This window comes from Zhongshania marina, from assembly GCF_002915595.1.
Classification (GTDB): domain Bacteria; phylum Pseudomonadota; class Gammaproteobacteria; order Pseudomonadales; family Spongiibacteraceae; genus Spongiibacter; species Spongiibacter marinus_B.
Genome location: NZ_PQGG01000020.1, coordinates 1 through 44,335 on the forward strand (window position 1 = coordinate 1; position 44,335 = coordinate 44,335).

The 44,335-nt window shown below is 49.4% G+C and carries 57 protein-coding genes; 8 read left to right on the top strand and 49 right to left on the bottom strand.

What is annotated here, in order from left to right:
* The 4 genes from rfbB to C0068_RS09220 all read right to left on the bottom strand — a co-directional run.
* Positions 1 to 1,029 (bottom strand): dTDP-glucose 4,6-dehydratase (gene rfbB / locus C0068_RS09205; RefSeq protein WP_103684207.1); only part of this gene is annotated, 1,029 nt, incomplete at its 3' end.
* Between the two features lie 168 nt (positions 1,030 to 1,197).
* Positions 1,198 to 1,854, bottom strand: coding sequence for a hypothetical protein (locus tag C0068_RS09210; RefSeq protein ID WP_103684208.1), 657 nt, complete (start codon positions 1,852 to 1,854; stop codon positions 1,198 to 1,200).
* Positions 1,855 to 1,940: 86 nt separating this feature from the next.
* Positions 1,941 to 2,858, bottom strand: a complete 918-nt coding sequence (locus C0068_RS09215; RefSeq protein ID WP_103684209.1) for a glycosyltransferase family 2 protein — start codon at positions 2,856 to 2,858, stop codon at positions 1,941 to 1,943.
* Between the two features lie 62 nt (positions 2,859 to 2,920).
* Positions 2,921 to 3,721, bottom strand: coding sequence for a glycosyltransferase family 25 protein (locus tag C0068_RS09220; RefSeq protein ID WP_103684210.1), 801 nt, complete (start codon positions 3,719 to 3,721; stop codon positions 2,921 to 2,923).
* 191 nt (positions 3,722 to 3,912) lie between these two features.
* Here C0068_RS09220 and C0068_RS09225 point away from each other — a divergent pair, with 191 nt between their 5' ends.
* Positions 3,913 to 5,040 carry a glycosyltransferase family 4 protein gene (locus C0068_RS09225; protein ID WP_103684211.1) on the top strand — a complete coding sequence of 376 codons (1,128 nt, stop codon included), beginning with the start codon at positions 3,913 to 3,915 and terminating at the stop codon, positions 5,038 to 5,040.
* Positions 5,041 to 5,043: 3 nt separating this feature from the next.
* Here the strand turns inward: C0068_RS09225 and C0068_RS09230 are convergent, their stop codons facing one another.
* The 5 genes from C0068_RS09230 to lpxL form a co-directional block, all read right to left on the bottom strand.
* Positions 5,044 to 5,757 carry a YrbL family protein gene (locus C0068_RS09230; protein WP_103684212.1) on the bottom strand — a complete coding sequence of 238 codons (714 nt, stop codon included), beginning with the start codon at positions 5,755 to 5,757 and terminating at the stop codon, positions 5,044 to 5,046.
* Entirely contained in the window at positions 5,754 to 6,794 is a 1,041-nt protein-coding gene (locus tag C0068_RS09235) for a glycosyltransferase family protein (protein WP_103684213.1), read from the bottom strand. Before C0068_RS09235 ends, C0068_RS09230 begins: the two co-directional genes overlap by 4 nt.
* A gap of 96 nt (positions 6,795 to 6,890) precedes the next feature.
* A complete protein-coding gene (locus C0068_RS09240; protein WP_233208783.1) occupies positions 6,891 to 8,030 on the bottom strand; it encodes a glycosyltransferase family 4 protein in 1,140 nt (379 codons plus the stop codon).
* A gap of 33 nt (positions 8,031 to 8,063) precedes the next feature.
* The gene (locus C0068_RS09245; protein WP_103684214.1) at positions 8,064 to 8,963 is read right to left on the bottom strand and encodes a mitochondrial fission ELM1 family protein; all 900 of its coding nucleotides are present in this window, start codon (positions 8,961 to 8,963) and stop codon (positions 8,064 to 8,066) included.
* Positions 8,963 to 9,859: an LpxL/LpxP family Kdo(2)-lipid IV(A) lauroyl/palmitoleoyl acyltransferase gene (gene lpxL / locus C0068_RS09250; RefSeq protein WP_103684215.1), complete on the bottom strand. Its 897-nt coding sequence runs from the start codon at positions 9,857 to 9,859 to the stop codon at positions 8,963 to 8,965. Before lpxL ends, C0068_RS09245 begins: the two co-directional genes overlap by 1 nt.
* Positions 9,860 to 10,045: 186 nt before the next feature.
* Here lpxL and C0068_RS09255 point away from each other — a divergent pair, with 186 nt between their 5' ends.
* Positions 10,046 to 10,420: a diacylglycerol kinase gene (locus C0068_RS09255; protein WP_103684216.1), complete on the top strand. Its 375-nt coding sequence runs from the start codon at positions 10,046 to 10,048 to the stop codon at positions 10,418 to 10,420.
* Positions 10,421 to 10,537: 117 nt separating this feature from the next.
* Positions 10,538 to 10,810 (top strand): 30S ribosomal protein S20, encoded by a 273-nt coding sequence (gene rpsT, locus C0068_RS09260; RefSeq protein WP_103684217.1) that lies wholly within the window; start codon positions 10,538 to 10,540, stop codon positions 10,808 to 10,810.
* 80 nt (positions 10,811 to 10,890) lie between these two features.
* Here the strand turns inward: rpsT and proB are convergent, their stop codons facing one another.
* The 4 genes from proB to rplU all read right to left on the bottom strand — a co-directional run bounded on the left by proB (position 10,891) and on the right by rplU (position 13,919).
* Complete coding sequence (proB, locus tag C0068_RS09265) at positions 10,891 to 12,021, bottom strand: glutamate 5-kinase (RefSeq protein ID WP_103684218.1); 1,131 nt, start codon at positions 12,019 to 12,021, stop codon at positions 10,891 to 10,893.
* Between the two features lie 11 nt (positions 12,022 to 12,032).
* Complete coding sequence (gene cgtA / locus C0068_RS09270) at positions 12,033 to 13,235, bottom strand: Obg family GTPase CgtA (protein WP_103684219.1); 1,203 nt, start codon at positions 13,233 to 13,235, stop codon at positions 12,033 to 12,035.
* A 97-nt stretch (positions 13,236 to 13,332) separates the two neighbouring features.
* Positions 13,333 to 13,590 (bottom strand): 50S ribosomal protein L27, encoded by a 258-nt coding sequence (gene rpmA / locus C0068_RS09275; RefSeq protein ID WP_103684220.1) that lies wholly within the window; start codon positions 13,588 to 13,590, stop codon positions 13,333 to 13,335.
* 17 nt (positions 13,591 to 13,607) lie between these two features.
* Positions 13,608 to 13,919, bottom strand: coding sequence for a 50S ribosomal protein L21 (rplU, locus tag C0068_RS09280; protein ID WP_103684221.1), 312 nt, complete (start codon positions 13,917 to 13,919; stop codon positions 13,608 to 13,610).
* Positions 13,920 to 14,185: 266 nt separating this feature from the next.
* On the opposite strand from rplU, the gene C0068_RS09285 reads away from it, so the two are divergent.
* Together C0068_RS09285 and pgi are read left to right on the top strand one after the other, a co-directional pair.
* The gene (locus C0068_RS09285) at positions 14,186 to 15,145 is read left to right on the top strand and encodes a polyprenyl synthetase family protein (RefSeq protein WP_103684262.1); all 960 of its coding nucleotides are present in this window, start codon (positions 14,186 to 14,188) and stop codon (positions 15,143 to 15,145) included.
* A 107-nt stretch (positions 15,146 to 15,252) separates the two neighbouring features.
* Positions 15,253 to 16,902 carry a glucose-6-phosphate isomerase gene (gene pgi, locus C0068_RS09290; protein ID WP_158249962.1) on the top strand — a complete coding sequence of 550 codons (1,650 nt, stop codon included), beginning with the start codon at positions 15,253 to 15,255 and terminating at the stop codon, positions 16,900 to 16,902.
* A 59-nt stretch (positions 16,903 to 16,961) separates the two neighbouring features.
* On the opposite strand, the gene C0068_RS09295 is transcribed toward pgi, so the two are convergent.
* Entirely contained in the window at positions 16,962 to 18,311 is a 1,350-nt protein-coding gene (locus C0068_RS09295; protein WP_103684223.1) for a phosphohexomutase domain-containing protein, read from the bottom strand.
* Positions 18,308 to 19,144 carry a UTP--glucose-1-phosphate uridylyltransferase GalU gene (gene galU / locus C0068_RS09300; protein ID WP_103684224.1) on the bottom strand — a complete coding sequence of 279 codons (837 nt, stop codon included), beginning with the start codon at positions 19,142 to 19,144 and terminating at the stop codon, positions 18,308 to 18,310. Before galU ends, C0068_RS09295 begins: the two co-directional genes overlap by 4 nt.
* A 229-nt stretch (positions 19,145 to 19,373) precedes the next feature.
* On the opposite strand from galU, the gene fabA reads away from it, so the two are divergent.
* Both fabA and fabB read left to right on the top strand, forming a co-directional pair.
* Entirely contained in the window at positions 19,374 to 19,898 is a 525-nt protein-coding gene (fabA, locus tag C0068_RS09305; RefSeq protein WP_103684225.1) for a bifunctional 3-hydroxydecanoyl-ACP dehydratase/trans-2-decenoyl-ACP isomerase, read from the top strand.
* Between the two features lie 54 nt (positions 19,899 to 19,952).
* Positions 19,953 to 21,176, top strand: coding sequence for a beta-ketoacyl-ACP synthase I (fabB, locus tag C0068_RS09310; protein ID WP_103684226.1), 1,224 nt, complete (start codon positions 19,953 to 19,955; stop codon positions 21,174 to 21,176).
* 47 nt (positions 21,177 to 21,223) lie between these two features.
* On the opposite strand, the gene C0068_RS09315 is transcribed toward fabB, so the two are convergent.
* The 5 genes from C0068_RS09315 to C0068_RS09335 form a co-directional block, all read right to left on the bottom strand.
* Positions 21,224 to 22,423 carry a molybdopterin molybdotransferase MoeA gene (locus tag C0068_RS09315; protein ID WP_103684227.1) on the bottom strand — a complete coding sequence of 400 codons (1,200 nt, stop codon included), beginning with the start codon at positions 22,421 to 22,423 and terminating at the stop codon, positions 21,224 to 21,226.
* Positions 22,424 to 22,425: 2 nt separating this feature from the next.
* Entirely contained in the window at positions 22,426 to 22,953 is a 528-nt protein-coding gene (gene moaB / locus C0068_RS09320; RefSeq protein ID WP_103684228.1) for a molybdenum cofactor biosynthesis protein B, read from the bottom strand.
* The gene (locus C0068_RS09325) at positions 22,950 to 23,807 is read right to left on the bottom strand and encodes a sugar nucleotide-binding protein (protein WP_103684229.1); all 858 of its coding nucleotides are present in this window, start codon (positions 23,805 to 23,807) and stop codon (positions 22,950 to 22,952) included. Before C0068_RS09325 ends, moaB begins: the two co-directional genes overlap by 4 nt.
* 205 nt (positions 23,808 to 24,012) lie before the next feature.
* Positions 24,013 to 24,519 carry a single-stranded DNA-binding protein gene (ssb, locus tag C0068_RS09330; protein WP_103684230.1) on the bottom strand — a complete coding sequence of 169 codons (507 nt, stop codon included), beginning with the start codon at positions 24,517 to 24,519 and terminating at the stop codon, positions 24,013 to 24,015.
* Between the two features lie 75 nt (positions 24,520 to 24,594).
* A complete protein-coding gene (locus tag C0068_RS09335; RefSeq protein ID WP_233208784.1) occupies positions 24,595 to 25,959 on the bottom strand; it encodes an MFS transporter in 1,365 nt (454 codons plus the stop codon).
* Positions 25,960 to 26,106: 147 nt separating this feature from the next.
* On the opposite strand from C0068_RS09335, the gene uvrA reads away from it, so the two are divergent.
* Positions 26,107 to 28,965 (top strand): excinuclease ABC subunit UvrA, encoded by a 2,859-nt coding sequence (gene uvrA, locus C0068_RS09340; protein WP_103684232.1) that lies wholly within the window; start codon positions 26,107 to 26,109, stop codon positions 28,963 to 28,965.
* Between the two features lie 73 nt (positions 28,966 to 29,038).
* Here uvrA and rplQ read toward each other — a convergent pair whose 3' ends face one another.
* From rplQ to tuf, 29 genes are all read right to left on the bottom strand, one after another.
* Positions 29,039 to 29,422 (bottom strand): 50S ribosomal protein L17, encoded by a 384-nt coding sequence (rplQ, locus tag C0068_RS09345; RefSeq protein WP_103684233.1) that lies wholly within the window; start codon positions 29,420 to 29,422, stop codon positions 29,039 to 29,041.
* A gap of 60 nt (positions 29,423 to 29,482) precedes the next feature.
* Positions 29,483 to 30,484, bottom strand: a complete 1,002-nt coding sequence (locus C0068_RS09350) for a DNA-directed RNA polymerase subunit alpha (RefSeq protein WP_103684234.1) — start codon at positions 30,482 to 30,484, stop codon at positions 29,483 to 29,485.
* A gap of 33 nt (positions 30,485 to 30,517) precedes the next feature.
* Positions 30,518 to 31,138, bottom strand: coding sequence for a 30S ribosomal protein S4 (rpsD, locus tag C0068_RS09355; RefSeq protein ID WP_103684235.1), 621 nt, complete (start codon positions 31,136 to 31,138; stop codon positions 30,518 to 30,520).
* Between the two features lie 23 nt (positions 31,139 to 31,161).
* Entirely contained in the window at positions 31,162 to 31,554 is a 393-nt protein-coding gene (gene rpsK, locus C0068_RS09360; protein ID WP_103684236.1) for a 30S ribosomal protein S11, read from the bottom strand.
* A gap of 71 nt (positions 31,555 to 31,625) precedes the next feature.
* Entirely contained in the window at positions 31,626 to 31,982 is a 357-nt protein-coding gene (gene rpsM, locus C0068_RS09365) for a 30S ribosomal protein S13 (RefSeq protein WP_103684237.1), read from the bottom strand.
* 128 nt (positions 31,983 to 32,110) lie between these two features.
* A complete protein-coding gene (rpmJ, locus tag C0068_RS09370) occupies positions 32,111 to 32,227 on the bottom strand; it encodes a 50S ribosomal protein L36 (protein ID WP_103684238.1) in 117 nt (38 codons plus the stop codon).
* Positions 32,228 to 32,263: 36 nt separating this feature from the next.
* On the bottom strand, positions 32,264 to 33,592 hold the full coding sequence (secY, locus tag C0068_RS09375) for a preprotein translocase subunit SecY (RefSeq protein ID WP_103684239.1): 1,329 nt from the start codon (positions 33,590 to 33,592) through the stop codon (positions 32,264 to 32,266).
* A 10-nt stretch (positions 33,593 to 33,602) separates the two neighbouring features.
* On the bottom strand, positions 33,603 to 34,037 hold the full coding sequence (rplO, locus tag C0068_RS09380; protein WP_103684263.1) for a 50S ribosomal protein L15: 435 nt from the start codon (positions 34,035 to 34,037) through the stop codon (positions 33,603 to 33,605).
* Between the two features lie 12 nt (positions 34,038 to 34,049).
* A complete protein-coding gene (gene rpmD, locus C0068_RS09385) occupies positions 34,050 to 34,226 on the bottom strand; it encodes a 50S ribosomal protein L30 (RefSeq protein WP_103684240.1) in 177 nt (58 codons plus the stop codon).
* 19 nt (positions 34,227 to 34,245) lie between these two features.
* Positions 34,246 to 34,758, bottom strand: coding sequence for a 30S ribosomal protein S5 (gene rpsE / locus C0068_RS09390; protein ID WP_103684241.1), 513 nt, complete (start codon positions 34,756 to 34,758; stop codon positions 34,246 to 34,248).
* Positions 34,759 to 34,769: 11 nt separating this feature from the next.
* Positions 34,770 to 35,120, bottom strand: coding sequence for a 50S ribosomal protein L18 (gene rplR / locus C0068_RS09395; protein ID WP_103684242.1), 351 nt, complete (start codon positions 35,118 to 35,120; stop codon positions 34,770 to 34,772).
* A 10-nt stretch (positions 35,121 to 35,130) separates the two neighbouring features.
* Positions 35,131 to 35,664: a 50S ribosomal protein L6 gene (gene rplF / locus C0068_RS09400; protein ID WP_103684243.1), complete on the bottom strand. Its 534-nt coding sequence runs from the start codon at positions 35,662 to 35,664 to the stop codon at positions 35,131 to 35,133.
* Between the two features lie 25 nt (positions 35,665 to 35,689).
* Positions 35,690 to 36,085 (bottom strand): 30S ribosomal protein S8, encoded by a 396-nt coding sequence (gene rpsH, locus C0068_RS09405; protein ID WP_103684244.1) that lies wholly within the window; start codon positions 36,083 to 36,085, stop codon positions 35,690 to 35,692.
* 55 nt (positions 36,086 to 36,140) lie between these two features.
* Positions 36,141 to 36,446: a 30S ribosomal protein S14 gene (rpsN, locus tag C0068_RS09410; RefSeq protein ID WP_103684245.1), complete on the bottom strand. Its 306-nt coding sequence runs from the start codon at positions 36,444 to 36,446 to the stop codon at positions 36,141 to 36,143.
* Between the two features lie 13 nt (positions 36,447 to 36,459).
* Positions 36,460 to 36,999, bottom strand: a complete 540-nt coding sequence (gene rplE / locus C0068_RS09415; protein ID WP_103684246.1) for a 50S ribosomal protein L5 — start codon at positions 36,997 to 36,999, stop codon at positions 36,460 to 36,462.
* A gap of 13 nt (positions 37,000 to 37,012) precedes the next feature.
* Positions 37,013 to 37,330 carry a 50S ribosomal protein L24 gene (gene rplX, locus C0068_RS09420; protein ID WP_103684247.1) on the bottom strand — a complete coding sequence of 106 codons (318 nt, stop codon included), beginning with the start codon at positions 37,328 to 37,330 and terminating at the stop codon, positions 37,013 to 37,015.
* A gap of 34 nt (positions 37,331 to 37,364) precedes the next feature.
* Positions 37,365 to 37,733: a 50S ribosomal protein L14 gene (gene rplN, locus C0068_RS09425; RefSeq protein WP_103684248.1), complete on the bottom strand. Its 369-nt coding sequence runs from the start codon at positions 37,731 to 37,733 to the stop codon at positions 37,365 to 37,367.
* 59 nt (positions 37,734 to 37,792) lie between these two features.
* Entirely contained in the window at positions 37,793 to 38,059 is a 267-nt protein-coding gene (gene rpsQ, locus C0068_RS09430; protein ID WP_103684249.1) for a 30S ribosomal protein S17, read from the bottom strand.
* 1 nt (position 38,060) lies between these two features.
* Entirely contained in the window at positions 38,061 to 38,252 is a 192-nt protein-coding gene (gene rpmC, locus C0068_RS09435) for a 50S ribosomal protein L29 (protein WP_103684250.1), read from the bottom strand.
* Positions 38,252 to 38,665, bottom strand: coding sequence for a 50S ribosomal protein L16 (gene rplP, locus C0068_RS09440; RefSeq protein WP_103684251.1), 414 nt, complete (start codon positions 38,663 to 38,665; stop codon positions 38,252 to 38,254). The genes rpmC and rplP overlap by 1 nt, the downstream gene beginning before the upstream one ends.
* Positions 38,666 to 38,676: 11 nt before the next feature.
* Entirely contained in the window at positions 38,677 to 39,351 is a 675-nt protein-coding gene (gene rpsC / locus C0068_RS09445; protein ID WP_103684252.1) for a 30S ribosomal protein S3, read from the bottom strand.
* Positions 39,352 to 39,365: 14 nt separating this feature from the next.
* Complete coding sequence (rplV, locus tag C0068_RS09450; protein ID WP_103684253.1) at positions 39,366 to 39,704, bottom strand: 50S ribosomal protein L22; 339 nt, start codon at positions 39,702 to 39,704, stop codon at positions 39,366 to 39,368.
* 25 nt (positions 39,705 to 39,729) lie between these two features.
* A complete protein-coding gene (gene rpsS, locus C0068_RS09455) occupies positions 39,730 to 40,005 on the bottom strand; it encodes a 30S ribosomal protein S19 (RefSeq protein ID WP_103684254.1) in 276 nt (91 codons plus the stop codon).
* Positions 40,006 to 40,043: 38 nt separating this feature from the next.
* On the bottom strand, positions 40,044 to 40,868 hold the full coding sequence (gene rplB / locus C0068_RS09460) for a 50S ribosomal protein L2 (protein ID WP_103684255.1): 825 nt from the start codon (positions 40,866 to 40,868) through the stop codon (positions 40,044 to 40,046).
* 17 nt (positions 40,869 to 40,885) lie between these two features.
* Positions 40,886 to 41,182 carry a 50S ribosomal protein L23 gene (rplW, locus tag C0068_RS09465; RefSeq protein ID WP_103684256.1) on the bottom strand — a complete coding sequence of 99 codons (297 nt, stop codon included), beginning with the start codon at positions 41,180 to 41,182 and terminating at the stop codon, positions 40,886 to 40,888.
* Positions 41,179 to 41,799, bottom strand: a complete 621-nt coding sequence (gene rplD / locus C0068_RS09470; RefSeq protein WP_103684257.1) for a 50S ribosomal protein L4 — start codon at positions 41,797 to 41,799, stop codon at positions 41,179 to 41,181. Before rplD ends, rplW begins: the two co-directional genes overlap by 4 nt.
* Before the next feature lie 11 nt (positions 41,800 to 41,810).
* The gene (rplC, locus tag C0068_RS09475) at positions 41,811 to 42,455 is read right to left on the bottom strand and encodes a 50S ribosomal protein L3 (RefSeq protein WP_103684258.1); all 645 of its coding nucleotides are present in this window, start codon (positions 42,453 to 42,455) and stop codon (positions 41,811 to 41,813) included.
* Between the two features lie 121 nt (positions 42,456 to 42,576).
* On the bottom strand, positions 42,577 to 42,888 hold the full coding sequence (rpsJ, locus tag C0068_RS09480) for a 30S ribosomal protein S10 (protein ID WP_103684259.1): 312 nt from the start codon (positions 42,886 to 42,888) through the stop codon (positions 42,577 to 42,579).
* Positions 42,889 to 43,126: 238 nt separating this feature from the next.
* A partial coding sequence (gene tuf / locus C0068_RS09485; RefSeq protein ID WP_233208785.1) for an elongation factor Tu occupies positions 43,127 to 44,335 on the bottom strand: 1,209 nt, incomplete at its 5' end.

Here is a 44,335-nt window from a genome sequence, read left to right on the forward strand (position 1 = left end):
CACCCGCTGCCACCATTGGGGATTATCAAGATACCACTGCACGGTTTTACGAATCCCTGACTCAAAGGTTTCTTGTGGCGTCCAGCCCAGCTCACGCTGAATCTTGCTGGCGTCGATGGCATAGCGCACGTCGTGCCCTGGGCGGTCTTTAACAAAGCTAATCAGGTCTTTAAAACCCTTGCCGTTTGCACGGGAGTTTGCATTCTCTGGCGCTAGCTCCTCGAGTAACTCGCAGATGGTTTCCACCACCTCGATATTGCGCTTCTCGTTGTGACCGCCGATATTGTAGGTCTCGCTCAGCCTACCCTCGCTCACTACCTTGAACAGTGCCCGGGCGTGGTCTTCTACATAGAGCCAATCACGAATCTGGCTGCCATCACCATAGACTGGCAGGGGCTTGCCGTGCAGCGCATTGAGAATAATGTGGGGCACTAGTTTTTCTGGGAAATGATAGGGGCCGTAATTATTGGAACAATTGGTGACGATAATCGGCAGGCCAAAGGTACGCCCCCACGCTCTCACCAAATGATCGGAACTTGCCTTGCTCGCGGAGTAAGGCGAACTGGGTTCGTATGAGGTGGTTTCGGTAAAGAGATCGGTCGTGCCGTGCAGATCGCCATACACTTCATCGGTGGAGATGTGGTGAAAACGAAAAGCCGCTTTTTTATCGCCCTCTAGTACCTGCCAGTAGCAACGTGCGGCCTCAAGCATATTGTAGGTGCCGACAATATTGGTTTGAATAAACGCACCGGGGCCATCAATGGAGCGATCAACATGGCTTTCTGCCGCAAGGTGCATCACAAAATCAGGTTGATGCTGAGCAAACATCGCATTGAGTGCGGCTAAATCGCAAATATCTAGGTGAGCAAAAGTGTAACGCTCGGAGCTTGCAGCATTGGGAAGCGATTCCAAATTACCCGCATACGTCAGCGCGTCGACATTCACTACCGACACATCGGTATCTGCCAGTATGTGACGAACCACAGCGCTACCGATAAAACCGGCGCCGCCGGTGACAATCCCCTTCATAATTAATAGCCTTTGAAGCGGCAACTTAAGCAAGCCGTCGCGCAATAAAATTCATAAAACAAAACTCGATGGCATTCCCAATAATTCTCTATATTTATTGAATAGCAGGGAGATACATCTCAGCACCAACCATCATTGCGTCAAGCATGAAAAACAACGCAATTAATACTAAATACCCAAACAATTCCCATCGCGATACAGTATGGTCGTCCGATGAGCTCGACCACCGGTTGCCTTCAAGCCGCTCATATGTAAAACGCGAAAGCCCTCTGCCTCGGCAAGCTCAATACCTTCCTGATATCGCTCACGCTGGGAATCATCAAGTAAAATCACACCCTGCTCAGATAAGCTCGCAAAGCTTTGCTTTATGCAATTCACTCTATCCCTGCCATCAACCACGACCACATCAAATTTTTGCTGTTGCTTTACAATTACCCTGCAATAGTCGCCATCGATATCTTCCTGCTGAAAGATCAATTTTACATTTTCAGCCACCTGCGGCTTAAGCAATTGATACCAGTGGCTATCATATTCAAGCGAGGTGACACACTTCACTCTATCTGCATAAAAATATGTAGAGTAGCCGCTTCCAAACTCAAACAAGTTTAAATTTTTATTTAAGCGCTGATCTAGCAACTCAACGATATTAAAGTTCATCCAGGGGATGGCATTCTGCGAGTTATCTATCGGCTTACCTTCAGCCAAACTCTGCATCCAAGCCGTTGTATATAAATATGATCGTTTATTTCGAATTAATATTTTATACGCTCGGTAATGCAAAGCCGCTGTTGAGAAAAACTCAGAAAATTTTTTTATGACACTCATATTAATGAGTCCTTATAAAATAACATTTGAACAATGGCTTTGCGCTTCCATCATTCATTGAACTTATATTATGCCGCGTAAAACGCTCAGCTATTATCTATCGTGTGATAGCTATCTACCTCCACACCAAAAACACCACTCACCGTACCCGCTGCGCGGCTAGCCTTCATAACAGCTTTTATCACCACGACTTTTTGAAAAAGTAAGCTTGCAACAAGGGCAATCAAACTATTTACGACGATCTGAGTTAACGACGAAATCACAATGCCTGCGGTACTACGACCACTGCGCCGCTTACGCCACGCCAAGGTAATACCGACGCGATACTTACGTTTCGACAACCAACGCAAACTAACTCTACTCGCCGGTATATCTTCGCTAACAAAGGCCTCAGCACACTTATAAATCGACACGCCGCGACTCACCGCCTCACAAAAAAACAGGGTGTCGGTCCCCCCTGCTAAGGGCCGACTTTCATCAAAGCGAAGGCCCAACTCCTTGGTAACGAATATAGGTATAAGCACATTATTGGTGGCACAGCTACTTAACACCGAACCCGTCTTGCGACCTTTATCACGGAATATTTCCCGCATATATTCCGGTGTATTTTCCGGCAAGGCTGACTTAACGGCGCCAGATATTACTGCCTTCCCCCCCACAGAGAGAGCATAGTCCAGCAATAAGACCAGCCAGTGCCTGTCGACCCATTCATCATCGTCAATAAACACCAAGTAATCCGCGTTTAAAGCATGCGCCTCTGCGATCGCCTTATTTCGCGCCAAGGGAATGCCGCGCTTATTTTCAATCACATACTGCAATGGAAACGGGAATTTATCTTGCCTAGACTCAACGACAGGACGCGCAGACTGATTTTCGTCATTTTCTACAACGGTAACAAATACCTTGGCATTTTCAGGGACAGCCATAGCAGCTAGACTATCTAGACAGTTACCCAACAGGCTTGGCCGCATACATGTACACAACGCGATATTAATACTGATCATTACATTGCCCCAACAGCCTTAGCATATTTCAAACGCCACCTATGAATTAATATAACTGCGACCTAAAGCTTTCTTGTTGTCTTGCTTATCGACGTATCCGGCATTTCCGCGCCAAGAAACGCCTGCCGATGCCGCAAAAGATAAGCATGCCTACACAAGCTAAACCACAATTTAACGGGATGAAACATCAAGCGGTGCCACAAATTCGGCAAATCTGAATATACCGGCGCTTTCTTCGCAACACTTGTTTCGCCCAGCAACTCAAAAGCAAGATGTGGCTCAACCGCAAACACATCCAAGTCAAACAGAAAGAAGTGATCAAAAACCTTATCCACCGGCTCATAAATACCACAGCCATAATCTAAGAATTTTTTCATTCCATTGCGACTAAGCATATAGGCTTGCGTTCCAAGACCGCCGCGCTCCTGACGCACAAGACAGTGTTTACCAAACAAAGGCCCCAACACTTTTCTGCGCCTAAGCTTTAAGGACATCAGGCGAACCATATCCAAATCTCTTTCGAGCAAAGTCTTGAACACCTCACCAAGTAAAGGTTCAATAACGACGTCATCTTCAAGCAGACAAACGTATTCGAAGCCCTCATTGTACGCCTGCCTCACAGCTCTATAGTGGGATAGATAGCAGCCCAATTCACTATTTGTTAAGCGTTTTCCGTGGCGGATCATCGCCAGTGTGTCGCGAAAATATTCACCATCCCCTAGGGGCGGCTCGCCATTGCGGCCGTCTACCGCATCAAATACTTCCGCGCTTATACCTTGAGCCGCCAAATCACTTAACAGCTTTTGCGTATTCTCCGCCGCCCTATTAAGACTAATAACACGACACATGTATTTTTTTTGCATACACCCTCAAACCAAGCCTTGCCTGCCAAAACGCCTAAGCTCTACGGGCGCTATTTAACTAAACATCAATAACAGCTTACAATATACGCATTCAAACACCAGCGGCAGCAGCCAAATTTATGTGATTAATTCCAGCATCCGCTAGCAATACAGACCCACCACATACGATCTGCAGACCGGACAGCGAATCAATGGAAATACACAACATACTAATAAACACCCAAAATTTCCCACCAGAAGCTGGCGGCATACAAAACTATATGTATGAGCTTGCAAGGGCCTTACACAATATCGGCCACCATGTCAGTGTCGTATGCGATGCTCCGGCTGTCGCTGGGCAGCAGGAATTTGACGCAAACCTTCCCTTTGCAATCAAGCGCATAAGCGGTCCCAAGCTAATTCGCCGCTACCGAAAGGCCAAGTGGATTACAAAATACCTAAACAGCCACCAGACGCTACTTATCTCCGATAGCTGGAAAAGTTTGGAGCTGCTAAACCCCGCAAAATTTCGCAATTTATGCAGTGTTTGCATTGCTCACGGCATGGAATTCCCAAGCAAAACTAGCGAGAAAAAGAAAAATCGCATCACTAAAACTCTGGCGCTAGCAGACTTTGTGCTTGCGAATTCGCAGTTCACTGCTCAACGCCTACGACCCTATACTAGCGATACATCACGCACTCACATTCTTCACCCCGGTGTCACGCCGCCACCTACACCAAATGCAGACGAGACAACAAACATAAGCAATTTATGTATGGCGCACTCCCCCATACTGCTTACCGTAGGGCGACTAGAAGCCCGCAAAGGCCAAGATAAAATTATTGAGATTTTACCAAAACTACTCAAAGATCACCCCAATCTACTCTATGTGCTCGCCGGCACCGGCCCCCTGCAGGAAAATTTATTAACTCGCACAAATGAGCTTGGTATAGCAGATAAGGTTAAATTCTGTGGCCGCGTGAGCGACGGCGAGCGATCTGCCCTGCTGCAAAACGCAGACCTATTCGCTATGCCATGCCGCGCTGTTGGCGACTCAGTGGAAGGATTTGGAATTGTCTACATTGAGGCGGCGATGCAGGGAGTCGCAAGCCTTGCCGGCCGAGTAGGCGGTGCCAGTGACGCCGTTCTCGACGGCCGCACCGGAATGTTATGCGATGGCGATGACGAAAATGATATTTACCTCAGCATCAAAAAAATGCTCGCCGATAGCGATGCATTAAAAAGCATGGGGCAGCAGGCCCAACACAGAGCCCAGACAGAATTACAATGGGAACAGATAGCACAAAAATTATTAACGCTCTGCACCGCGAATAATTAAAAATTAGCGCGGCGCCGGAATATCAGGTACGCCATCTTTCATAGGCAGCCCGTTGGGGCCAGGGTATTTACCACTTTTAATACTCTCGAAAAACTCGTCAATCCGCTCATCTAAATTCTTTACTTTGCGACCGACTAAGTAACGACGCGCACGTCTAGGCAAGAATGGAAGTGCTGCAATGCCCGTTGCTCCCAAGCCGTCAATCACCACCAGCCTGTTAATTGATTCCACTCCGCCCTCTAAGCGCTTTTCGACAACAATATTGTGAAGGAGAATTGAGCGCGACGGCACCAAGTGATCCATCCAATGTTTTTTCAATACCTCAACCGCCCTTTTACACTCATCTGTGTAACCGAAGTTCCAAAGATAAAGCATCAGCGACATAGATATCTCACCGCTGTGGTCAAGGATCAGTTCTGAGCAAATACCCAAACCCAGATCCGTTTCAATCATGCCGTAGCCGCGACTGATATGATCAAAAATAGAATCGGAATAATTCTGCTGAAAATCGCGTAACACTCTAAATTCTTCAGCATTGTCGTCAAAAACTGACAGCGGGAGTAAGCTTTTAGGGAAGCCTTTTTTCCTACGGTAATCCTCAAGTGTGAACTCTGGGCGACGTACTTTAATGCATCTATTAGGATGCTCAGGATGCACGAAGCAAAGCCGGTTCCCCCCACGAGAAAATGGACGCTCCGCCGATAACGCTAAGCTCACTGAGCGCCCCCATTACTAGCAATATTTTGCACCCATACGTAGTCGTGGCTGAAGGGCATTTCCAAGCTCGCCTCCACAATAAATTGCGCATAGAGCTTTGAATTAATTTCACGGTGGAAAAAATCGCGAGTTCGTGAGGCCCAATGCTGCCGCATAGCATCATCACCATGAAATTCACGAATTTTCGCTAACAAACTTGCTTCATCATCAAAATATACCGCCGACTCCGGCGGCAAAAGCTCGTCAAATCGCGGCGCACTACTGGTAAACAGTAAAATGCCGTTACCTGCCAACTGGGCCATTCGCGCAGAGGAATACCAATAATCACCCTCTTGGCGATTCAAATTTAGACCCATTTTTGTCTTAGCCAAAGCGCGATCATAATCGCGCCCCCATACAGGAGGCTCGCCAAAACTCCCGTAGGTCATAAAATTCATTTCGTCTTTTACTGCGTCTTTAATATTGCCGACCATCTCGAGCCGTTTGGTAAGATTTGTACTATTGCTACAAAACAGCAAATCAATTTCTAAATCCGTTTTCGTCGAGTTATCCAAGCACTCTACGGAGGCCTCAATTGGATTTGGCATATGATAAATACGCGCACCAAGGCCCTCAAACTGCTTTAATTCCTTTAAGCCAGTTGACACAAATACAGCATCAACAACAGCTGCTCTAGAGCGAATACGCTCTACATTGCTGGGAACAAAAAGGGGATCATTATTGCAGTGGACGATAATCGTTGCGGGACGGCGGCGCTTAATTTCACTCAGAGTTTCATTGCTAATCGTATCGCAATGACCCGCAATCACTAGATCTGGCTCCATGGCATCAGCCATCTCAAGCAGTCGCTTATTCGCTTTGCCTACGCCTAAATCTCGAATACCAAACGGCGCCTCAAATGCCGCTACATCACGATCACTAAAACTTTGCAGGTAGTGGTCGTTTTTTATCAAACCAAAACCTAATTTTTGTGCCCAGCTTACCCGTGTTCGACCATAGCGTCGCAGCTGTTGGGTATCTACGTGAAGTACTCTCATTAAATTTGCAACCGTAAGCCAATAATCTCAACGAGCCAGAGCGCTCAATCTTACACCTGAGGCCCTACTAGCAACAAATACCCAGAGCCACCGCTCTTACTCAGCCAATAGACGACGATAAACCGCTAAGGTGCTCGCCAACTGGCTACTTAAATAATAACTTTCTGGCAGTGATAACACCGCATCGGCATCAATCACGTCAGCCACCCTCGCCGCAAATCCAACGATATCGTCGGGCGCAACCAAACCCTGAGGAAAACCCGCATTAAGCGACTCGCTCGCCCCACCGCGGTCGTAGGCCACCACCGGCGTACCACTCGCAAGAGATTCTGGCACCGTGCGCCCAAAGGGCTCCTCTTTGTTTGACATATGACAGGTCACCGACGCCAAACCGTAAAACTGCGCGATATCGCTGCGGTGCCCCACAAATGTTACCGCCTCATCAAGGCCGAGACTTGAGCGCATAGCGAGCAACTCGTCAAAATAATGTTGTTTGCCTGGCTCAGCATCACCGACAACAACGCCATGGCAGTCCTGACGAAGGCGAATTAGGCGAGACATCATCTCTAAAAAAGCTTCTTGCCCCTTCCAACGGGTTAGCCGCCCCGGCATTAAAATAATGTGCTGATTTTGTAACTGTGGATATTGCCGAAACAACTCTTTTTTCCATTGGGGCGTGCACGCTTCGCGATTAAAAGCTGCAGGATCTAATCCCCGGGGAATTAAGCTAATACGGCGCTCGTCCGCTTTGTAATTAGTAGTAATATAGTTCTTTACGCAATTCGATATCGCAATAAGATGCTCTGCACGCGCCATTACAGCACTGTAAAAATTTACCGAATACATGCCGTGAAACGTGCTCACCAAACGCGGTCGCGTGGCGGGATTCATTCGCCGCCAAGCCAGCCACACTATCCACGCTGGCGCCCGAGAACGCACGTGAACCACATCGGCCGCCAAGGATTCTAGCAAGCGCCGCATAGGCCGAACTTGCAGCAAAGACCATAGCGATTTCCGGTGAACAGGAAAGCTAATATGCTCACTGCCTTCAGCAAGAAGACCGTCGACCATACGGCCACCCGAGGATATAACAACCGACGCATGCCCACCCCGCACCAATTCTCGAGCCAACTCAACGGTGCCACGCTCGACACCCCCGGAGTTCAATGCCGGCAAAACCTGCACTATTTTTAGTGGCCTTGCGGTATTACTACTTTGCATCTCTGCCTCAGGCATACATTGTCCAGAAATAAATTTATAAAGGGCTGCTTATCGCCCAAGCCACCAATCTGCAACACGATCCGCCTCCCACAAAGGATGAGCGGCAGGCGGCAATGCCGTTCCTAACTGAGCATTTTCAAACGCTGTTGCAAGACCGCTACTGACCAATTGCGCCATACTTTTAGTCACGCGGGACTCGCGCAAAGGCTGTAAACTTAATACTCCGGTTGGCGCGCCAGAGCTTACGCTTTCGTAAACCATCGACACACTATCGCAGCTTACCCAAACCTGCCCAACTTCTGCCAAAATACCTGGCAGCCATTCTGATCCAGTATTTTTATATGGCATGGCTTTAATATTTTCCAACCCCAAACTCGCCAGCTCATCCAACAAGCCCGCAGGCGTGCGCGGCGAATCGGACACCAACCATTCGCACCCGGCGTTCGCCGCAGCAATGCGTTTCACTTGCTCAATAATAACGGCATTGTCCCAGTGAAAGTGAGTATTAGTGCCACCCAATAAAATCAATCCCCGCCCCTCGTTCCGCCCCTCGTAGCTTGGAACAATATGGTTAATGACCCCATAAGTAGCTAGCACCGAGTCGCGCTCTGGTGGAGAATCGTGGAACGGCATACATACCGCATCAAAAAAGCAAAGTGGTAGCGATGGGCGCATTAATAAAAACGTTTTTACACCTAACATCCATTTGCACCACAACAGTGGCAAATGCGTTTTACTCCCCGCCGAAAGCACCCAATCAGGTTTACGCTGAGACTGAAACTGGCTCAACAAGCCTTGACCGCGAGTAAAACGAAATGGCTGCACAGAAAGGTCTAGCCAATGTAATTCAATCTGCGTCTTGGCCTGCAAGCGCTCGATTAAGCCGCGCAGCTGGTTCAAATGCCCCAGTCGGCCATCTGTAATTACCCACACGCGGCGAAGGCTCACTAGTAAAACCCAGCCTCGCCCTTTGGCCGAGTCTTAAAGCGACGATGAACCCACATATATTGCTCGGGGACCAGACGAATATTCTCCTCAAGAAGCGCATTAATCGCCCTAGCATCCGCGATCGGATCACCGCTGGGGAAATTGTCCAGCGGTATCATTTCTACTCGATACCGGCGCCCACTATCAAGCCGCTGCTGCTTAGCGTACACCACCCTCGCGCGCCCACCTTTTGCCAAGGTACTTGTCGCAATCGTTGTTGAAGCAGGGATGCCAAAAAAAGGTACAAACTCGGTCGATTTACGCCCGTAATCCTGGTCAGGCAAATAATACAAACGTCGCCCTTCTCGAAGCCGCCGCAAAGCTCGCTTAATATCTCGCCGATGAATGGGCTCGCCGTAACGGCCCCGCGAACGACTGAGAATATACTCAAACACAGGATTTTTATGTTTACGATAAAAAGAATCTGATGGATATTGAAAGCCAATCAAGGTGCCACACACATCTAAGGTAGTGAAATGCGTGCCAATAACAATAACGCCAGGCTCCCCCTCCGCGACTTCAAGATGCTCCCGGCCCAGTAACTCAAGCTCAACACCTAATTTTTCAGGGGCGATAAACCACACCCGCAAGGTTTCCATTAAGCCCACACCTTGATTGCGCATAGTCTTTTTTACTAGCAAGGCGTGTTCGGCATCGCTTAACTCAGGAAAACATAGTTTTAAATTCACTTCACAAATATGACGCCGCGCTTTCGCAAAATAATAAAACAGGCGACCGATACCGGCCCCCAAAGCATAACTTAAACGACGCGGCAAATGCGCAAGTAACCAAAGCAGGCCCAGACCAATCCACGCCGGCCAGTGCTTGGGATAAAGTAGTTGTCTCTCAATTGTCATCTGGTTGCATTACACTATTGCTACATTTCAACGCTGGCACCGCGCGCAATATTGCGCAGCGCAAAGTGCAGTATTATACACTGTTTACAGCCTACAGCTTGCTCGGCATCCTAAGCGCCATTTTTGACCACCCTCGCCACAAACTGTAGCTCTACCCTTGTTCGAGCGGAGGTTTACAAAACTATCATGATGAACAAACCTGGTCGCACCGGCCCAGCTCGCATATTAGACGCGTCAAAATACTCCCTAAAAGGTTTGCGCGCCGCATGGCGACACGAAGAAGCTTTTCGCCAAGAAAGCATGCTCGCACTTATTATGCTTCCCGGCGCACTCTGGCTGGGCACCAACGCCAGCCAGCGCTCCATCTTAATTGCCACCGTGATCATCGTCGTCATCGTCGAACTCATCAATTCAGCGATTGAAGCGGTTGTTGACCGCATCAGTACCGACCACCACCCACTATCCGGCCAAGCAAAAGACATTGGCTCCGCCGCCGTAATGCTTAGTTTGTTACTTTGCATTAGCTGCTGGGGAATGATTGCCGCCGAGCGGTTTTTATAAATTGGCCATTACGCAATAATTAACACAATAGGCCGGCTACGGGCTTGACAATAGCTCGTCAAACATGAATAATTCCCGGCCTAAATTTTCAGCACTAGGTTTCAAGGAGTTACAAGGGTGGCGAATTCTCCACAAGCTAAAAAACGCGCACGTCAGGCGGAAAAAAGTCGTACGCATAACGCCAGCCTGCGCTCAATGGTACGCACGTACCTGAAGAAAGTACTGGCTGCAATTGCTTCTGGCGATCAAGAAGCAGCGAAAACAGCCTATGTATCAGCAGTTTCTGTTATCGACCGTATGGCCGACAAAGGCATTCTTCACAAGAACAAAGCCGCTCGTCATAAGAGCCGCCTAAACAGCAAAATCAAAGCAATGGGCGCAACCGCTTAATCTACGCTTTTATTTTGCTATATAAAAAAACCCGCTTTTAGCGGGTTTTTTTATTGGGCGATATTTTTACATTGCCAACATCAAGCACTCACCACCAAGTTATCGCGGTGAATGAGCTCAGGCTCACCAACAAAACCTAGAAGCTCTGCAATTTTGGAACTGGGCGCACCTTGCAAACGCCGCGCATCATCAGCGCAGTAATTCACCAGCCCCCGCGCAACCTCATTCCCCTGCGCGTCAACACACCTAACAAGGTCGCCACGCGAAAACTGCCCAGTAACTGCAACGACCCCCACAGGTAACAAGCTTCGCCCCTGCTGACGCAATACACGCACTGCGCCATCATCAATCTGTACGGCACCGCGCAATTGCAACTGCCCCGCCAACCATTTTTTACGCGCGGTAATCGGCGGTTCTTTGGGAAGCAGCAGAGTACCCAAATCTTCAGCACCAAAAACCCGATCAAGCACTCGATCTTCGCGACCACCAACAATAACGGTATTTGCACCAGAACGAGACGCCAATCTGGCCGCTCGCAGCTTCGTCAACATCCCCCCACGACCCAGTGAGCCGGCGGCACCGCCAACCATTACGTCAAGTGTACGATCCTCCACAGAGGCTTCGGATATTAATTTGGCATCAGGATTAGAACGCGGATCCTCTTCAAACAAGCCCCGCTGATCAGTCAAAATTACCAAGGTATCGGCATCGATCAAATTGGCCACAAGCGCAGCCAAGGTATCATTATCGCCAAAACGAATTTCGTCGGTTACCACCGTATCGTTTTCATTTACCACCGGCACCACACCCAACTCCAGCAGGGTTAGCAACGTGCCCCGGGCATTGAGATAGCGATCCCGCGCGGAAATATCATCGTGCCCCAATAAAATCTGCGCGGTCTGCAAACCATGAGCGCGAAAACGAGTTTCGTAGGCGTGAACCAGCCCCATCTGCCCGACCGCAGCAGCCGCCTGCAATTTATGCAAATTGTCAGGCCGCTCCCGCCAACCCAAGCGAGTCATACCCTCGGCAACCGCACCCGAAGACACGAGCACAAGCTCTCGACCCGACGCCCTCAGAGCAGCTAGCTGCGACACCCAAGTATCGAGACCCTCGGCGTACAGCCCCCGACCATCATTAGTGAGTAACGCGGAGCCAATTTTTACCACAACGCGCTTACTGGTTTTCAGCGCCTGCCTATTCTCAGACAAGATTACCTACCTCAAGACCGATAGACGACTTCAACATCGTGATCGTCATCCTCATCATCGTCGTAATCATCGGCGCCACCCGCCGCACGACGCTCGGAGCGACGCCGATCCGCCAAGGCCTGGATACGCTCACGCGCCTCAGCCTGCATCGCATCCTGAACTTCACGCTCGCGCTCTGCAGCCTCACCATCCGTTGCCAGCAACTCAGCCTGCTCTTCGACAAACTGCAAAACATCCTGACACAGAGCCTTAGTATTCTCGCCCGTTAAGGCAGACACCCTATACACCGGCCCAGTCCAAGCAAGCGCATCCACCACTTCTTGGCAGCGCGCCTCACGCTCATCATCAGGCAGCATATCTAGCTTATTCAGCACCAACCAACGCTCACGCCCCGCCAGGGTAGGACTAAAGCGCGACAATTCTTTAGAAATTATCGCCACCGACTCCTGCGGCGTCACACCATCATAAGGCGCCATATCAACCAAGTGCAGCAACAAACGCGTTCGCGTCAAATGCTTGAGAAAACGAATCCCCAAACCTGCGCCGTCAGATGCGCCCTCAACCAAACCCGGAATATCTGCCAGCACAAAGCTGCGATGCTGCTGAACTCGCACCACACCTAAATTTGGCACCAGCGTCGTAAACGGATAATTAGCCACCTTGGGCTTGGCGGCAGACACTGCACGGATGAACGTAGACTTACCCGCGTTCGGCATACCCAACAAACCCACGTCAGCCAGCACCTTCAGCTCTAGACGCAGATTTCGTATTTCACCGTCGCTACCGCGAGTAAATTGCCGAGGCGAACGGTTTGTACTCGACTTAAAACGAGTATTGCCCAAGCCGTGAAAACCACCCTGCACAACTTTGAGCGTATCTCCGGCGAACACCAGATCCCCAAGCACTTCCTGAGTATCCTCATCAACAACAGTGGTGCCCACAGGTACATTCAGTATTAAATCTTCAGCACTTTTGCCACGACAGTTCGCGCCGCGACCAGGTTCACCCGGCCGCGCGTTATAAGCCTTAACAAAGCGGAAATCCACCAAGGTATTCATCGACGCCTCGGCCCGCAGAATCACACTGCCGCCATCACCGCCGTCACCACCATCTGGCCCACCCCAGGGTATAAATTTTTCGCGACGAAAGCTCATGCAGCCATTGCCACCTCGCCCCGCCTCAACCCTGATTACCGCCTCATCCACAAACTTCATGACTATGCCAACCTAAAAAAGGAATATGCTTAAAACCTATCTACAGAAACAAAAAAGCCCCGTCAACAGACGAGGCTTTAAACGTCACGAAGAGGGCTTAGGCCGCAACAATACTAATGTATTTGCGACTCTTTGGACCTTTAACTTCAAACTTCACCACACCGTCCGCCTTAGCAAACAAAGTATGGTCGGTGCCACAACCTACGTTTTCACCAGCGTGAAAGCGAGTGCCGCGCTGACGAACAATAATGCTGCCCGCGCTAACAGTTTGACCACCAAAACGTTTTACACCAAGACGCTTACTCTGCGAGTCGCGTCCGTTACGAGTACTACCACCAGCTTTCTTGTGAGCCATGAGTCTCTCCTAATTCCTTAAGCACTGATACCAGTGATTTTCACTTCGGTGAACCACTGACGGTGACCAGCTTGCTTCATGCTGTGCTTCCGACGGCGAAATTTAACAATCTTCACCTTGGCGTGACGACCTTGCGAAATAACTTCCGCAGTCACTTTGCCACCTTCAACATAAGGTGCGCCAATCTTTAGTTCTTCACCAGCTTTAACCATCAACACTTTGTCAAAGGTTACACTTTCGCCAGTGGCAACTTCAATTTTTTCTAGCTTGAGGGTTTCACCCTCAACCACACGGTGCTGCTTACCACCACTTTCAATAACTGCGTACATGGGCATAATCTCCAAGAGCCTGCTTGCAATAATTTGTTTCGGCCGAGCGTGTTGTGCTACTGCACTCCACACCGGGACAAGTCCAGGCACCGTCACCACCACTTAACCATTAAGAGGCCGCACGGTTTTGCTTTCAGGGGCGCGAATTGTACGCAGTTTCACAAAAATAAACAACACCTGAAAATCTCGCTATTGCAGAAACCTTGACAGCTCGCAGCTTCGCTCATACGATGCCAACCGACTCCGCCAGACGTATTAGCGTAACCATGCAACAGATCCGCCAGATCGTTGACAGCGAATTTGCTGCGGTCAACGACTTCATCATAGAACAGCTGCACTCCAACGTGCCCCTCGTAGAAAATATCGGCCACTACATCGTCGATGCGGGAGGCAAACGCCTGCGGCCGTTGCTCACCCTTTTATGCGCTGGCGCTATTGGCGACATTAAGCAGGATCACATCCGCTTAGCATCGGTCATCGAATTTATTCATACCGCAACCTTGCTACACGACGACGTAGTAGATATCTCAGCGCTACGCCGCGGCCGACCTACCGCAAACGCCAACTGGGGCAACGCACCCAGCGTGCTAGTAGGCGACTTTTTATACTCCCGCGCGTTTCAAATTCTAGTCGAAATCGGCAGCCTGCCACTTATGGGGCTACTGTCTGGCACGACCAATACAGTTGCAGAGGGCGAGGTTTTACAACTCAGCAGAGCCGGCAATGCCGACACCAGCGAAGCAACCTATTTTGATGTAATCCGCAGCAAAACCGCCGTGCTGTTTGGTGCGGCCTGCGGTGGCGCAGCCATTATTAGCAATACCGACCAACACCGTGACGCGCTCTACGAATACGGCTTAAATCTTGGCATTGCATTCCAACTAATTGACGACATCCTCGATTACGAGGGCGACCCAGAGGAAACTGGTAAAAACGTGGGCGACGATCTCGCCGAGGGCAAACCGACCCTACCTCTCATTTATCTCTTAAAAAATGGCGACCAATACCAGCAAGAATTGGTGCGTCACGCCATTAGCAATAAAACCAGCGAACAACTAGGCGCCATTATTAGCGCCGTTACCACCAGTGGCGCATTAGCCTATTGCCGACAGTCTGCGGAGCACTATACGCAAGCCGCATTAAATGCACTTACACCATTTAATGACTCCCCTTACCGCTCCGCCCTAGAGCGACTTACCGTTATTGCGCTCTCTCGCCGCAGCTAAATTACGTAGCCGATTACAATCCCCCTCTGAAGCCGCTACAATTTAAACCATTCTCGCTGGGACGGAAGATACCAGCTCCCCTAAATGGATATTTAAAAGGACTCGCTGTGAGCAGCACACCAAGCTACGGAGTTATCTCCCCCTACGACAGCAACACCAGATCAACGCTCTTATCTCTTGCACAGCAAAGTATTTCTACACCACTCAGCCAGCGCTTCCAAGAAGATCCGAAGCGCGCTGAACGCTACAGCGCAGAGATCGGCCCGCTATTCGTTGACTACTCAAAGCACCATATCGACAGCAATATACTCGACACACTTTGCACGATTGCGCGAAATCGCGGAGTCACCACGCAACTAGCCGCACTCAGAACTGGCGCCCACCTCAATAACACCGAAAATCGCGCAGTTAATTACCCCAGCCTACGACGCTGGGCTGTCGATCAGCAGAGCGGCGATAGCGCGATTGATTCGATGTATTCAAATATGGCCGCCCTGGTCAACGATATCCACAGCGGTAAATTGCGCGGACAAACCGGAAAAGCCTTTACCGACCTAGTTAATATCGGCATTGGCGGATCAGATTTCGGCCCACGCTTAATCTGCGATGCACTCTCCAATCAAGATGAACCACTGCTAAAAACCCACTTTGCCGCCAATATTGATCCCAGCGTCATCAGCGAGGTTCTTGCTACAGTACCCGCAGAAACCACACTTTTTATTGTCGCTTCAAAGTCCTTTGGCACCCAAGAAACCCGCAGCAATGCTACGGCCGCCCGAAACTGGCTATGCAGCGAACTCAAATGTGATGACGTCGATCAACATTTTATTGCCATCACCTCAAGACCAGAATCAGCAAAGACGTTTGGCATCAGAGAAGATTTAATTCTTACCGTGCCAGAATGGATTGGCGGGCGATTTTCAGTGTGGTCGGGTTTCGGCTTGGCCATTGCCTTATCTACAGGGATGGAAAACTTTCTCGCGTTTTTAGGCGGCGGCCACGACATTGACCAACACGTTGAACATAGCCCACTAGAATCTAATATCCCCGTCATTTTAGGCTTGCTAGACGTCTGGTATCGCAATGCTTGGGGAATTAGCTCGCAGGCGGTCTTACCTTACGAGCACCATCTAAAATTGCTGCCAATCTATCTGCAACAATTATTCATGGAAAGTGCCGGCAAATCCGTGAGTAGCGACGGTGAAATTTTACAGCACGGCACCGGCGGTGTTATCTGGGGAACCGAGGGCACCAACGGGCAGCACTCCTTTCACCAGCTCTTACATCAAGGCAGCGACACCATTCCCTGCGACTTTATTGCCAGCCTACATAGCTACAACCCGGTTGGCGAACAACACCAAAATCTAATCGCCAACTGCTTCAGCCAAAGCCTTGTCTTGATGCAAGGCCAGAGCGCCGCTGAAATTGAAACCAGCTTAACCAGCAATGGGATGCCTGCCGTCGACGCCAAGAAATTAGCCCAACATAAGGCGATGCTAGGCAATCGGCCAAGCACTACCATCCTGATGAATCAACTGACCCCAAGAGCTCTAGGCGCGCTAATTGCGCTCTACGAATACCGTCTGTTTTCCGCAAGTTTTGTTTGGGGAATCAATCCCTTCGACCAATGGGGTGTAGAGCTCGGCAAGCAAATCAGCCAAACACTTATGGGCGCACTTTCGGGCAAGGAATCCCCCGAGCTAGATAGCTCAACCGCACAATTGATTACACGCTACAAACAAGCACAACAGACGTAATCACCAAGGCACACCCGAAAAAAAGCGCCCGCAGGCGCTTTATCTACAAAAACCAAACCTTATAGCATCGCTAATAGCTCAGCCGTTTTTGCCTCCATCAAAGCAAAATCACCGTCGCTTTCAACATTCAAACGCACTACCGGCTCAGTATTCGACATCCGAACATTAAAACGCCAGCCATTAAAGCTCATGCTTAATCCGTCAGTAAAATCCACCGCCTCAGCACTAGGCTTGTACTTCTCTTCAATCAATGCAATTACCGCCTTTGCATCCTCAACTTCACGATTGATTTCACCACTGCAAGGGAATAGCGCAACCCGCTCCTCAACCAGTGACGACAAGCTAGCAGACTTCACCGACATCAACTGAGTAACAAGCAACCAAGGAATCATGCCGCTATCGCAGTATGCAAAATCGCGGAAATAGTGATGGGCGCTCATCTCACCACCGTAGACTGCATTTTCGATGCGCATACGCTCTTTAATAAACGCATGTCCAGTTTTGCATTGAACAGCCTTGCCGCCCGCCTCTTCGACGATAGCAATAGTATTCCATGTTAAACGGGGGTCATGAACAATATTCGCACCTGGATTTTTCAGCAAAAATGCTTCTGCCAATAAGCCGACAACATAATAGCCTTCAATAAAATCGCCGGTTTCATCAAAGAAAAAACAGCGATCAAAATCACCATCCCAAGCCACCCCTAAATCAGCACCGTGCGCTTTAATTGCATCAATACTAGGCTGGCGATTTTCTACCAATAAGGGGTTTGGAACGCCATTGGGGAAATTACCATCGGCCTCATGATGCACACGAATAAATTCAAAGGGTAAGTGCTTTTCCAACAAATCTACGACACGACCCGCGCCGCCATTCCCAGCATTAACCACAATTTTTAACGGCTTAAGTGATGCAACATCCACATAACTTAATAAATGCTCAACATAGGCCTCAGCGGTATCTAGCGCCTGCAAGCGACCGCGCTCGCCCGGCGCTGCAAAATCATTTTGCTCAGCAAGCTTTTTAATATCAAAAAGCCCTGTGTCACCGCTAATTGGCTTAGAACCCTCCCGCACAAACTTCATGCCGTTATAATCTTTAGGGTTATGACTTGCAGTAACCGCAATGCCGCCATCCATACCAGCATGTGCGGTCGCAAAATAAATCTCTTCTGTACCACACAAACCAATGTCATAGACATCGACACCGGAATCCCGCAAACCGTCAGTCAATGCCGCTTTAATGGACTCGCTGCTCAAACGAATATCGTGCCCCACCACTACTTTCTTAGGCTGGATCACCTCGGCAAATGCCCGACCTATGCGATAGGCAATATCTTCATTTAACTGATCGGGAATGCGGCCGCGAACATCGTAAGCTTTAAAGCACGTTATTTCACTACTACTCACGCGGAACCCTCGGCATAGATATTTTCGTAAACGTAATTCGTGGCCTCAATAAAGCCCGGCACACTGCCGCAGTCGAATCGTTTACCACGGAATTTATAGGCTAATACACAACCACTTTGCGCCTGCGTCATTAACGCATCGGTAAGCTGAACCTCGCCATTTTTACCCGGCGGTGTGTCGCGCAAAATATCGAAAATATCAGGGGTTAAAATATAACGACCAATAACGGCCATATTGGTTGGCGCATCTTCCGATTTGGGCTTTTCAACCATCGAGCTTACGCGAAATAGTCCGTCACCCATTTCTTCACCGGCTATAACACCGTACTTTTCGATATCTTCCATTGGCACTTCTTGGATGGCGACTATGCTGCAACGAAACTGTTTATACAGCTTAACCATTTGAGCCATAACACCTTCGTCATCGTGATTCAGACACAAATCATCAGACAAAATAACACCGAAAGCTTCATCGCCAATCAAACACTCGCCGGTTAAAATTGCATGCCCCAAGCCCTTCATCTGCCGCTGGCGGGTCATCATAAATGTACCCTTATCAAGCACATTGCGAATACCGTCTAAGTACCGCTCCTTACCAGTACCCGCAATCTGACTTTCCAATTCATAGCTAATATCAAAATGGTCGGCTATGGCACGCTTACCGCGGCCAGTTACCAATGCGATTTCTTTTAATCCCGCGTTTATCGCCTCTTCGACGCCGTACTGCACCAAGGGCTTGTTCACAATGGGCAACATTTCCTTCGGCATAGATTTGGTAGCGGGCAAAAAGCGTGTGCCGTAACCGGCAACTGGGAACAAACATTTTCTAATCATGAGGTTTCCTTGTACTAATCCAGACAAAGGCCTAGCCCAGTCCAGCCAATAAGGCAAAGTGCCATCATTCTCCCTATAGCGTGCTTACTTAGCAAGAATAGCTCTTTTACTGTGACATCGTTACAAGAGGATGACAGCAATGTTCAGGCCAATGTTGACATTTTTATGTGCCATCCAAATCCTTCGTGCTAAGATGGCCGCAACATTTTCAAGCTGATAATTCTGTCTCATGTCTTTAATTCATCAAAATAGCTTTACCAAACAAGAACTCATCGACTGCGGTCACGGCAAGCTCTTTGGCCCCGGCAACCCTAAGCTCCCCGTAGACAATATGCTGATGGTAGACCGCATCACGCATATCAGTACTGAGGGAGGCACTTACGAAAAAGGCGTGCTAGTCGCCGAATTAGACATCAATCCCGAGCTTTGGTTTTTCGATTGTCACTTTATCGGCGACCCCGTTATGCCTGGCTGTCTCGGCCTTGATGCAATGTGGCAGTTAGTTGGCTTTTACCTTGGCTGGCGCGGTAATAGCGGCAAAGGCCGTGCGCTGGGCGCCGGAGAGGTCAAATTTACCGGTCAAATCCTACCTGATGCCAAGCTCGTCACCTACACCCTTAATTACAAGCGCCTTATTGAGCGCAAACTAGTGCTAGGCATTGCCGACGGCGAAGTGGCCGTGGACGGCAAAGTGATTTACACCGCAAAAGATCTGCGTGTCGGCTTATTTAAAGACGACGCCAGCTTCGAGTAATATTTCACACTATACAATTTAATAAATTCATCACGATATATAACGAGGTATTCGATGAAACGTGTTGTCGTAACCGGTATGGGGATTGTTTCCAGCATCGGCAATAATTTGGCCGAAGTTTTAAGCTCACTACAGGAAGGCAAATCGGGTATTGCGTTTAACGAGACCTATAAAGAAATGGGCTTCCGCAGCCATGTTTCTGGCTCAATCAAAAACCTTGACTTAAAAGAGCTGATTGATCGCAAGCAATTTCGCTTTATGGGCGACGCTGCAGCGTACGCATTCCTATCCATGCAGGAAGCAATTGCAGATTCAGGCTTATCTGAAGACCAAGTGAGTAACGTCCGCACCGGTATTATCGCCGGTTCTGGTGGCGCATCGTCCGCCAATCTAATTGACTCCGCTGACACGCTTCGCGAGCGTGGCGTTAAGCGTATTGGGCCCTATCGCGTCACCCAAACCATGGGTAGCACGGTATCTGCGTGCCTTGCGACACCCTTCAAAATCAAAGGCGTGAACTATTCCATCTCATCTGCCTGCGCTACCAGCGCACACTGCATAGGCAATGCAATGGAACTAATTCAGCTCGGCAAGCAAGACGTCATTTTTGCCGGTGGCGGCGAAGAAGAGCACTGGTCATTAAGCTGCTTATTTGACGCAATGGGAGCGCTATCTACAAAATATAATGACACCCCAGAAAGTGCCTCTCGCCCCTACGATGCAAACCGCGACGGCTTTGTTATCGCCGGTGGTGCCGGTATGGTTGTACTGGAAGAGCTCGAGCACGCTAAAGCGCGTGGCGCAAAAATTTACGGTGAGCTTGTTGGCTACGGCGCCACCTCAGACGGCTACGACATGGTCGCGCCAAGCGGCGAAGGTGCAGCACGCTGCATGCTGCAAGCGCTAGCGGGCGTAGACAGCGACGTCGATTACATTAACTCCCACGGCACCTCCACCCCCGCAGGTGATATGCAAGAATTGAAAGCCGTGAAGCAAGCATATGAAGGCAAAAAGATCCCTGCTATTGGCTCAACCAAGTCTCTGGCCGGCCACTCGCTTGGCGCAACAGGCGTTCAAGAAGCGATCTTTTCATTATTAATGATGGAGAATAACTTCATAGCTGCCTCTGCCAACATTGAAACCTTGGACGACGAAGCTGCTGGTGTTCCTATTGTGACGAGCAAACAAGAAAACGTTACCCTGAATACCATTATGTCTAATAGCTTTGGCTTTGGCGGCACCAACGCCAGCTTAGTATTTAAGCGCTACACAGCCTAAATACCCTGCGTTTGCAGTGAAGAACTCGCTGCAAACGCAATCAATTCCTAGCTCAAATCCTGCAAAAAGATTATCTCAACACTGTCCCCACGCTGCACCGTCACGCCAACGGGTATCACCGCCAAAGCATTACACCAAGACACCGACGTTAGAGCACCAGAGCTCTGCTGCGGATGAATATCCACCTCCAAGCCTGTCGCAGACGGTGTTACCCTCGCCCGCAAATACTCCTGACGGCTTCCCGCCTTGGGCCACTCAAAATTAGCCACCGCAGGCCACTGCGGCGCTAAAGGCTCAACCACCCCCTGCATGGCCAGCAAATAAGGCCGAACCAGCAATCCGAAAGTGACAAAGCTCGACACCGGATTGCCGGGCAAGCCAAAAAACGGCACTTTACTCAGCTTACCGTAGGCTAGGGGCTTGCCAGGCTTTATGGCCAACTTCCACAACTGCAACTCACCCAAGGCCTCAACCTGCGCCTTCACGTGATCCTCCTCGCCAACGGACACCCCGCCGCTGCTGACAACCACATCTGCCTGATCGCGCGCCCGCTCAAGCGCTGTCTTTGTCGCCTGCGGGTCATCAGCAATAATCCCAAGGTCGAGCACCTCACAACCCAAGGAACGAATCATCGCCGCCAACATGGGGCGATTCGAGTTGTAAATCTGCCCTTGGCCAAGCTTCTCACCTGGCTCGCGCAATTCATCGCCCGTCGACATTAAAGCCACTTTAATGACCTTAGAAACGGCAACTTGCGAAATACCCAGAGACGCCAGCAAACCCAAATCAGCCGCCTGTAGCCTATGCCCCGCCGCCAACAATCGCTGTCCAGATGAGATATCTTGCCCCCGGGGGCGAATATGCTGGCCCTTGCTTGCAAGCACATTCACGGTAACGTTAGCGCCGCTAACTTCGCAGTCCTCCTGCGCAATCACCGTATCAGCGCCGCGGGGAATAAATGCCCCGGTAAAAATTCGCGCGGCGGTCGCCGGCTGCAAGGTGTCGCCAACAACACCTGCTGGAATGCGCTGACTTATCGGTATTGGCTGCCCCTTTTGTAGATCGCGATAACGAATTGCATAGCCGTCCATTGCACTATTATCCGCCGCCGGCACATCAGCATTCGCGACGATATCTTCTGCCAATACAGCGCCCAATGAATGCGCCAAATCTCGCAACTCGGAGCCCCATTTTGGCGCATCCGCCAACAAGTAGTGCAGAGCATCCTCAACCGAACGCAAAGCCACCCTTAACCCCCTAGGTTCTGGCGAGTTTTTAGCACACCAACAAAATTACAAGGCCGATGCCGGCTATCAAGTTGCTCCTTTATGATGCCATCCCAAGCGGTCTTACAGGCCCCAGTGGACCCTGGCACACAGAAAATCACCGTATTATTTGCCAGACCGGCCAAAGCGCGAGACTGGATCGTTGATGAACCAATCTCCTGCAAGGACACAGCGCGGAACACTTCGCCAAAGCCATCAATTTGCTTATCGAATAACACTGACACCGCCTCAGGGGTCGAATCCCGCCCAGAAAACCCCGTTCCGCCGGTCACTACGACAGCCTGAATGCCTTCACGGTAAATCCACTCAGACATCACCGCACGAATTTGGTAAATATCGTCCTTCACTATTTGTTTATCGACAAGCTGATGACCTGCCGCTTTCAGCGCTTCAAGCAAAAACTGGCCCGAGGTATCGTTACTCTCATCCCGTGTATCCGATACCGTTAATACCGCAACACCCAGCGGGACAAAAACGCTCTCACTACTCATTTACTCACACCCTCGCAAATTGCCCGCACCATTCGCGGCAAGTACGCCCGCCACGGCAATTGTTTAATACCAAAATCCTGCAATAGTTGATCACAAGACAGCACCGGAACCTGAGGAACCCAAGTGATGCCCGTGTCTGCCGCAGCGATATCTGCAACCGGCGCGACAAATTGCGATGCAAACGCGCAAACTACCTCGGCAAACTCATAGGCGCTCGCGGCACCGCTACTATTGTAATGATAAACCCCGCGACACGGCGCACCGCAGCTCAGCTGATCAAGCATCCCCGACACTACTCTCGCTAGGTCCGACACAGGAGTTGGGCAACCCATCAAAGAATCATTCAGGCTTAACACATTGCCGTCGCGCATGGCCGCGAGACAATCACCTAAAAAATTGCCCTCCTGCGCGGCAATTAATGGCCCAGTACGCAAAACCAAGCCCTGCCCTGCAACTCCGAGAACTAGACGCTCAAACTCTGCCAACTGTTTTCCAGCTAGGCTGGAAGCGACAGCATCCTCATCTTCTCTGCGCTCGTGATCTGAGCCCGCACTTGCATCAAATACGCGACCATCGCTAAGAAAGACATACGGCGCATCCATTTCGCGACAGGCCTGCAACAAACGCCTGCGCTCGACTAAAGACTGCTCGTGTAAGGCCGCGGTCACGCCGTCACTAGATTGAAAACAAACTAGCGGATCGCCATCGACCACAATCGCATTACGCAGCAACTTGGTATCGAAGTTGGGTAAATCTTCGCTTGATAAAATCACCAAGGGCCGCTCTCGCAAATTTAATTGATTGCGGATTGAGTCACTCAACGCGCTGGAGCGAGAAATTAAAACTACATTCACAGAAACATTCACACTTTATAAAGAAGGCTTGCAGCACAAAACATGATGCTACACACCTAGGAAAAATGAAGCAGACCGAAGGCCATCAACATTACTCAAAGCCCACCGCATCCGCAAGGCATTCAGTGGCATGACGCAAACCCAATAAAAAACGCCCTACTATTAATAGGGCGCTTCGCATGTACATTTTACCTAATGATACTCCCTAGAACGGGATATCATCATCAAAATCATCAAAGCCACCCGCTGGCGGTGCGCTCTGCTGAGGCGCTTGATTCTGTTGAGGTTGAGACTGCGGCTGTGGGGATGGTGCACGACGCGGTGCTGGTGCAGAGTAGCCGCCACTATCATAATTGTTATCGCCACCGGCACTGCCGCGACCGTCTAACATTTGCATTTCTGCGGCAACAATTTCGGTGGTGTACTGGTCAACACCGTCTTTATTTTGCCACTTACGCGTACGCAGCGACCCCTCCAAATAGACTTTAGAGCCTTTCTTTAAATACTCACCAGCAATTTCAGCTAGGCGATTAAAAAACACCACTCGGTGCCACTCAGTGCGCTCTTGCGGCTGACCGCTCTGTTTGTCTTTCCACGTTTCGCTGGTCGCAACGGTGATATTCGTCACCGCGCCACCCGATGGCATATAACGGGTTTCAGGATCCTGGCCTAAATTCCCAACCAGAATTACTTTATTCACTCCACGCGCCATGCGCCACCTCCTATTATTTCTATCACCGCGAACGGATACGTCGCAAAGGATTAACTATACCGGATTCCAACACTATTAGCTGCTTAGCCTTATCCCATCAGGCAAGGTAGCGGGATCAAAGTTCGGACTCACTCGCAGATAGGCCAATTGCTCACTTTCTAATACCGTTATATCAAAAGTCCCGGGCAGCTCCAGCACCTCACGACGCAATCTCGCCGCATCCCACACACCAAACTGCCAACTCAACACCAAATTCTCTGATTTTGCCGGCACCGTCATGCCCCAAGCGACTAGCAACCAAATTCCCGCAAAAATCGCTGCGCCAACAAACAGAGCCGACACTCCCCAGCGACCGAACAAACCGCCACCTAGCGCTCCACCACAAAACGCACCAAAAAACTGGAAGGTAGAATACACCCCCATCGCCGTCCCCTTCCCGCCTGGGTAAACCGTCTTACTTACCAGCGACGGCAAAGAGGCTTCCAACAAATTAAAGGCGACAAAAAATACCGTGATCATTAAGACCAAATACCAATAGTCTTGAGCAAACCACGTAGCGGCAAACAGCACCACGATTATTGCGCTGATAGCCGATAAAAATACCCGCTTCATACCATTGTATTTTTCAGCATAAATAATTAGCGGCACCATACCGATAAACGCCACCAGCATTACCGGCAGATACATTTTCCAGTGATCAGCACGCAGCAGCCCTTGATCTTCCAACAAGCTTGGCACCGCAACAAATATTGCCATCAGCACTGCGTGCAAGGAAAAAATACCAAGATTCAAGCGCATTAAATTGCTGTCTCGCAAGCAGCGCCCCAGCAAGCCCTGCAGCGACTGATTATTTGCGTCAATACCGCCTATATCAGGCGTTGGCACCAACCACAAAGTAATAAACACTCCGATCACTGCCAGTAGCGAAGTCAGTAAAAAAAGCCCGGACACACCAACAGCCGCAGCTACCAGCGGGCCAAGCACCATCGCCACCGCAAACGACACACCGATACTCATACCAATCGCGGCCATCGCCTTAGTACGGTGCTGCTCTCGTGTTAAATCTGCTAACAGCGCGGTCAGTGTGCTCGCGATAGCACCCGTACCCTGTAACAAACGCCCGACAATGACGGCAATTATATTATCGGCACTCGCCGCAACTATCCCACCTGCCGCGAATAATAATAAACCGGAAATAATAACCGGCTTGCGACCAATCCGATCCGATAGCATCCCCAGCGGAACCTGCAAAGCAGCCTGCCCCAAACCGTAAATACCCAAGGCAAGCCCCACCAGCATTGGCGTACTGTGGTTATATTCACCCGCGTACAAGCTTAATACCGGCAGCAACATAAATAAGCCGAGCATACGAAACGCGTACAATGTCGCCAGTGAAGCGACGGATCGACGCTCGGCTGCGCTCATCGTGTGATGATTCAAAGATGGGTACCTGAAACAAGAAGATATAGCGCTTGATTCTAACAGCTAAACCCCACATGAAAAACCGCTAGGAGATTTCGCAAGCTTATTTTGCGCCGCCCTCCACCGCCACCGTATAATGTCTGGTTTACCACGCTGGGGAATACTATGGATCGGATTATCGTTCGCGGTGCCCGCACCCACAATTTAAAAAACATTGATCTCGACATCCCCCGCGACAAACTGGTTGTCATCACTGGCTTGTCTGGCTCAGGAAAGTCCTCCCTCGCCTTCGACACACTCTATGCCGAAGGCCAGCGCCGCTATGTAGAATCGCTCTCTACCTATGCGCGGCAATTTTTGTCGATGATGGAAAAGCCCGATGTCGATCACATAGAGGGACTGTCTCCCGCCATTTCAATAGAACAAAAGTCGACCTCCCACAATCCGCGCTCCACCGTCGGCACCATTACGGAAATATACGACTACCTGCGACTTTTATTTGCCCGAGCGGGTGAACCCCGCTGCCCAGACCACAATACTGCGCTGTCTGCACAAACCGTTAGCCAAATGGTAGACACCGTACTGGCCCTGCCAGAGGGCAGCAAAATGATGCTGCTAGCCCCCGTCATTCAAAATCGCAAAGGTGAACATTTGCACACCTTTGAAAAATTGCGCAGCCAAGGATTTGTTAGAGCGCGGGTTGACGGCATTGTTACCGACCTAGACGACCTGCCGAGCTTAGACAAAAACAAAAAGCACTCTATAGAAGTTGTGGTTGATCGCTTCAAGGTTCGCGAAGATATCGGCCAACGCCTAGCGGAGTCATTCGAAACCGCGCTTGAATTAACTGACGGCGTCGCACGCGTTGCCGATATGGATGACAGCAGTGTTGCTGAGTTAGTGTTCTCATCGAAATTTGCCTGCCCCCACTGCGGCTACAGCCTCGCCGAACTAGAGCCTCGCTTATTTTCGTTTAACAGCCCCCTAGGCGCCTGCAGTAGCTGCGACGGCTTAGGTGTTAAACAGTTTTTTGACGCCAGCCGAATCATTCAGCATCCCGAAGCTAGCTTATCCACCGGCGCCATCCGCGGCTGGGATCGCCGCAGCGTTTACTATTTCCACATGCTTACCTCGCTGGCAGAGCACTACGGCTTCGACGTAGACGCGCCGTTTGAATCCTTATCGGAAGATCACCGCAAGAAAATTTTATTTGGTAGCGACGGCGAAGAAATTAGCTTTACCTATATCAACGACCGCGGTGACAACTTTCAGCGCAAACATCCTTTCGAGGGTGTGATCCCAAATATGGATCGCAGATACAAAGATACCGAATCGCAAACCGTGCGCGATGAACTAAGTAAGTTCTTAAATTCTCAGCCCTGCCCCGACTGCGAGGGCACACGCCTGCGAAAAGAAGCGCGCAATGTGTTTATTTTAGATAGCACCCTACCCCAAATTTCTGCCATGCCCGTTGGCGCTGCACGCGATTATTTTACTGCGCTAAAACTAGAAGGCCGACAGGCTCAAATCGCAGAAAAAATATTAAAGGAAATAAACGACCGGCTGCGCTTCTTAGTCGATGTCGGCCTGAATTATTTAACCTTAGATCGCAGTGCAGATACATTATCTGGCGGCGAAGCGCAGAGAATTAGACTGGCCAGCCAGATTGGCGCCGGATTAGTCGGGGTCATGTATATCCTAGACGAGCCCTCTATCGGACTTCATCAAAGAGACAACGAACGCTTGTTAAAAACGCTTAGGCATCTTCGTGATATCGGGAATACCGTAATTGTTGTTGAGCACGATGAAGATGCGATTCGAACCGCCGACCATATTATAGATATCGGCCCCGGTGCAGGTGTTCACGGCGGGCAAATCATCGCCCAAGGAAAACTGGAAGATATATTAAAAAGCGAAGAGTCTTTAACCGGTCAATATCTATCCGGCAAACGAGCGATTGCCATTCCAGAAAAACGCCACCCCGTAGATCCTAAAAAATTACTGCAAATAAAAGGGGCTAACGGCAATAACTTACAAAATGTCGACCTCAGCATTCCCCTCGGATTATTAACCTGTGTGACCGGCGTATCGGGATCGGGTAAATCAACCCTTATAAATCACACCCTATACCCCGTAGCAGCAACCGAACTGAATGGCGCCACTACCTTAACCGCAGCCAAGCACGAATCTGTAAGCGGTCTAAAGCATGTCGATAAATGTATCGATATCGACCAAAGCCCTATCGGCAGAACCCCCCGCTCAAACCCCGCAACCTATACAGGCATATTCACGCCAGTCAGAGAATTATTTGCCGGCACTCAAGAAGCCCGATCGCGCGGCTACAAAGTCGGTCGGTTTAGCTTCAACGTCAAAGGCGGCCGCTGCGAGGCCTGTCAGGGCGATGGCGTCACAAAGGTAGAGATGCATTTCTTACCGGATATCTATGTCGCCTGTGAAGTATGTAAAAGCCAACGCTACAATCGTGAAACCCTCGAAATCACCTATAAGGGGAAAAACATTCACGAAGTATTAGAAATGACTATCGAGGATGCGAATAGCTTTTTTGAAAACGTACCTAGCATTAGCAAAAAGCTGCAAACCTTAATGGATGTAGGTCTAAGCTATATACGCCTAGGGCAAGCAGCCACCACCCTATCTGGCGGTGAAGCGCAGCGTGTAAAACTGGCTCGCGAGCTCTCAAAGCGCGATACCGGTAAAACCCTTTATATACTTGACGAACCCACCACGGGGTTACATTTTGAAGATATTCAACTACTGCTGACAGTACTTCATAGACTCAGAGATCACGGCAACACCGTGGTTGTTATCGAGCATAACCTCGATGTTATTAAAACAGCTGACTGGATAGTCGATCTCGGCCCAGAAGGCGGTAGCGGAGGCGGGCTCATTATTGCCGAAGGAACACCGGAAGATATCGCAAGCATGCCGCAATCCCACACCGGCCATTTTCTCGCCGATGTACTCAAACTAAATACCACAAAGAAATCAGCCGCGGGTAGCTAAACGCTTCCCGCAAACCGCTCAAATTTTTGACAAAAAAAAGCCGGCTAAAAAGCCGGCTTTTTTATTCTTCGATTTACTCGTCGTCAGCTTCTTCAGCTACCGGACGATCAACCAACTCTACATACGCCATAGGCGCTTTATCGCCGGTGCGCAGACCACATTTCATAATGCGGATATAGCCACCAGGACGACCTTGGTAACGAGGACCAAGATCAGTAAATAGTTTACCAACAGCAGAATCGCTACGCAGACGCGCAAATGCAAGACGACGGTTAGCAACACTGTCTACCTTAGAAAGCGTAATCAAAGGCTCTGCGTAACCACGCAGTTCTTTTGCTTTAGGCAGGGTTGTTTTAATCAATTCGTGCTCAACCAACGACGCCGTCATGTTGCGGAACATCGCTTTACGATGAGAGCTATTACGGTTTAATTGACGGCCACTATGACGATGACGCATGGCTTTTTCCTTTAATAAACGTTGCTATCTCAGCAAAAAATATTCGAAAGTTCCCGCGAATTACGCAAGAACTCGGTCGTCGTTTCTAAGACTTGCTGGCGGCCAGTTGTCTAGGCGCAAACCTAAAGACAAACCACGTGACGCCAATACGTCTTTAATTTCTGTCAGCGACTTTTTACCAAGGTTTGGCGTCTTAAGAAGTTCAACTTCTGTACGTTGCACCAGGTCACCGATGTAGTAGATATTCTCTGCTTTTAAGCAGTTAGCTGAGCGAACAGTTAATTCAAGATCATCAACTGGGCGCAGCAGAATTGGATCTACTTCGTTCTCTTCGCGTGACGGTTCGTTCTCGCCTTCACTTTCCAGATCAACAAACACTGCAAGCTGCTGCTGCAGAATCGTTGCTGCACGACGAATCGCTTCTTCTGGATCGATAGTGCCATTGGTTTCTAAATCCAAAACCAATTTATCGAGGTCAGTACGCTGTTCAACACGTGCGCTTTCAACTACATAGCTAACACGGCTGATTGGGCTGTAACTAGCGTCTAATTGCAGACGGCCAATTGAGCGAGTTTCTTCTTCTGCGTTATCACGGGCATCAGCTGGAACATAGCCGCGGCCACGAGCGATAGTCAGGCGCATATTAATCTCGCCGTCATCGTTCAAGTTCGCAATAACGTGATCGGTATTAACGATTTCAATTTCATGATCAGTTTGAATATCGCCAGCAGTAACAAGCCCTGGACCTTTTTTATTAAGAACCAAGGTCGCTTGATCTTTACCGTGCATGATTACCGCAACTTCTTTCAGGTTAAGCAGGATCTCAATGACATCCTCCTGAACACCTTCCATTGCGCTGTATTCATGTAGAACACCGTCAATCTCAACTTCGGTTACCGCACAACCCGGCATAGAAGAAAGCAAAATACGGCGCAAAGCATTACCCAAGGTGTGACCGAATCCACGCTCTAGTGGCTCAAGGGTCACTTTCGCACGAGTCTGTCCAAGTTCTTCAACTTGGATAACGCGTGGAGTTAGAAATTCATTGACAGCACTTTGCATAGGTCACCTGTAGTGATTTGTCCGGAGTTAAACTTACTTCGAGTAAAGCTCAACGATCAGTTGCTCGTTGATCTCAGAAGACAAGTCGCTACGATCTGGCGCGCTCTTGTAAACGCCTTCCATTTTGGCGGCGTTAATATCAATCCAAGAAACATCGCCACGCTGCGCAGCAAGAGCAATCGCAGACTGAATACGCAGCTGAGATTTCGCTTTCTCACGAACACTAACTACATCACCAGCTTGTACTTGGTAAGACGGCACGTTAACAGTCTTGCCATTTACCAATACAGATTTATGAGACACTAACTGACGCGCTTCTGCACGAGTAGAGCCAAAACCAATACGGTAAACCACGTTATCTAAACGGCCTTCTAAAAGCTGAAGCAGGTTCTCACCCGTCGCGCCCTTACGGCGAGCAGCTTTTGTATAATAAGCGCGGAATTGCTTTTCCAGTACGCCGTACATACGACGAACTTTTTGTTTTTCACGCAACTGAACACCGTAGTCAGAAAGACGACCACGACGCGCACCGTGCATACCAGGTGCAGTTTCAGCTTTACACTTTGAATCCAGCGGACGAACACCACTCTTCAGGAACAGGTCGGTACCTTCCCGTCTGGATAATTTACAGCTTGGGCCCAAATATCTAGCCATTTTCTGTATTCCTCAACTGTTAATTAAACGCGACGTTTCTTGGGAGGACGGCAACCATTATGTGGAATAGGCGTCACGTCGGTGATGTTGGTAATCTTATAACCGCAGTTATTCAAAGCGCGCACAGCAGACTCACGTCCGGGGCCTGGGCCTTTAACTTCTACGTCTAGATTTTTTAAACCGTAATCTTTCGCAGCGTTACCGGCGCGTTCTGCAGCAACCTGTGCAGCGAAAGGAGTACTTTTACGAGAACCACGGAAACCACTTCCGCCGGCAGTTGCCCAGCTCAGTGCGTTACCCTGACGATCTGTAATTGTAACAATGGTGTTGTTAAACGACGCATGTATATGCGCAACACCGTCCACGACGGTCTTTTTGACCTTTTTCCGTGGAGCTTGTTTGCCTGGTTTGGCCATGTTCTATATCCATCTCTAATATCAACACTACACAAGTGGTGTAGCTACACTAAAGGAATCCTGCCTTTAAATTACTTACGGATCGGCTTACGTGGACCTTTACGCGTACGCGCATTAGTCTTAGTACGCTGACCGCGAAGCGGCAGACCTTTACGATGACGCAGACCGCGGTAGCAGCCCAGATCCAATAAACGCTTAATGTTCATAGAAACAACACGACGTAAGTCGCCTTCTACAGACATTTTAGCGATTTCGCCACGAAGCGCATCAAGCTGCTCTTCTGACAATGAACCGATTTTAGCGTCTTCAGCTATAGTTGTTTTAGCGCACAATGCCTTAGCAGTTGTACGGCCAATGCCATATATATAGGTCAACGAAATAACAGCATGCTTGTTATCTGGTATGTTGACACCTGCAATACGAGCCATTCAGGTTACTCCAATTAAGCCCAATTCTTTTAACGCCTAGCAATGACCGGAAAACGGATAACCGCTGCACGAAAGGCGCAGTAGTCTACCCGCACCGAGGAAGCAAATCAACCCCGATACCGTATTGCTTAGCCCTGCCGCTGCTTATGACGTGGTTCTACGTTACAAATAACCCGAACCACACCTTTACGACGAACAATTTTACAGTTGCGGCAAATTGTCTTTACCGATGCACGTACTTTCATTGTGATACTCCAAACAAGCCATCAGGTTAGTGAGCGTTAGCGCACACCACCGCCGTAATTTTTTAAGTTCGCCTTCTTCAAGACTGAGTCGTACTGATGAGACATCAGGTGAGACTGAACCTGCGCCATGAAATCCATCACTACCACCACCACGATCAGCAATGAGGTACCACCGAGATAAAACGGCACATTCCACATCACGACCAAAAACTGCGGTAACAAACACACGCCAGCTATATACAAAGAGCCAAACATGGTCAAACGCGTTAACACGCCGTCTATATAATTCGCAGTTTGTTTACCAGGACGAATCCCAGGTAAAAACGCACCTGAACGCTTCAGGTTATCTGACACTTCATCAGGGTTAAACATCAACGCTGTATAGAAGAAGCAGAAGAAAACAATCAAAGCTGTAAACAACAGGATATTTAATGGCTGCCCTGGTCCTATTGCCAAAGCAACGTCCTGCAACCATTCCATCCCTTCGCCACTCTGCCCAACCCACTGCGCAATTGACGCAGGGAATAGCAAAATAGAACTCGCGAAAATCGCAGGAATAACACCCGCCATATTCACCTTCATTGGCAAGTGGCTAGATTGCGCCTGATACATCTTATTGCCACGCTGCTGCTTGGCGTAATTTACCGTAATACGCCGCTGCCCACGCTCAATGAAGACAACCAAGTAAACAACCGCTATCGCAAGAACTAACACTGCCAGTAGAACTAAAATATTTAATTCACCCTGACGGGCCTGCTCTAAAGATTGACCAACTGCCGACGGCAGCCCCGCAACAATCCCCGCGAATATCAGCATCGAGATACCGTTGCCAACGCCGCGCTCGGTTAACTGCTCGCCCAACCACATCATAAAGATCGCGCCGGTAACTAATGACACTACCGAAACGAAGTAAAAACTAAAATCTGCACTGTAAGCCAAGCCTTGATTAGCCAAACCTACTGTCATACCTGTGCCTTGCAGCAAGGCCAACACAACCGCTAGATAACGTGTGTACTGACTGATCTGTCTCCGACCACCCTCACCCTCTTTCTTAAGGGCTTCTAACTGAGGACTAACCGCTGACATTAGCTGCATAATAATCGAAGCAGAAATGTAAGGCATGATACCCAAAGCTAGGATACTCATGCGCTCCAATGCACCGCCAGAGAACATATTAAACAAACCAAGGACAGTTCCTTGGTTTTGATTAAACAGCGCGGCGAGCTGATCCGGATTAATACCTGGCACCGGTATATGAGTACCGATACGATAAACAATTATCGCTAGTAGTAAAAAACGGAGGCGAGCCATAAGCTCGCCCATTCCGGATTGGTTTCCAGTTGATAGTGGACTGGACTTCGCCATGGAGTTCGCCTTATTCCTCGACTTTGCCGCCCGCTTTTTCAATTGCTTCGCGTGCGCCTTTGGTTACCGCTAAACCTTTCACAGTAACAGCTTTGTTCAGATCACCAGACAAAAAGATCTTTGCGCGCTCAATGTTGCTGTTAATTAAATCAGCACGCTTAAGCGCATCAAGATCAATCACGTCATCAGCAACTGCCATCAATTCCGCGGTGCGAATTTGTGCAGTAACGCGTGACAAGCGCGAAGTGAAGCCGTATTTAGGCAGACGCTTTTGCAAAGGCATTTGACCGCCTTCAAAACCTGGACGCACGCTTCCGCCTGAACGAGACTTCAGACCTTTGTGACCACGACCTGCGGTTTTACCCAAGCCACTACCGATACCACGACCTACCCGTTTGCCTTCTTTAACTCGACCGGGTGCCGGGCTCAGCGTGTTTAAACGCATATCGCTCATCACTTATCCCTCAACACGTACTAAATAGTTGACCTTATTGATCATACCGCGCACTGATGGAGTGTCTTCCACTTCTACAGTGTGGCGAATACGACGCAAGCCTAGACCAGCAACGCAGGCCTTGTGCGACTTTAGTCGTCCTGCAACAGAACGAACTAGTGTGACTTTAATCTTGTTCATAGCAAATCCTGCCTTTGTCTTAGCCCAAGATCTCTTCTACAGTTTTGCCGCGCTTAGTTGCGACTTCTTCTGGAGAAGAAACACTTTCCAGTGCTTTGATAGTTGCACGAACCACGTTAACTGGATTCGTAGAACCGTAGCACTTGGCTAATACGTTATGAATACCTGCAATTTCTAACACCGAGCGCATTGCACCACCGGCGATAACACCAGTACCTTCAGACGCTGGCTGCATGTAAACCTTAGATGCACCATGACGACCTTTAACGGCGTACTGGATAGTGTCACCTTTAATGTCAACCTGCACCATGTTCCGGCGAGCTGCTTCCATTGCCTTCTGGATCGCAACGGGTACTTCGCGCGCTTTACCGCGACCGAAGCCAACTTTACCGCTACCATCACCCACTACTGTAAGAGCAGTGAAGCTGAAAATGCGGCCACCTTTGACCACTTTGGCAACACGGTTTACCTGAACAAGCTTCTCTTGCAGGCCTTCTGTGTTTGCTTTGTCTTTCTGATCGTTATACGCCATCGCCTAAAACCTTAGAATTCCAAACCACCTTCACGGGCAGCATCTGCCAGCGCCTTGACACGGCCGTGGAATTTAAATCCACTGCGGTCAAAAGCGACCTTTGTCACGCCTGCGGCTTTCGCACGGTCAGCGATCAACTTGCCCACACTAGCGGCTGCAGCGACATTACCGGTCGCACCAGCGCGCAAATCTTTATCTAGTGTAGATGCACTCGCCAACACTACGTCACCTGATGCTGCGATAAGCTGCGCATACATGTGGCGTGGCGTGCGGTGAATGCTCAAACGTACGGCGCGTAGCTCACGCATTTTAAAGCGAGCACGGCGGGCACGACGTAATCTTGAAACTTTCTTATCGCTCATAACCTTGCCTTTACTTTTTCTTCGCTTCTTTACGACGGACGTTTTCTTCCGCGTAACGAACACCCTTACCTTTATAAGGCTCTGGTGGACGGAACGCGCGGATTTCGGCCGCTACCTTACCTAAAATCTGTTTGTCAGTACCGCTCAACACGATTTCAGTCTGTGTTGGAGTATCAACGGTAACGCCTTCTGGCAAGTCATAATCAATAGGGTGCGAAAAACCCAACACCAAGTTTACAGACTTACCATTTGCTTTTGCACGGTAACCAACGCCTTGGAGGATCAGCTTACGCTGAAAACCTTCGCTAACGCCGACAACCATATTGTTAGTCAGTGAACGAGTAGTACCCGCCATTGCCCAACCATCTTTCGCGCCTTCACGCGCTGAAAATACTAACGACCCGTCTTCCTGCTTGATCTCTACAGACTTGTGCAAAGGCATAACCAACGTGCCTTTCTTGCCCTTTACAGAGATATTGCTGGCGTCGAGCTTGACTTCAACCCCTGAAGGGATAGTCACTGGACTTTTCGCTACTCTTGACATGTTAAGAACTCTTTAAACTGTCGGGTTAGAAAACAGTGCAAAGCACTTCGCCGCCAACACCGGCAGCTCTTGCTGCGCGATCAGTCATCACACCATGACTGGTTGACACAATAGCGATACCCAGCCCTGCACGTACTGATGGCAATTCATCTTTACCTGCGTAAGCGCGGAGACCAGGGCGGCTAACGCGACTGATTTCTGCGATAACTGGCTTGCCCTGATAGTATTTTAATTCTACTGTCAGTTCTGCCTTGCCACCTTGTTCTTCAACCCGCGAACCGGCGACATAACCTTCATCTTCAAGTACTTTAGCAACAGATACTTTTAATTTAGATGACGGCATTGTAACAGCAGTTTTACCTGCCATCTGAGCGTTGCGGATGCGTGTCAGCATATCCGCTAGTGGGTCTTGCATGCTCATGTTTTGCTCCCGTTATACGTCGCGACCAAAGCTCGCGACAGCAAAATTCTCAATATTACCAGCTAGCCTTAACTAAGCCGGGGACATCGCCGCGCATTGCTGCTTGACGGAGCTGGTTACGGCAAAGACCAAACTTGCGGTAAACACCGTGTGGACGGCCAGTAATCTGGCAGCGACGACGCTGGCGAGTTGGACTCGCGTCACGTGGCAGCTTTTGCAGCTTAACCTGTGCATCCCACTTTTCTTCGTCACTCGCCGTTACACTAACAATAATTGCTTTAAGTGCAGCACGCTTTGCAGCGAATTTTTCTACAGTTTGGGTGCGCTTTAATTCACGCGCTTTCATAGACTGCTTTGCCATAATCCCCTACCCCTTAACCTTTAAACGGAAAGTTAAACGCTTTTAACAGCGCGCGACCTTCATCGTCATTACGAGCGGTAGTGGTTATGGTGATATCCAGACCGCGCAGTGTATCAACTTTATCGTAATCAATTTCTGGAAATATGATCTGCTCAGTCACACCCATTGCAAAATTGCCACGGCCGTCAAATGATTTCGGGCTAATGCCGCGAAAATCGCGAACACGTGGAATAGCAACGCTAACCAAGCGATCCAAAAATTCGTACATGTGGGCGCCGCGCAGGGTCACCTTGCAGCCAATCGGCCAGCCGTCACGAATCTTAAAGCCCGCGATAGATTTGCGCGCCTTAGTCACAACTGGTTTTTGACCTGCAATTTTTTCTAAGTCTGAAAGCGCAGCTTCCAATACTTTTTTATCGCCAGCAGCTTCACCCACACCCATATTCAGAGTGATTTTAGTGATGCGCGGAACTTCCATAGGGTTAGCTAAAGACAGCTCTTCTATCAGCTTAGCCCGCAACTCGTTTTGGTATAGTTCACCTAATCGTGCCATTTTCCACTAACCCCTACGCGTCAACCGCTTCGCCGCTGGATTTAAAGATACGGGTCTTACTGCCGTCTTCGGCCACTTTAAAGCCCACGCGATCCGCCTTTTTAGAAGTCGGATTATAAATCGCTACATTAGAAACTTGGATCGGCGCTTCTTTCTCGACGATACCACCAGCCACACCCAACTGCGGGTTTGGACGCTGGTGTTTCTTAATCATATTAATGCCAGACACCAACAGCTTATTGTTATCCATAACTTTCTGGACAACGCCGCGCTTGCCTTTGTCTTTACCGGTTAAGACGATAATTTCGTCTTCACGCTTAATCTTACGCATAACCTGACCTCAGCCTTCTCTTCACACCCAGTAACTAGAGTACTTCCGGTGCCAAAGAGATAATCTTCATGAACTTCTCGCCACGCAATTCACGCGTTACTGGCCCAAAAATACGAGTACCAATAGGAGCGTGGTTATTGTTTAGCAACACTGCAGCGTTATCGTCAAACTTGATCAGTGAACCGTCTCCGCGACGCACACCTTTCTTAGTACGAACTACAACAGCTGTCATTACCTGACCTTTTTTCACTTTGCCGCGAGGTATAGCCTCTTTGACAGTGACTTTGATCAGATCGCCGACTCGTGCGTAGCGACGATGAGAGCCGCCAAGCACCTTGATGCACATAACGCGACGCGCGCCACTATTATCTGCAACTTCCAAATAGCTTTCTGTTTGAATCATTTCTTACTCCAAACCAGTCAACAGTGCATCAAGCGATTGCACAAGGGCCGCCGGTGAAATTAAACCTGGGTAGCCGTTACATCTACACTAACCAATGCCCAAGTTTTTAACTTAGATACTGGACGTGTTTCGCAAACTGTCACTACATCACCAATTTTGCACTCATTCTTTTCATCATGAGCGTGAACTTTCGATGAGCGCGTAATGTACTTTCCGTATATCGGATGCTTAACCCGACGCTCAATCAGTACAGTGATGGTTTTATCCATCTTGTCACTGACGACCTTACCGGTGGCTGTACGAGCACTTTTTGCTACTTCTGACATTTTAATTACCTGCCTTTTCCTGGAGCACAGTTTTAACGCGTGCAATTTCCTGACGGGTTTTCTTCAGTAAATGCGTCTGCGCTAACTGGCCGGTACTCTTTTGCATACGCAACTTGAACTGATCTTCAAGCAGCTGCAACAGTTGGGCATTCAGATCGTCAACTGACTTTTCGCGTAATTCTAAAGCATTCATCACATCACCACCCGCTTAACAAATGTGGTTGGCACAGGAATCTTTGCTGCCGCCAAGGCGAATGCTTCACGCGCCAGCTCTTCGGAAACGCCTTCTACTTCGTACAAGACTTTACCCGGCTGAATCTGCGCTACCCAGTACTCAACATTACCCTTACCTTTACCCTGACGAACTTCGAGAGGTTTTTCGGTAATTGGCTTGTCTGGGAAAACACGAATCCAGATTTTTCCACCCCGCTTGATATGGCGAGTCATAGCACGACGTGCCGCCTCTATCTGACGAGCTGTAATACGTCCGCGACCAACTGCCTTCAGGCCGAAATCACCAAAGCTGACCCGGCTACCGCGCTCTGCCAGACCACGGTTGCGACCTTTGTGTTGCTTGCGAAACTTTGTGCGCTTCGGCTGTAACATTTGCGTAACCCTTACTCTGAACCTTTCTTAGCCTTAGCTTCGACCGCTTCTTTTCTGGTTCCCAAGATTTCACCCTTGAAGATCCAGACCTTGACACCAATGATGCCGTAAGTCGTAGCTGCTTCGTGCGTCGCATAATCGATATCAGCGCGCAGTGTGTGCAATGGCACACGACCTTCGCGATACCATTCGGTACGAGCAATCTCTGCTCCGCCGACACGACCACTTACCTGTACTTTGATACCTTCCGCGCCCTGACGAATTGCGTTTTGAACAACACGCTTCATCGCACGACGGAACATAACGCGACGCTCTAATTGTTGAGCGACATTCATGGCTACCAACTTCGCTTCCAAATCCGGCTTGCGGATCTCTTCGATGTTGATATGAACCGGCACACCCATTTTGACCGAAAGCTCTTTACGCAGCTTATCGACATCTTCGCCCTTTTTACCGATAACGATACCAGGACGCGCGGTGTGAATCGTAATGCGCGCGGTTTGCGCCGGACGCTCAATAACGATTCGGCTTACCGATGCACTCGCAAGCTTCTTCTCGAGCAACTCGCGAACTTCTAGATCCGTTACTAGGTTCGCAGCGTAATTTTTACCGCTCGCGTACCATACGGAATTATGTTCTTTAACGATTCCCAGCCGGATGCCGGTCGGGTGTACTTTCTGACCCATGTGGTCTCTCCTACCTAGCCTTCGCTGTCAGCAACTTTAATCGTGATATGACAAGATCTTTTGAGAATACGATCCGCGCGACCTTTTGCACGTGGACGAAGGCGCTTCATAGTAGAACCCTCATCTACAAAGATCGTAGAAACCTTTAACTCATCAACATCAGCGCCTTCGTTGTGCTCAGCGTTAGCGATTGCGGAGTTAAGCACTTTCTTAATAATGCTCGCCGCTTTCTTAGAGCTGAACGTCAACAGATCTAGCGATTCCTCTACACCCTTTCCGCGAATTTGGTCAGCAACCAAACGAGCCTTCTGGGCAGAAATTCTTGCGCCTTTTAAACGTGCCGCTACTTCCATCTTAAAAGCCTCTCTCGGCCCAAGCTTAACGCTTGGCCTTTTTATCGGCCACGTGACCCTTATAGGTCCTAGTCGCGGCAAATTCACCCAATTTGTGCCCAACCATGTCCTCGGTAACGATAACCGGAACATGCTGACGACCGTTATGCACAGCGATAGTCAGAGCTACCATTTCAGGCAGAATCATAGAGCGGCGCGACCACGTTTTAATGGGGCGACGATCGTTTTTTTCTACCGCTACTTCAACCTTCTTCAACAAATGAAGATCGACAAACGGACCTTTCTTTAATGAACGTGGCACAAGCTTATCCTCTTTACTCTAATTGACATCTAAACGGCTTACTTGCCGCGACGACGCACAATTAGTTTGTCTGTACGCTTATTTTTACGGGTCTTATACCCTTTAGTCGGCATACCCCAAGGAGATACGGGATGACGACCACCAGAAGTACGACCTTCACCACCACCATGTGGGTGATCTACCGGGTTCATCGCCACACCGCGAACGGTAGGACGAACACCGCGCCAACGCGACGCACCCGCTTTACCTAACTTACGCAAGCTGTGCTCGCTGTTAGATACTTCACCCAATGTTGCTCTGCACTCTGACAATACTTTACGCGTCTCACCGCTACGCAAACGAATTGTTGCGTACTGGCCTTCACGCGCAACCAGCTGAGCCGAAGTACCAGCACTACGCGCCAACTGCGCGCCTTTACCTGGCTTCATTTCAACACAGTGAATAGTGCTACCCACTGGAATATTGCGAATAGGCAGTGTATTGCCCGGCTTAATAGGTGATGACTCACCGGAAACAATTTGGTCACCAGCAGCAACGCCCTTAGGCGCAATTACGTAGCGACGCTCACCGTCCGCATACATTACCAAGGCAATGAAAGCAGTGCGGTTAGGATCATATTCCAAACGCTCTACACGCGCAGGAATACCATCTTTATTACGTTTAAAATCGATTAAACGGTAATGTTGCTTATGACCACCACCAACGTGACGGGTAGTGATACGGCCGTTGTTATTACGACCACCATTGCGCGACTGACTCTCAAGCAGCGGCTTGTGCGGTGCACCTTTGTGCAAGTCAGGATTTACAACCCTGACGACAAAGCGACGGCCGGGAGAAGTCGGTTTACTTTTAACAATTGCCATTTGACTAAACTCCAGACTTATTCAGCGACCGCAAAGTCGATATCTTGACCCTGCGCAAGGCTAACATACGCCTTTTTCCAGTTTGATTTCTTGCTCAAACCAAAACGATTACGTTTTACTTTGCCCTTAACATTGACAGTGCGAACACCCAACACATCAACCTTAAAAAGCTTTTCAACCGCTTTTTTGATTTCAAGCTTGCTGGCACTCGGCAGTACTTTGAATACCACTTGATTACTCAGCTCAGCACTGGCTGCACTTTTTTCAGAAACGTGCGGGCCGAGCAGTACCTTATAGATGCGCTCTGTATTCATCCCAACAGCTCCTCAAACTTTTTCAATGCAGCCACAGTGACAACCACTTTCTCGTAGCCGATCAGGCTAACTGGGTCAACGCCGCTTACGTCGCGAACGTCAACATCGTGAAGGTTGCGCGCTGCCAGATACAAATTACCATTTACTTCTTCGGTAACTACTAAAGCACCTTTAAGACCGTACTCACCCAGCGACTTAACCAGCAACTTGGTTTTAGGCTCATTCAAAGTAAACTCTTCAACCACAACCAAGCGCTCTTGACGAGCCAGCTCAGACAGAATCGTGCAGATAGCAGCACGGTACATTTTGCGGTTTACTTTTTGACTGTGATCCTGCGGTCTTGCAGCGAATGTAACGCCGCCCCCACGCCATATTGGCGAACGGATTGTACCTGCACGAGCACGACCAGTACCTTTTTGACGCCAAGGCTTCTTACCGCCGCCACTGACATCAGAGCGTGTTTTTTGAGCACGAGTACCTTGGCGAGCACCAGCCATATAGGCCACTACTACTTGGTGCACTAGATCTTCGTTAAACTCACGAGCAAAGGTAACGTCAGATACCTGAACAGTTCCCGCTGCAGCCCCGTTACCGGGTTTCGCAATACTTAATTCCACTGCATCGCCCCCTAGGATTTTTTAGCTTTCACGGCAGGACGCACAAACACGTCACCACCTGGAGCACCTGGAACAGCACCCTTGATTAAAATCAGGTTACGCTCAGCGTCCACTCGAACAATTTCAAGAGTCTGAACCGTTACTTGCTCAGCACCCATATGACCAGCCATCTTTTTGCCTTTCCAAACGCGACCCGGCGTTTGACACTGACCGATAGAACCAAGCACACGGTGAGACAAGGAGTTACCATGAGTGGCGTCTTGCATATGGAAATTCCAGCGCTTGATACCGCCTTGGAAACCCTTACCTTTAGACTGCCCAGTCACGTCAACTTTCTGACCGGCTTCGAAAGCAGCAACAGTTAGCTCAGCACCGACTTCGGGGCTCTCTTCACCTTGCTCTAAACGAAATTCCCACAGACCACGACCAGCCTCAACACCGGCTTTAGCAAAGTGACCTGCTTCTGCTTTAGATATACGTGACGCCTTACGAGCCCCAGTAGTAACCTGGATAGCACGATAACCATCAACATCATCTGCCTTGACACGAGTAACGCGATTAGGATCAACCTCAATCACCGTTACCGGAATAGATATGCCGTCTTCTGTAAAAACGCGCGTCATGCCGCTTTTACGACCGACCAAACCAATAGTCATTGCTCCAACCTCTCAGTGTACGGGGCTAACACCCTCTATGGCCGCGCGGTAAAGCGCGTTACACAACCCAGGGCCAGCCCCCGAGCGGGTCTGAAAATAATTCAGTATTTACATGTTTTAATTAGCCGAGGCTAATTTGAACTTCTACACCAGCCGCCAAATCTAACTTCATCAATGCATCTACAGTTTTTTCTGTAGGCTCTACGATGTCCAACATGCGCTTATGGGTGCGGATCTCATACTGATCACGCGCATCCTTATTTACATGCGGAGAGACCAGCACTGTAAAACGCTCTTTGCGAGTAGGAAGAGGGATTGGACCTCTTACCTGCGCACCAGTACGCTTAGCAGTGTCTACGATCTCTTGCGTAGACGCATCGATGAGACGGTGATCAAAAGCCTTTAAACGAATTCGAATCCGTTGATTTTGCACCTGACCAAACTCCCATCCCAAATAAATCCGAGCCCAGCGCGACGAATCCGCGTGAAGTAACCCGAAAAAAGGAAGCGGAATGTTAAAGATATCTCAAGACGTTGTCAACTAAATATCTTGGATATTTCACTATACAAACCACAACCAATTACAAATACCAAAAAGGTATTTTAGAACTAAGAAAGGGAGGCTCGATGCCTCCCTTTCTGCAAGCAAATCACGCCCTAGGCGTGAAAACTTACTCTACGATTTTAGCAACAACGCCGGCGCCAACAGTACGACCACCTTCGCGGATTGCAAAACGCAAACCTTCTTCCATCGCGATTGGCGCAATCAAGGTTACGTCCATTTTCACGTTGTCGCCAGGCATTACCATTTCAGTACCTTCTGGCAGCTCACACGCACCAGTTACGTCTGTGGTACGGAAGTAGAACTGTGGACGGTAGCCTTTAAAGAATGGCGTGTGACGACCACCTTCTTCTTTTGACAACACGTACACTTCTGCTTCGAAGCGAGTGTGTGGAGTGATTGAGCTAGGCTTAGCCAATACTTGACCACGCTCTACGTCATCACGCTTAGTACCACGCAGCAACACACCTACGTTCTCACCAGCGCGACCTTCGTCAAGCAGCTTGCGGAACATTTCAACACCAGTACAGGTGGTTTTGGTGGTGTCGCGAATACCAACGATAGAAATCTCGTCGCCAGTACGCAGAATGCCACGCTCAATACGGCCGGTTACAACAGTACCGCGACCAGAGATTGAGAATACGTCTTCGATTGGCATCAAGAACGGCAGGTCAACCGCACGCTCAGGCTGTGGAATGTAAGTATCCAAAGCTTCAACCAATTTCGCTACAGCAGTAGTGCCAAGCTCGTTGTCATCTTGACCGTTCAATGCCATCAATGCTGAACCAGCAATGATTGGCGTGTCGTCGCCTGGGAATTCGTACATATCGAGCAGCTCACGCAGCTCCATTTCTACCAATTCAAGCATTTCATTGTATTCTTCGCTGCCTACACCGCCGCAATCTTCAGCTAGCAGGTCTGCCTTGTTCAGGAAGACAACGATGTAAGGTACGCCAACCTGACGTGACAGCAGGATGTGCTCACGCGTTTGTGGCATTGGGCCGTCAGTCGCGCCACATACCAAAATAGCGCCGTCCATCTGAGCAGCACCAGTGATCATGTTCTTAACGTAGTCAGCGTGACCTGGGCAGTCGACGTGAGCGTAGTGACGAGTTGATGAATCATACTCAACGTGCGAGGTCGCAATGGTAATACCGCGCTCACGCTCTTCAGGTGCGTTATCGATACCATCAAACGCTACCGCTTTACCACCATATACTTCCGCACATACGCGCGTCAGCGCTGCTGTCAGCGTGGTTTTACCATGGTCAACGTGACCAATGGTGCCCACGTTCAAATGGGGCTTATTACGTTCAAA

Coding starts and splice junctions, on each gene's coding strand:
- C0068_RS09210 (WP_103684208.1), bottom strand. CDS start 1,854: ATGAGTGTCATAAAAAAATTTTCTGAGTTTTTCTCAACAGCGGCTTTG.
- C0068_RS09215 (WP_103684209.1), bottom strand. CDS start 2,858: ATGATCAGTATTAATATCGCGTTGTGTACATGTATGCGGCCAAGCCTG.
- C0068_RS09220 (WP_103684210.1), bottom strand. CDS start 3,721: ATGCAAAAAAAATACATGTGTCGTGTTATTAGTCTTAATAGGGCGGCG.
- C0068_RS09225 (WP_103684211.1), top strand. CDS start 3,913: ATGGAAATACACAACATACTAATAAACACCCAAAATTTCCCACCAGAA.
- C0068_RS09235 (WP_103684213.1), bottom strand. CDS start 6,794: ATGAGAGTACTTCACGTAGATACCCAACAGCTGCGACGCTATGGTCGA.
- C0068_RS09240 (WP_233208783.1), bottom strand. CDS start 8,030: ATGCCTGAGGCAGAGATGCAAAGTAGTAATACCGCAAGGCCACTAAAA.
- lpxL (WP_103684215.1), bottom strand. CDS start 9,859: ATGACAATTGAGAGACAACTACTTTATCCCAAGCACTGGCCGGCGTGG.
- C0068_RS09255 (WP_103684216.1), top strand. CDS start 10,046: ATGATGAACAAACCTGGTCGCACCGGCCCAGCTCGCATATTAGACGCG.
- cgtA (WP_103684219.1), bottom strand. CDS start 13,235: ATGAAGTTTGTGGATGAGGCGGTAATCAGGGTTGAGGCGGGGCGAGGT.
- rpmA (WP_103684220.1), bottom strand. CDS start 13,590: ATGGCTCACAAGAAAGCTGGTGGTAGTACTCGTAACGGACGCGACTCG.
- rplU (WP_103684221.1), bottom strand. CDS start 13,919: ATGTACGCAGTTATTGAAAGTGGTGGTAAGCAGCACCGTGTGGTTGAG.
- C0068_RS09285 (WP_103684262.1), top strand. CDS start 14,186: ATGCAACAGATCCGCCAGATCGTTGACAGCGAATTTGCTGCGGTCAAC.
- galU (WP_103684224.1), bottom strand. CDS start 19,144: ATGATTAGAAAATGTTTGTTCCCAGTTGCCGGTTACGGCACACGCTTT.
- fabA (WP_103684225.1), top strand. CDS start 19,374: ATGTCTTTAATTCATCAAAATAGCTTTACCAAACAAGAACTCATCGAC.
- fabB (WP_103684226.1), top strand. CDS start 19,953: ATGAAACGTGTTGTCGTAACCGGTATGGGGATTGTTTCCAGCATCGGC.
- moaB (WP_103684228.1), bottom strand. CDS start 22,953: ATGAGTAGTGAGAGCGTTTTTGTCCCGCTGGGTGTTGCGGTATTAACG.
- ssb (WP_103684230.1), bottom strand. CDS start 24,519: ATGGCGCGTGGAGTGAATAAAGTAATTCTGGTTGGGAATTTAGGCCAG.
- uvrA (WP_103684232.1), top strand. CDS start 26,107: ATGGATCGGATTATCGTTCGCGGTGCCCGCACCCACAATTTAAAAAAC.
- rplQ (WP_103684233.1), bottom strand. CDS start 29,422: ATGCGTCATCGTCATAGTGGCCGTCAATTAAACCGTAATAGCTCTCAT.
- C0068_RS09350 (WP_103684234.1), bottom strand. CDS start 30,484: ATGCAAAGTGCTGTCAATGAATTTCTAACTCCACGCGTTATCCAAGTT.
- rpsD (WP_103684235.1), bottom strand. CDS start 31,138: ATGGCTAGATATTTGGGCCCAAGCTGTAAATTATCCAGACGGGAAGGT.
- rpsK (WP_103684236.1), bottom strand. CDS start 31,554: ATGGCCAAACCAGGCAAACAAGCTCCACGGAAAAAGGTCAAAAAGACC.
- rpsM (WP_103684237.1), bottom strand. CDS start 31,982: ATGGCTCGTATTGCAGGTGTCAACATACCAGATAACAAGCATGCTGTT.
- rpmJ (WP_103684238.1), bottom strand. CDS start 32,227: ATGAAAGTACGTGCATCGGTAAAGACAATTTGCCGCAACTGTAAAATT.
- secY (WP_103684239.1), bottom strand. CDS start 33,592: ATGGCGAAGTCCAGTCCACTATCAACTGGAAACCAATCCGGAATGGGC.
- rplO (WP_103684263.1), bottom strand. CDS start 34,037: ATGCGTTTAAACACGCTGAGCCCGGCACCCGGTCGAGTTAAAGAAGGC.
- rpmD (WP_103684240.1), bottom strand. CDS start 34,226: ATGAACAAGATTAAAGTCACACTAGTTCGTTCTGTTGCAGGACGACTA.
- rpsE (WP_103684241.1), bottom strand. CDS start 34,758: ATGGCGTATAACGATCAGAAAGACAAAGCAAACACAGAAGGCCTGCAA.
- rplR (WP_103684242.1), bottom strand. CDS start 35,120: ATGAGCGATAAGAAAGTTTCAAGATTACGTCGTGCCCGCCGTGCTCGC.
- rplF (WP_103684243.1), bottom strand. CDS start 35,664: ATGTCAAGAGTAGCGAAAAGTCCAGTGACTATCCCTTCAGGGGTTGAA.
- rpsH (WP_103684244.1), bottom strand. CDS start 36,085: ATGAGCATGCAAGACCCACTAGCGGATATGCTGACACGCATCCGCAAC.
- rpsN (WP_103684245.1), bottom strand. CDS start 36,446: ATGGCAAAGCAGTCTATGAAAGCGCGTGAATTAAAGCGCACCCAAACT.
- rplE (WP_103684246.1), bottom strand. CDS start 36,999: ATGGCACGATTAGGTGAACTATACCAAAACGAGTTGCGGGCTAAGCTG.
- rplX (WP_103684247.1), bottom strand. CDS start 37,330: ATGCGTAAGATTAAGCGTGAAGACGAAATTATCGTCTTAACCGGTAAA.
- rplN (WP_103684248.1), bottom strand. CDS start 37,733: ATGATTCAAACAGAAAGCTATTTGGAAGTTGCAGATAATAGTGGCGCG.
- rpsQ (WP_103684249.1), bottom strand. CDS start 38,059: ATGTCAGAAGTAGCAAAAAGTGCTCGTACAGCCACCGGTAAGGTCGTC.
- rpmC (WP_103684250.1), bottom strand. CDS start 38,252: ATGAATGCTTTAGAATTACGCGAAAAGTCAGTTGACGATCTGAATGCC.
- rplP (WP_103684251.1), bottom strand. CDS start 38,665: ATGTTACAGCCGAAGCGCACAAAGTTTCGCAAGCAACACAAAGGTCGC.
- rpsC (WP_103684252.1), bottom strand. CDS start 39,351: ATGGGTCAGAAAGTACACCCGACCGGCATCCGGCTGGGAATCGTTAAA.
- rplV (WP_103684253.1), bottom strand. CDS start 39,704: ATGGAAGTAGCGGCACGTTTAAAAGGCGCAAGAATTTCTGCCCAGAAG.
- rplB (WP_103684255.1), bottom strand. CDS start 40,868: ATGGCAATTGTTAAAAGTAAACCGACTTCTCCCGGCCGTCGCTTTGTC.
- rplW (WP_103684256.1), bottom strand. CDS start 41,182: ATGAATACAGAGCGCATCTATAAGGTACTGCTCGGCCCGCACGTTTCT.
- rplC (WP_103684258.1), bottom strand. CDS start 42,455: ATGACTATTGGTTTGGTCGGTCGTAAAAGCGGCATGACGCGCGTTTTT.